Genomic DNA, 57,671 nt, shown 5'->3' with positions numbered 1-57,671 from the left:
GGTGGTAAGGATAAATATATTTCCTCCTGTAATACCTGCGTTGTTACTATTGCTGGATGTTGTATCGGCATTGTTAGCAAGCTCATATCCAGCTTCCCATTCACCAGCATTTGCTCCAGGTTGCTAGATGTGTCTTCTATTAAAGTAACCTCGATGCGAGGATAGCGTTTCGTAAAGGCTGAAAAAGCTTCCGGCAACACAAACGCCCCTGTGATCGGAAGGCTACCAACTACGATTCTCCCCGCGTTCCCTTCTGCAAATTGAACCATTTCACGTTCTAATGCATCTGCTTTCACAATGAGCTGAGTGGCTAATTGTAGAAATCGATGGCCCGCATCAGTTAGCTCGACTCGTTGTGGCAACCGCTGAAACAACAGAACACCCCACTCACGTTCTAATTTTGCAATTTGTTGACTAAGTGATGGTTGTGCTAAATGAAGCTTCTCCGCTGCACGAGAAAAGCTTTTTTCTTGAGCTACCATCAACACATATCTTATTTGTCGCAATTCCATCTCTGTCTCCACCACCTATTCGTTGCTTCTTTCCATACATATAGGTAATTCCTATCCATTCTATAATCATTATATCTTTGTGCTATTTACTTATCCATGATACAACTAAAAAAAAGCAGGAACGCGATTACAATGTAGAGGAGAGGAAATACGATGAAAGCACGCACACTTTTTGAAAAAATCTGGGATCAGCACGTCATTCACGAAGAACCGGGAAAACCTAGCTTATTATATATCGATTTACATTTAGTACATGAAGTAACCTCCCCACAGGCTTTTGAAGGTTTACGTCTAGCTAATCGGAAGGTACGCCGTCCTGATCTTACTTTTGCAACGATGGATCACAATGTGCCCACGAAGAACCGCTATCTTGTAGAAGACCCCATTTCACTAACACAGATGGAGACCTTAACTAATAACTGTCGAGATTTCGAAGTACCACTTGCAGATTTAGACAGCCCAGATCAAGGAATTGTTCACGTCATTGGACCCGAACTTGGGTTAACTCATCCGGGTAAGACAATTGTTTGTGGAGATAGTCATACCTCTACACATGGCGCTTTTGGTGCTCTTGCTTTTGGCATCGGAACCAGTGAGGTGGAACATGTATTGGCAACTCAATGCTTGCAGCAAGCAAAACCAAAAACAATGGAAGTCCATGTCAAAGGTCCAATGCCACTAGGTGTCTCTGCGAAAGATTTAATTTTGGCTATTATCGCAAAATTCGGCACTGACTTTGCCACAGGCTATGTTATTGAATATACAGGGGAAGCTATTCGTCAATTGACAATGGAAGAACGGATGACAGTTTGTAACATGTCCATTGAGGCTGGAGCACGTGCAGGTCTGATCGCTCCGGATAATACTACTTTCGCATACTTAAAAGGTCGCCGGCATGCTCCTCAAGGAGAAGCATTTGACCAAGCTGTTGCTGTATGGAAAGAGTTGGTGACGGATGAAGGTGCCGAATATGATGCTTACATTGAGCTTCATGCAAGCGAGATTGAGCCACAAGTAACCTGGGGAACTAGTCCCGGTATGGGAACCGGCATCACTAGGAATGTCCCTCTTCCTGAAGAATTTATGAGCCAAACCGAACAAAAGGCGGCACGAGATGCCCTTTCTTATATGGGATTAGTTGCAGGTACTCCCATGACCGAAATCGCTATTGATCGTGTGTTTATTGGCTCCTGTACAAACGGACGGATTGAAGATTTACGCCGTGCCGCTGCAGTAGCTAAAGGTCGCAAGGTATCCTCCAAGGTTAATGCCATGGTCGTGCCAGGGTCACAAGCAGTCAAGGAACGTGCTGAACAAGAAGGATTACATCAAATCTTCATTGAGGCTGGCTTTGAGTGGCGGGAATCTGGTTGCTCCATGTGTCTTGCGATGAATCCAGATATTTTGTCACCAGGTGAGCGTTGCGCTTCCACCTCTAACCGTAACTTTGAAGGCCGACAAGGACGCGATGGACGCACACATCTTGTGAGTCCTGAAATGGCGGTTGCCGCCGCGGTCGAAGGTAGATTCGTTGATGTCCGCCAATGGCTAAACACTGCTTCTGTCGTGTGAATAGACGTTAGGACTTCGACATTTGCAAGTAAACAGCTTATCTTGCAATCGTTGAGTCATTCAAGATGTAACAGGTAATTTTGTTGGAGAAAAGCATAAGCTCATCCCTACATGTAAAAGGAGGCACTATCCATGGAACCATTTGTAAAAGTAACTGGTTTGGCTGCTCCCGTTGATCGGGCCAATATTGATACAGATGCTATTATCCCCAAACAATTTTTAAAGCGCATTGAACGTACAGGCTTTGGTCAATTCTTGTTTTATGAATGGCGCTTTACGATTGATGGCGAGCGAATTGATTCATTTGTCCTCCATCAGCCGCGTTATGAAGGAGCAACGATTCTTCTTGCACGCAATAACTTTGGTTGTGGCTCCTCACGCGAGCATGCACCTTGGGCGTTGTTGGATTTTGGATTTAGAGTAATCATTGCACCGTCCTTTGCAGATATCTTTTATAATAACTGCTTTAAAAATGGAATTTTGCCAATCAAATTAACAGAACAACAGGTAGAGGAATTGTTTACACGTACGGAAGCTACTGAAGGCTATACATTATCTATTGATTTAGAAAATCAAGTAGTAGAGGATGACAGGGGTCTCTCCTATCCTTTCGAGGTAGATCCTTATCGCCGATATTGCTTGTTACATGGTTTGGATGATATTGGAATTACTTTACAACAAGAAGACAAAATTGTGGCTTATGAACAAAAAATGCCTGCATGGTAAGTATTAAATAATTGAGACACAGAGGAAAAGGGTTCACCAGCAGGTGGCCCTTTTTTTCATTATGATAAGTCTCTCATCGCAAAACAGCTTCGTTTTTAGCATAAATAGATTTCCTTGACAGCATATGATTGGTTTTCATTTTGCTCTCCTAGCTTTTTTCATATAGAATCCCGCTATTAAAGTTCCTTCCTTATTCTTCGTCTCTGGAGAACCTACTGCTTGTAAATTTCTCAAAATCTATTCATTCGCGAAGGTCTTGTTGAAAAAGAATATATCAGATAAGAGAACTGAGAAAATAGCTGATCTGGGTAACTCTGGCCTCTTAAAAAGCTCCTATTCCCCATCTTTCCTCCTATTTCAAAAAAATACCTGTGTCAATGCACAGATATGGCAATTAGGCATACAGTGTATGAATTACAAAAAAGTATTGGAGAGGTGTTCATGTTTTATAATCCGTATGATTATAATCCGCATTATGATGACCCGTATCATTATGTAGAAGTTCAGCATCGTGTGAATCGTTTTTTTGAACATATAGACGGAAAAGGTGCTTCTTTCACTCTGAACTCGGGAGAAAGATTGTCATACGTGGGGGATGCTTGGAACGACAGAATTTCGTCTGTACGTGTCGCACCTAAAACGCTTGTTGTTTTATATGAGCATATAAATTTTACAGGTAGAAAAAAGCTGCTTGAAAATTCAAGTAATCGTTCCCATCTCTTCAACATTCACGAAGATTTTAATGATATCACTTCTTCTATTAAAACTTTTCGACTCTGCTAAATAAGAGATAAATCTCCTGCACCTGGTCTGACCATATTTCTATGGGCTAAAAGCGATGATGTCAAGATATGAGACGCCTTTCTAAATCGTTGTATCCCTTTATCTAAAAATGTGTTTAGCAAAGCATACGGTATTATTGAAGACCCGTTCGGTATTCAAATACAATTAATGTTTGATGATAGATTACAATAAGAAATTATCGACGTATCCCCGCCGAGCAAACCGTAATCATGAAAACGCCCGGGTCTAAACCCGGGCGCCTTCATAAGCCGCAGACAGTAGTTAACCATCTCCGCATCTAACGGGCGGTTTCGGCGTTATATTATGGCCAAGAACGCTCACCCTTGATTACCTGAGCGCCCATTTCCAGATCACTTATGTTCTTTAAGTCCGGATAGGCCTTCTTCATCGCTGCAATCAGCTCAGCGGAGTTCTTGGCCTGCTTTGCCGCAGCATCAAATTTTGTAATGTAGTCACGGGTGAAGGTGACGGTGGATATATCTTCAGAGCTCTTGTTCATGAAATGGCCCGGGATAACTCGTTCAGGCTTCAGAGCGAGAACTCGGTCCAGAATCTCCCGCCAGTGGTCACGGCTCTCTAGAGTCTGGTTGTCTGCCATCCAGACATGCAGGTTCTCATAGACCGGCACACCACCCAAGATGGTCTTTTTCGACGGAACCCAAAGGACTGTGTGAGACGGATCCGAACCGTCGAGACCGATCACCTGCACGGTTTGGCCATCAACCGTTAGCTTATCCCCGTCAAGGACATCAGGGACGATCATCGCAGTTGGGGCGTTTTCTTTCATGAGCGGACCCCAGAATTCACTCTTAAGCTTGATAGTTGCCTTGATCCCTTCCACTGTAGCAGGGGTGGCAACGATCTTTACATCAGGAAATGCCTCGCGGATCGTCGACAGACCGAAATAGAAATCCGGATCCTGGTGGCTGACATAAACTGTAGTCAGCTTCTTACCGGTTTCGCGGATCATCTTAACCAGTTGCGCGGCGTTGCTCTTTTCGAACTGAGCATCGACGAGCAGCACCTCGCTTGGCCCTTCGATCAGGCTAGATGTGACGGAGAAGAGCCCGTTTTCTCCAGGGTTGAACGGCGTGATCTTGAGTTCAGCCGCCGGTTTCTGAGTTCCCTCGCTCGCGGTATTCGTCTTACTCGGCTCACTGGAGCATGCGCTCAGCAATAGCGTGAAACAAAGCAACATAATAACTCCTATTGATGATTTCTTGCTAAACATCGGTAAATCTCCCTCTCTCTAATAATAATAACGGTTATCAAAATCGTAACGTAATGCCGTCAGCACAAGCTGCTCACTCAGATTCACTTCCGGCATCGTCCGACACGTTCAACGACTGCGATTCCTTCCAAGCCGTCTGCAAAGCATTGAGAAACATGTCGGTTGACTGCGCCCCCGATACGGCATATTTGCGGTCGATGACGAAAAACGGCACTCCACTGACGCCAAGCCGGCTTGCTTCTTCCTCATCCGAGCGAACATCGACGGAATAATCATCACCAGCAAGCACCTTGAGCGCTTCATCGCGATCCAATCCGACCTTCACCGCTAATTCCACCAGCGTTTCGTGGTCGCCCAAATGCCGGGAGTCGGTAAAGTATGCCTGGAACAGTTCCTGTGTCATCGGGTTCATTTTACCTTGCTTGAATGCGTACTTCGCTAACCGATGGGCATCGAATGTGTTCGTCAGAATCAAGGTGTCAAATTGGAATGTAAGCCCGACTTCCTTCGCTTTACTGCTAAGATTTTCGTTCATCGCAATCGCTTGATCCCGGCTCATGCCGTACTTGGCGACCAGCATGTCATGTACGTCGTAATCCACGTCCCTCTGTGCTTTCGGATCAAGCTCGAAGCTTCGAAAAACAACCTCAACATCATCTTTGTGCGCAAATTTATCAAGCGCCGCTTCGATCTGTTGTTTGCCGATGTAGCAGAAAGGACAAGCAAAATCGGACCAAACTTCCACTTTCATTCTGGGAACCTCCTTTCCATTTATTTCGAGATTTTTTGTTGTAACCACTTAAGTTACAACAACTCCAAAAAAAATGGGTTCACTTTTTCATGTTCATATGTTCGGCAAGTTCGGAAAGCAGCTCATGCATCGTTATGTCAGCCAGAATCGCTTCCATGGCGTTTTGGGCCCGTCTTACGATCAGTTCCAGAACGGCTTGAATGTTCGCACCGACCGGACAGTCGGGATTCGGCTGTTCATGGAGATGAAAGAGCTCCCCTTCCTCCACGACTTCCGCCGCCCGGTAAACATCCAGCAACGTAACTTCTTCCAGCCCTTTAAGTAAAAAAGCTCCGCCTTTACCGGCTCGAACGCCCGCCAATCCTGCTTTCTTTAGTTGCCCGAGTATTTTCCGAATGATAACCGGATTCGTTCCGACGCTACCAGCAATCCATTCCGATGTGCAGTGCGCATCCTTGGCTGTAGAAAGTAACGAAAGAATGTGAACCGCTATGGAAAATCTGCTGCTTATTTTCATTACTGACACCCTCTCGATGTAACTATTATAGTTACAACTAACCATGAGTGTCAAGAGGGATTTTTAATTTGTTAATTTTGTAAAAGGAGCTTTGATATATTTCATTGTTTCCGTTCAGATATACTGTTTAACAAAGTGGATCAAGAATTTTACTTGCCATCAAGACGTCCCCATTCCATGAGATGACGTGGAGATTATGCAATGGCTAGAAATTAAATTTTCCTCACAAACGTAAAGCCCTCTGCCACTTTATTGTGACAGAGGGTTCATAGTAGTTAACGGCGAACAGATTAAAACAATGATTTTATTAGGAAAAACCTTCCCAGGCTAACAGGGATATCACTATCCCTTTTTTATATATTAAAGGTATTTCTACCTTCGAACTACTCCCTAGTAGCGGCAGATTGATTCAAGCCAAGGATTTCAATGGCTTGCTCTCTTAGCTTATATTTTTGAATTTTACCAGAGGCAGTCATTGGGTAATCACTTACAATTTGTACATAATATGGAATTTTGAAGCGAGCAATCTTCCCCTGACAGAAATCTTTAAGCTCATTTGATGTCAGGGTTTCGCCCTCCCGTACTTTAACGCATGCCAATACCTGTTCACCATAGTGAGGATCAGGAACACCAATAACCTGTACATCCAACACCTTGAGATGGGTATACAAAAACTCTTCAATCTCACGTGGATAAATATTTTCTCCTCCACGAATGATCATGTCTTTCAGGCGCCCTGTTATGCGATAGTACCCCGATTCATCAACGGTTGCTAAGTCTCCCGTATGGAGCCAGCCCTCAGAATCAATCGCCTGAGCTGTCTGTTCCGGCATTTTATAGTATCCTTTCATAACCTGATAGCCTCGCGTACAAAGTTCACCCTGCTCGCCTCTAGCCACCTCTTCCCCTGTTTCCGGATTCATTAGCTTAATTTCAACCGGATCATGCTTACGACCTACTGTTGACACACGAAGCTCGATGCTATCATCTACTCTAGTCTGAGTCACGACTGGCGATGATTCCGTCTGCCCATATGCAATAGTAATATCACGAATCCCCATTTTATCTACGACATTTTTCATTACTTCTTCTGGGCAAGGCGAACCCGCCATGATACCGGTGCGCAATGAGCTTAGATCATACTGCGCAAACGTGGGGTCATTCAGCTCTGCAATAAACATAGTTGGCACTCCATATAGCGCAGTACACCTTGTCTTAGAAACCACCTCCAACACAACTTTGGGCTGAAACGTAATGATAGGAACCATCGTCGCTCCCGTTGCTACGCAGGCTAAAGTTCCCATGACACAGCCAAAGCAATGAAAAAATGGTACTGGAATGCAAACGCGATCTTCTTGGTGTAAATTTTGACAACTAGCTACTTGAATTGCATTGTTAATAATATTGTTATGACTAAGCATGACGCCTTTTGGAAATCCTGTCGTACCTGAAGTATATTGCATATTAACTACCGAATCGGGATGAATCGTCTTTTGACAATCAATCTGCTCCGCTTCCGTCACTTGTTCAGCTAGCTCATAGAGGTCCTTAAATAAATACATGCCTGGCTGGCGCTCTTCACCCAGATAGATTACTCGGCGTAATTGAGGGAGGCGTTCTGCTTGAAGCTCTCCAGGTGTCGCAGTTTGTAGTTCTGGGCAAATTTCATGCAACATGTCGACATAGGAAACACCCTTAAACTGATCAATTAATAGTAAGGTAGTAGCATCCGATTGATGCAGCAAATATTCGAGCTCATGTGTACGGTAGTTTGTATTAACGGTCACGAGCACACCACCTATTTTAGCTGTGGCAAACTGAGTTAATACCCACTCTGGAACATTATTAGCCCAAATTGCTATATGTTCCCCTGGCTGGATACCTAGGGCCATAAATCCCCGAGCTAATTGATTGCACACCAACTGAAACTCCCGATATGTATACGTAAGTTCACGCTCATGATAAATAATGGCTTCCTTGTTAGGAAACATGTCTGCTGTCTCATCTAATAAATCACCCATCGTAATAGAACGTAGATCAGCCATTTTTTCGACCTCCTAGCCGTATTAATCAGAACATTCCATCAAACCATATATTTTCCTGCTTCCTGCTATATACCATCATATCTGTTAATGGTCATTTTATATAGCAAAAAGTCCCCGATAAGGTATCAACCATCGAGGCACTTCTTTCCCATCTATTTGATTTGCAGTATTTTTACTGTTTCTACCTTGTAAGATAGATGATTCGGGTAAGCTAATTCTATTTTCAATTCGTGCTCCCCTTTTGGCATATTTTTAATAGTAAATTGGGGTTGATAAATCTTCTGAATCATTCTTCCATCCACATAGAGATGTGCATGTCCCTTCCCATGCATGGACTCCAATTTTTGTTCTGCGTTGGACTGCTCTTCTGTAAAGGTAAAGCCTGTGGTGATGAGATTAACAGCTATCTCATTATTCTCTACCTGTACATCCATAGCTACCTGAGGCCTTTCGGAGGCAAACGGGTTGTCTGCTACTTTTGCTGTTGTCTCCATGCTTTCCCGATCAAATTGGAACAGGGTTGCGACATGTAATGGATCTTTCCATATTACCAGTACGATGGCAAGTACTAAGCCAACCCCTACAGCAGAGCCATATAGCAACTTGCGCAAACTAATTACAAATACTTTCATTCGTAACTCTCCCTTTCCGCCCTATTTGTACATGCATACGCGAGAATGAAGAGAGTTAGAAGTAAATCTTGTAGAAAACTGCTACAAGCATATGAGGCTTATATATTTCATCAAATCTTACCTGAGGAATTCCTTCCTTTTTCCTTCGATTATGAAGCGTTATCCCTAAATATCCATCCCTGTTTCGCTTCTACGCAATACGATTTTGCCAAATTGTTCCGAATCCTGTAGTCGTTGCAGGGCAGTTACACCTTGCTCCAGCTCATAGACATGATCGATAATCGGGCGGATTTGATGTTGTTCCATAAAGCCTAGCATCTCAATAAATTCTTCCTTACTACCCAGTGTAGTTCCTAGAATATTACACTGGCTGTAAAAAAAGCTTCTTAGATTAAATTCTATGATATCACCGGTAGTAGCACCAAATGTAACGCACGTCCCCCCGGGGCGCAGTTGATGCAAGGATTGCTGAAATGTAGCAGGACCCACACTATCAAACACGACGTCAACCTTCTCGCCCTGTAAGGCCTCGTTCCAATCGGTTGCTGTATCAATCGCAACGTCAGCACCTAGTTGCAGAGCCCTTTCTTGTTTCGCTTTGCTCCGAGAAGTAACAATGACACGACATTCCAAGGCTTTACTCATTTGAAGTAAAAAGGTAGCTACCCCACTCCCAATTCCAGGAATCAACACCGTATTTCCCTTTTTGACTTGTCCTTTTGTACATATGGCGCGATAAGCGGTAAGAGCTGCTACAGAGAGTACTCCAGCTTCTTCCCATGTTAGATAGGTAGGCTTTTTCACGAGTAGGGAAGCAGGAACCACAATATACTGAGCATGGGTCCCATCGAAGGAAGTCCCTAAAATCTCGAACGAGGCAGGAGGAGCATCGCTTTTGGTTAACCAGTTTACGCCTGCATGCAAAATTACCGCGTCACCGACATGCCATCCCTCTACTTCACTACCTATTTCTTCAATTTCTCCAGTACCATCAGCACCCAGAACGAGCGGAGCGTCTTGTTCGCTTCTCCACATGATCGTGAGTAAATCCCGACGGTTTAAACCAGATGCCTTCAACCGAACTAGCACCTCATCAGCAGCCAATATCCGTTTAGCTCGTTCTTCTATTGTTACTCCTTTTAAGCCTGCTTGACCGTGATGTAGCAATGCTTGATACATAGTTCCTTCCCCCTTTTCACTACAAATGACATTCTCATTAGATTTAGGAGACAAAATATTGAATCAATTCGTCTACTCGAATCATTTTTACCTCTTCTGCAAACTGATTACTAGCACTGCATACAGACAACGGATATCCTTTCGCTAGCTGATATTGTTTAAAAAACCAATTCGTCTGTGACGGTATCTCTTCGCTAAAATCAATGGTACCATTCTCATTTTTTCTAATGGAAAAAGAGGAAAGAGGAATGGATAGCCCCTTGCCAACTGCCTTGATGTAGCTCTCCTTCAATGTCCAAAGGTCATAAAAATACGACAGTTGTTCTTCTCCTTCCGATTTTACTACTAAATCCGTGTACTCTTGCTTTGAAAAGTAATGCTTAGCAATTTCCATCTCTATGGGCTTTTGCTGTTCTACATCAATTCCTACAGGTTCAATGCCTGTACCGCACACTACCCATTCACCAGAGTGAGACAAGTTCACATTGCAATTGGTATATGGCAGGTAAGGTTTACCATACTCATTGTACTCAAATTGAATCTCCTCTTTAGAAATAAAGTGATATGTAAGCAAAATATAGCGAACGAGTAAATCAGCCAGCAATCCCCTATAGGCATCCTCACGTCTGCGAAATCGAAGGATTTTTTCACGTTTTTCTTGGGATACATGATCTAATAAACGTGTAAATGTATCCTTCTCTAGTTCTGCTGGTATATGTAGAGCAAATACGTTTGTCATGTAATTCCCCTCTCCCTTTTCCATATTTTAGAGGATATCTACAAACAAATCTACCATGTCATCTGAAATCTTTAGATCTGCTCGAAATAAATAGAAGGGCTTCTCAACACTCCGAATGGAGGAAAGAGAGCCCTTCTGTTGGTTACGTTCTGCTATCCCTAAGCGACATTTCTATTTTTCTTCCCCTATTGCACCCTCTGCGGATGCCACTAATGATCTCTGTAATCTCTTTTGCATGCGCTTATCTCTTTTATAGTTCCACCAATCCCGAATTCCTTCAAAAACGGAATACAGCACCGGCACCAGCACTAGTGTAACTAACGTATGAAACACAAGTCCCGCTATTACTACAGTTGCGAGTGGAGCTTCTAAGCTAGCACCATCTCCAAATGCTAAAGCCATGGGTACCATGCCCAAAATGGCAGTAATTTTAGTCATCAAAACGGGGCGTACTCGCTCATGGGTCCCTTGAATAATTGCGGCTTGTAACGGTACGCCGCGTTTTCTAAGTAAATTTATTCGATCGATTAACAAAATCGCATTGGAGACGACAATACCAATTAACATAATGATGCCAATGATGGACATAGCTGTCATCATGCGTTGTGTCAACACGAGACCAGCAACAACGCCTACTCCTGCCATAGGTAATGTCAGCATGATGATAAATGGATGCGACAAACGTCCGAATTGCGCAACCATAATCAGATAGATGCAAGCAATAGCGCCTAAAAACACAAACAATGCACTGGACATATTGCTTTCTTGATTTTTAAGACTGCCTGCTAACTCCACTTGCAAGCCAGCCGGCACTACCAATTGATCCAGCTTCGTTTGTAACAAACGGGTAGCATTCCCTGGATCGATTCCTACAAGATCGGCAGACACTTTAATGACACGTTCCCCGTTGCGGTGATTAATTTGTTGTGGCGTCTTTCCATATTTCCATTCGACGACATCTATTAGTGGAATCATTGTCTGATTTTGTGTGGGAATTAACAGCTTCTTTAGTTGCTCAGGATGTTTCATTTCTTGCTCAGGCAGTCGAGCCATTACATCCACATTTGTACCGTCGGTTGTAAGTTCAGCCACTTTTTGCTCACCCATCATGCTGGATAAATGCTGAGCTAGTACCCGTTCGTCCACCTGTAATCGATTCATTGCTTCTTTTATGGGAATGAGGGTTATCTTTTCTTTGCCCTCACTAAAATCGTTGCGAACACCTGAAATACCCTCTATACCAACAAGCATTGCTGATACTTGCTCACTTAATTCTTTCGCCTTCTCTAAATCTTTGCCAGTAATCTCTACTTCAACAGTTACTGCACCACCGTCTGGGCTATTGGTGCTAAAGGAAAAGCGTTCTACACCTGTTACTTCTTTTGTTGTTTCCATGATCTGCTTGGCAACTTCTTCTTTGCTCAATGAGCGCTCTGCTCTCGGTAATAAGGCGATTTGTAACTGCAATCGTTCTAAATTTCCACCAATGTATGCATCTTTAACTTCTTTTATCGCAGACAATTTTTCTTCCGTTTGAGAAATGACTTGTTTGGCCGCCTCCAAGGACGTTCCATGTGGCAACGTAATATCTGCAAAGATAAAGTTCTCATTCACATCAATCCCCAGATTGGTTTTAACGTGGGGGGCCAGCACAAAGATACTGCAAAACATGAGAAAAGCTAGACCAAGTGTAACAAATCGTCGACGCAAACACAGATGCAAGATACGGTCGAAGCCACGCACCAGGATATTTTCCTTTTGATTTTCTCCATTCACCTTTTGCTTATCATTTTTTAGAAAGCTATCTGAGAAAATCGGTACAAAGAAAATTGATACAATCGTAGATGATACAATAGCCGCTGTCACTGTAAAAGCAATCGTAGTAAATATAGGCGTCAACGCTTCATCAAAGCCTGCTAATACCAAAGGTAAGAATACAACTACCATGGTGATCTGTGATGATAATACAGGCGTAAGCACCTCTTTCGTACCCAGTAAAATTGACTCACGCAATGCTTTTCCCTGCTCTCGGTAGTGATAGATACTCTCTAGTACCACGATTGCAGCGTCAACAATTAAACCAACGGACAGACTAAGAGAAATAAGCGTTACCATATCGAAATTATAGCCAAATACCTTCAGTGCAATAAATGTCATTAAAATCGAAAGCGGTAGCGTGGTAGCAATGACCATCGTAACCCGCCAGTTACGTAAAAAGATAAATAAGATCAAAATAGCGAGAGCCCCACCGATCATAACATCTCTGCTTAAATTACTAATGGAATGCTCGATAAAAGAAGCCGCTTCAAAAATGGATGTAAGATGATAAATTCCGTTTGCTTCTTGATTGATCTGGGCAATAAGCTGTTCTACCCTTGCTTGGGTTGGTATAATTTCGCTACCCTCTGTACGTTTTATCGAGATACCAATGTAGGGTTTTCCTTTATAGATGGCAAGCGTCTGATCACTCTCACTTCCACGTAAATCTTTCACGGTTGCCAATTGGTCAAGCAATGTCATTCCCCTTGGTGTTGGGATCATTACAGATTTTAATTCCTCTACATGCTGTAGTGTCTTATCCAATTCGATAACCGTCTGATAGCCGGCGTTATCAAGTGTTCCGAGCGCCTGCTTCCAATTTTGTTTTTGTAGCTCCTGATAGATCTGCGCAGGGGTTACCTGATAAGCCGAGAGTCTCTCTGGCAATATGGTGATGGCGATTTTATTTTCAAAGCTTCCTTTACTAATCTCTACGCCTTTCACTCCAGATACTGCCTCAATTCGCTCTTTTAGCGTATCCTGAGCATAATTATATAATGATTGAGGATCATTGCCTGTTAAAGCCAACACCATCAGAGTTTCATCACCATAATTGGCCTGATAGATATTACTATGTTCTACCGCTTTCGGAAAATTGGATCGCTCACGATTAATAATGCTCTCCAGTTTTTGCTTCGCTACCTCACCTTTTCCTTCCTTCGCCACCAAAGTGATTTGAACCTTGCCACTAGAAGAGGATGAAAAATAATCCTTTATCTCCTCCATTCCCTTCACTTCATTTTCTACTCGCTCCGCTACTTTTTTCTCCATTTCTTCAGGAGGAAGTGATCCGCCAGAAATAGTAGCAATAATCCAAGGCAAATTCGTTTTTGGAACCAGAAATACTTTAAAGGAGGCAAGAGAAGCAAAGCCTGCGAATAAAATGATGAGAGTTAAGAGATACACAATAAGCTTGCGTTGGAGAAAGAATGATAGGAGTTTACTCATTGTTTTACTCCCTTCACTGCTACGTTCTCACCGTCAACGATATAGGTGATTCCACTTTTTACTACCTGTTCTCCTACTGAAACACCTTTTACAATTTCAATATTTCCATTAATAATCTGTCCGACTTGTACAGGTTGTTTCCTAACAATGCCATTCTCCACCTTCATGACGAAATGGGTCTCATTTGTAAGCCCTACACATTCTAGAGGCAATAAAAATCCCTGCAATGGGCGAGGTACCTTAACATTCGCAACCATACCACCTCGCCATTTTTTATCTGAATTACTTATATGAATCTCCACTCGATATTTCCCGTTTGCTTGGTCGATCACAGGTGAGACAAACTGAATTGTCCCCTTACTGCTTATACCAGAAGCATCCTGTACTTCTACCTGCTTCCCTTCCGTAAAAAATCCCACCTCATCGCTTTCAACAGCCAAAACTACCTTAACAGTTTTCAAATCAACTAGCTCAATTACGCTTTGTCCACCAGCTACGACCTTCCCTGTCTGTTCATGCACTGCTACGATCGTTCCTGAGAATGGCGCAATGATTTTGGTTTGTTGTAAACTCTCCTGCGCTCGTACAGCCTCGCTGTTTGCCTGCGTAATGGCAGCGCTTGCTCTAGCTAGCTGATCTGGATTTGCCCCTCTTTGAAGCTCCTGAAGTGCAATCTGTTCATTTTTTACACTCATCTCTGCTTGCTTCGCTTTGAGAAGAAGAGCCTCATAATCATTTTTTGAAAGCGCACCGCCTTGAAACAAAACATCGCCCTGCTTCGCGGCCTTTTTTGCCTCTGCAGCATTTTGTTGCTCTCGCTCCAGCTTGATTTTTTGCTGAGCAAGTGCTTCTTGAGAGGCTCCTTTCTTTGCTTCCTGAGCGGCAACCGTTGCGGATTGTACTTGCCCTGCGGCTGCCTGAGCAGCTACCTGATATACTTTCGCGTCTAAAGAGGCCAAGACCTGACCTTGCTGTACCTGTGCCCCTTTTTCGGTGTTTACCTGTGCAATTTTTCCTGAACTACCGAAGCCTAGCATTACCTGCTTATTTGCTTCAACTACTCCCGAATATCCTAGTAAAGTTGAAGCTGGTGCTTGTTCAATCTTATAGGTCTCCACCCATTTGTTATTTTTCTCCTCTTGTACGCTAGCTACTGGCTCCACATTACTCCCACAGCCACTAACTAACAAAATAGAGGCGCCCAAAACCGATACGACAACACGTCTCACATCTGTTCCTCCCAGCTCTTTCCTTTTTTATTCTATTCTCTCTAATTTTCTGAAATAACAGAACGGCCAGCAGGTGGAGCTTATATCCAACTTAAGACGGAGATTAATATGTTGTGTTGAAAATAGTAAAATGAAATTTTATACAAAATTTAAATTAATAACCTTTTTTATAGAAAAACAGTAACTCAAGTATATCCTCTTCAATAGGAGCTATCTAACAATTCTTCTCTTCTAAATAAAAAAAAGACCGTCTACTTATATAGACCGTCTTTTTAGAGCTATATGCTAGTTATGAGTGAGCAGGGAGGCTGCTTCCTTATCTAGAAGGAAGATTACATCAGGATGCTTTTGTAAAATAGAAGCTGGCATCGCTTCAGTTATTTCGCCTTGAATCGCTTTCGCCACTGCCTCTGCCTTTTTTACACCTGCTGCGAGGATTACGATTTTTTTACTTTGCATAATGCTAGCAATCCCCATTGTAATCGCATGACGCGGTACATCCTCCTCACTGTCGAAATAGCGAGAGTTGGCTTGGATCGTGTTCTTAGTCAGCTCGACCATACGCGTGCGAGAATCGAAAGAAGCGCCTGGTTCATTAAAGCCAATATGACCATTTTCACCTATTCCTAGAATTTGAATATCTACTCCTCCGTTTGCTCCGATCTCTTCTTCATATCGGTCGCACTCTGCATCCACATTGGTCGTTTCGCCGTTGGGAAGGTGGATATTGCTTGTTGATATATTGACATAAGCAAATAAATGATCATGCATGAATGTCCAATAGCTTTGTGGATGCTCACGCTTAATCGGATAATATTCGTCTAGGTTAAAAGTACGCAATCTTGAAAAGTCCAGCTTTTGATCTTTATAACTAGTAATCAGGTGTCGATAAAATCCTTCTGGTGTTCCGCCCGTAGCTAATCCCAAAACGGAATCAGATTTTTTCTTAATCTGTTTTAAAAAAATATCTGCTGCATAACGGCTGAGTGTGTCATAATCCTCAAAAACCTGTACCTGCATCATCTATTCCTCCGCCTTTTCAAATACGATTTTTCCTTCCACCCAAGTAGCCATAACCTGATATTCCTTCGATAACAGTACAAGATCAGCATCTTTGCCTACTTGGATGCTACCTTTTGTTTCACTAATGCCTAATTTTTTTGCTTGGTTCATTGTAAGCAAGTAAATTGCTTTTTCCAAAGGGATGTTTGTAAACTTCATAAAGTTAGACAATGCTTTATCTAGGGTAAGAACACTTCCCGCTAATGTACCATCAGAAAGACGCGCTTCATCCCCACGAACGATCACATTTTGTCCACCTAAATCATATTCACCATCATCTAAGCCTGCTGCACGCATCGCATCGGTAATGAGCATCATTTGATTTAATTCGCATGCTTTTGCCAAAATACGGATGAAGTTAGGAGATAGATGAATACCATCACAGATAAAATCAAATGTCATTTCTGGATTCTGCATGGCTAAACCGATAATGCCCACATCACGATGGTGCAAGCCCTTCATCGCATTTCCTAAATGGGTCGCGTGGTTTACCCCTTTGCGTAAGCATTGGCATGCGCCATCATAATCTTGTAAGGAGTGTCCAACAGATGCAATGACCTTTTGTTCGCGCAGTAGATCAAATACCTCATCTTCAGTAACCAGCTCAGGGGCTAATGTCATAAGCTTGACTAGGCCTGGACGGGCGATTGAGAAAACCTTTTGCATATTAGCAAGTGTTGGGGGCTCAATCCACTCTCCATTTTGCGCTCCCTTTAAGACTGGATTAATAAACGGTCCCTCCATATGAACGCCAACTACTTTAGCACCTTTGTTCTCCTTTATATTTGAATAAAATTCCAATATTTCAAGATTACGTTCGATGGGAGCTGTCATCGTAGTAGCCAATAGACCAGTAGTACCGTGCTTAGCATGGAAGCTACAAATGCCATCAACTGCTTCCTGTGTGCTGTCCATAAAATCATATCCCGCACCACCGTGTACATGTAAATCAATGAATCCCGGTGCTAGAGTTGCACCTTTTCCATCGTAAACAGATTCTGCTTCTTGTCCATTTTCAGGGCCTACATAGATAATTTTTCCGTTTTCCATAAGGAGAATGGCCTGTTCAAGAATACCTTTTTCTGTGACAATATTCACATTTATAATTTTTTGTGTTTGAGTAACAGTCATGGTGTACTCCTCCTATTTTTCAAACTCCAGGAAGCCTCTGTCTATTTTTGGTTAGGCGTCCAATTTATACGCATTTCCTAGAATTATTATGGAGAAAGCGTTTGTAAAAAAGTCTACGTAAGCGATTTCTCACTTATTATTGTAACAGAAAACAAGGCTGTTACCCAAGAATCTTCTTACTCTTCAAGAAACAGACACACAACTGAAGTATTGACATACCAGCATTCTTGCTTGCTTCTAGCTAGTGTTTCTATATGACAAGCTGTAGTAGTTTACAAACAAAAAAGAGGGTTACACACCCTCCCTTTGTGAGTTCCTGCAACGCTTCTATTTAGATAAAGCTAATTGCTCCAATTCATCTAACAAGCCTTTAAAGACTTCCATTGCTTCCTCGATCGGCTCTGGTTTTGCCATATCGACTCCAGCTTTTTTCAATAATTCAATAGGATAATCGGAACCACCACTAGATAGGAAGTTCAAGTATCGTTCGACTGCTGGTTCCCCCTCCTCCAAAATTTGTTTCGACAGAGAAGTAGCAGCTGAGAAACCTGTAGCATATTTGTACACGTAGAAATTGTTATAGAAATGAGGAATTCTTGCCCATTCAAGATCAATCTCCTCATCGATTACCACAGAGTCTCCGAAATATTTCACATTTAGCTCACGATACATGCTGGAAAGCGAGTCTACTGTCAGCGCATGCCCTTCTTCAATGGTAGCATGAATCATTTTTTCGAATTCAGCAAACATGGTCTGACGGAAAACAGTCGCTCTAAACTGCTCTAAGTAGTAGTTGAGCAGGTACATGCGTTTTTCTTTTTCAGTCGTTTGAGCAAGTAAATGCTGCATTAACAGAGCTTCATTTAATGTAGACGCTACCTCTGCTACAAAGATCTGATATTGAGAATAGGTGTATGGCTGGTTTTTATGCGAATAATAGCTGTGCATGACGTGGCCCATTTCGTGTGCTAACGTGAACATGTTATTGAGGTTATCCTGATAATTCATTAGCACGTAAGGATGAACAGAATATGTCCCCCACGAATAAGCACCGCTCGTTTTGCCTTGATTTTCATAGACGTCTACCCATCCGGAAGTGAATCCTTCATGCAGCACCTTTCCATAGTCCTCACCAAGTGGAGCCAATGAGTCCTCTACTGTTTTAACAGCCTCTTCATAAGGAATTTCCATGTTGGCTTCTGCTACAATCGGAACATATAAATCATACATGTGAAGCTCATCTGCACCCAACACTTTTTTGCGTAAATCTAAATAACGCTGTAGTTCAGGTAAATTCTTATGGATGGTGGCGATGAGATTGTCGTATACGGATTGATCTACATTATCGTTAAATAGAGACGCCTGTAATGCGGATGAATGCTTCCGGGTACGTGCATAGAACACATCACGTTTTACGCTTGCAATCAGTGTTGCTGCAATTGTATTTTTATGGTTTCGGTAGGTTTCATACAAGGCTTTGAAAGCATCGTGACGCACGCGTCGGTCTTTGCTTTCCATGTATTGAGAGTATCGACCTTTTGTTAGTTCAACCTCTTCACCATTCTCATCTGTGACCATTGGAAATTTAATATCTGCATTGTTTAACATTGTAAAAATATTGGAAGGAGCACCTGCAATCTCACGCATTTCAGCAAGCAAGACCTCTTCCTCTGCTGACAACGTATGCGGCTTATAACGAATGATCTCCACTTCTAAAAATTTTCTGTAATGATCTAAACCACTTTCTTCGTTTAGTAAAGCTTCGAGACGCTCATCTTCTATTGCTAAAATTTCTGGTTGGATATATGCCAATGCACTGGAGACCTGCGTAGATAGAGAGGTTGCCCGATCTGTTAAAGCCTGGTATGTAGAGTTTCCGTTATCCTCATCTCTTCTCATGCGAGCGTACACGTACAGTTTTTCTATCAATTGAGATAGCTCATCCATTAATGTCAGCGCTTCTAACAATTGCTTCCCAGAATCAGCCAATTTCCCCTTAAAGCTTTGCGCTTTCTGAATCAAGGTTTTTGCTAGCTCTGCGTCTTTTTCCCAATCGTTAGTGGAAGCATAAATGTCTTCTAGCTTCCATTTGAATTGGTCCGGTACTTCGCTACGTTTGGGTAATGTTTTGCTTTTGTTCACGGTATTACACTCCTTTTTATGGAAAATAGGCAGAGCCATCAGAAAAACTGGTACTATTCTCCATCGTACACCAAGCGAAGCTCTGATTCAATTCTTTGCACCAATAGAAAAAACCTGGCTTCTACACCAGGCTCCCCACTTGATTTCCAATCCCTACATATTCAAATCCAATTTTTCCTAATTCAGAGTGGGGTAATGCATTGCGACCATCAAAGATCAGAGGCTTCCTCATAATGTGGTACACACGTTCATAATCTAATTCAAGAAACTCTCCCCACTCCGTGCAAAGAATGACCGCATCTGCTCCGTTCACAGCCTCATAAGGTGTTTGAGTATAAGTTACCTGCTCACCAGAAAACACGCGTTGCATGTTAGGCATAGCAACAGGATCATAGGCAGTGATGAGCGCTTCCTTTTCTCGTAAGATCGTTAGCAATTTCTGTGCAGGAGCTTCTCGGATATCATCGGTATTTGGTTTAAAAGATAATCCTAATAATGCAATTCGCTTGTTAGCCAGGTCTCCTAAGCGTTGTTCCAGCTTTTGCAAAAACCAAGTAGGCTGTTGCTCATTCACCTTAGCTACTTGATACAAAATAGTCAATGGCTCATCTCTCTCTTCCGCTATTGAGAGTAGAGCAGAAGTATCCTTAGGGAAACAAGAACCCCCATACCCCAAGCCGGCCCGTAAAAATTCTGGACCAATTCTGGAATCAAGACCCATTCCAGTAGCGATAATCGAAATATCTGTTCCTAGCTTATCGCTTAGTCGTGCTAGTTCATTCATGAAAGAAATTCGCATCGATAAAAAAGCATTAGAGGCATATTTTATCATTTCTGCATTTAATCGACTCGTTTTAATCCGCGGTGCTTCAATATTTTTGTATAATTGTTCTAATCGTTCAAAAGCTTGAGTAGACGAGGCCCCCATTACGATGCGAGCTGGCTGTAATGAATCCTGTAATGCACTTCCCTCCCGTAGAAATTCTGGGTTAGAGACAACGTGTATCTGTGGACAATCGGAAAAAAGCTCCGCTACTTGATCATTACTCCCTACAGGTACTGTACTTTTGATGACTAATATGCGTTCATCATCATCGTGACAAAGCAAGTGGTGAACTTGATCTATTAGATCCTTAAAAACACGTAAATCAGCCCTTCCCTCCTGATCGGAAGGGGTGCCTACACAGATAAATATGATCTGAGCTGAAAGTAGTGCTACTGTATGATCAGTTGTAAATTCCAGCTTTCCTCTACTTATTACATCAACCAGAGCTTCATCTAAACCTGGTTCATATATGGGTGATTTGCCGGTTTGCAACAAGCGTATCTTTTCTTCGTCTACATCCACTCCCGTCACTTCATGTCCTGCCATTGCTAGTGCGACCCCTGTTGTAACTCCTACATATCCAGTTCCAATGACGGCTACTTTCATGCTGACACCTCCGCCATGATTTGGTGATATTCATGTTACTTGGTTGCTAAGTGCCTATTGTTTTCTTTTATTAGTCGTATATATACGTTTTCCAAAACCTTACGTTGCTTGTTAATGTCATGTTGTTTTTCCACTTTCACACGTGCATTCAAGGTGTATTCTGTCCACCGTTGTTCTTCCTGGATCATACGAATCATCATTTCGGCAAATTTGCGAGGTGACCTCTCGGGAGCAAGTAACCCGCTTACACCGTGCTCTATCAGTTCTGGAATGCCAGCATGGCTGGTAGAAATAACCGGCCTTCCTGTAGCCATGGCTTCCATTAGTACATTAGGAATTCCCTCTTGATTGCCATCTTTCGCTGTTTGGCAAGCAAGTACAAACATATGACAACGAGCCAACTCCTCGGCTACTTGCAGGTGGCTGACACCGCCTTTAAGCGCCACACTATTTTGTAACTTATAGCGCTTAATCAATTTTTTTAGTTTCTTTTGCTGATCCCCTTCCCCTACTATTGTTAACGTAGCATTTGGAAAAACCTTGTGTACATGTCGAAAGGCGCTTATGAGCGTATCCATTCCTTTTTTTTCTACTAGTCGCCCAATACTTAAAAATTTATAGAAATGATTCCAAACAGGTTGCATAGCCTGATAGGCAAATTTTTGAAGGTCAATTCCTGATCGTAGCAACGTTATTTTGTGTTTCGGGCATCCTAGTTTTATTATCTTTTTTTTCATGTGCTTACTTACTACCGTAAATGCGCTTCCTCTCCGAAACAACTGCTTTAATTGTCGTTTATAGTTAGGATCAACATTGGGCCGGCGGGATACATCCGTTCCGTGAAATGACACCAGTAACGGTAATTTGGAACGTTTGGCAACCGGTAGTAATTCAAGCCCTCCTGTTCCAAATCTAGCGTGGAGTATCTTAATCTGTTTTCTCTTCACCCAATGATGGAGATTTGTTAATTTCTTTTTTACGTAGATTGACTTATGAGGAAATTGATCCACATTAATCGGGTTACTCCTAGTAACTACTAGTGGTTCCACCTGTGTATGTCCAATTAGTTGTTCGTAAATGAAGGTTTCACTTCTTGGAAGATAAATTCGGCGATATAAAAGAACACGATGCATGCTTTCATCCCCCCTGGTACAGCTTCTTAATATCCTGAAATTGCTGGTAGAGCCCCTGTTCCAACGAGGTATGTGGACGATAGCCAATCTGTTGAGCTGCTAGGGATATATCAGCACAGGTACGCCTCGAATCACCTTTTTCTGCTATTGTGAAGGTAATATCCGGCTCCACTTGCATGATCTTTGCCATAAGCGAAACGGCCTCTAACAAGCTAATTTCTCTTTCTCCACCGATGTTATAAACCTTCCCCACCTGACCGAACTCACTTGCCAACAGATTGGCTTCCACCACATCGTGTACGTAGCTAAAGTTGCGGCTTTGACTACCATCCCCGTAAATTTGTATGGGCTCTTTGTGCATCATAGCTCGAAAAAATCGATGAAAGGCCATGTCAGGACGCTGTCTGGGGCCATATACGGTAAAATAGCGGAGTGCAACCACTGGTAATTGATAGGCTTTCACATAAGCTTGCATCAAGTACTCCATGGAGACTTTGGTTACACCATAAGGGGAAAGTGGTTCAAGCGGAGCTGTTTCCTGTGTTACTCCTTCTTGCATTGTTCCATAAACAGAAGAGGAGGAGGCAAGCACAATTTTTCGCAATGATTGATGAGTAAGGCTAGCTTCTAATAGGATTTGGGTTGCAGTTACATTGTGTTTAACATACTCCTGAAAAGCATCCCCCCAGCTTGCACGCACACCAGGTAAGGCAGCCAGGTGGAAAATATACTGTACACCCTTTAACAGATAAGACCAGTCAACATCCTGAATGGGTTGATTGATGAAATGAAATCGGGAATCCTGTAAACTATCCTTGATGTTGCGTTCCTTATAAGACAATGGGTAGTTCAGAAGCATATTATCTACACCAATTACTTCATAATCGTCTGCCAGCAATCGCTCTGTCAAATGAGAGCCGATAAATCCTGCGCAGCCAGTCACCACAGCTTTTTTCCTCATTTGCGATGACCTCTTTTCTTTTTGCGCCTCACTAGCTGTTTAATGACTAGAAAACGTCCTCTCGTGCCAAAAATAGCACGATATTTATTCCCCCATCTCTTTAAATAATATTCATACGTCTGCCTCCGTAAATAATTACGTTTTTGAATCGACCCTGGCTCTGTCAATTGTTTTCGATGCTTTGTTCTGTTATATAACGTTTTATCTATATGCTGAACGGGAAACTTTTCAATTAAGCGTAAAATCATTCGACGATCTTCCATAATTCTGCCACCATATTTGTCCGAGGTATCCCATCCCCCTACCTCTTGCAAGGCATTCACGCGATAACAACGCGGTGCTACCATCCAGCCATCATATTGTAAAAAATCATACTTCCCTCTAATTTGCCGATGTCTAATGCCTTTTCGCTTACGATATTTACCTTTATAAACACGCCACACATTCATATTTCCATAGTACAGCGCACATTTTTCCTTTTTTTGACTATGTTGATTTTTCAAAATGACTTGTTTAAACCTCTCCAAAGTACGTTTGGCTAACCAATCATCGGAATCCAATTGAATCAGATAAGGAGTGCGAGTCAGTCCCAATGCCTTATTCATGACCTTCGATATGCCTGAATTCTTTTCCATACGATAGTATCGAATCTTCGAATGAGTAAAAGTGTTAGCGACAATTTCCTCCGTACTATCCGTAGAAGCATCATCCATGACGAGTATTTCCCAATCATCACAGGTCTGCTTCAAGACACTTTTTATCGCCTTTTTTAGCATATCCGATCGGTTATAGGTAGGTATTACGACAGTAAACATGGGGATAACTGCATTATCTTCTATTTCTATGTCAGTCATGAAACCCCAATTCTCCTTGTCGCAGGTAGTGTTATCGTCGAATGATCACTCATAATAAATATCCCCATATCCTGTCGTGAAACATTAGGTACTCCCCCAACCAAATAAGATGAGCGCCCAAAAATACTGTCATGAATATAACAATCTAAATTTACTAATTTGGTGTCTTCTAATAAAATACTGTTTTCAATTCTTTGGCAATTTCTTACCTCCGCTCCATTTTGGATACATACATAAGGACCAATTGTGCAGTTAGACAATAGGCAGTTTTCACCTATCATCACTGGCCCTATAATCTCACAGTTATCAATCATACTTCCCTCTCCTACTTGCACCTCATCTCCAATAGATTTGTCTAGCATCCAGCGATTAGCCTCCAACCATCTCTCCATCGTCCCTACATCGGAATAAGGTAGCTTGGTTGTAGAATGTACTACCTTTTTACCTTGCTGTAAAAGTGCGGCAATGGCATCAGTAATTTCGTATTCGCCCCGCTTAGATGGTTGTAATCCAGCAATTACTTGAAAGATAGCAGGGGTAAAAAAGTAGGCTCCGATTACAGCTAAATTGCTTTTAGGAAATTGTGGCTTTTCAACAATGGATTGGATTTGTTCTCCTTGCACTTCAGCTATGCCAAAATCCTGTGGTTTCTCTACCTCGCTTAGTAAAACGGCAGCGTAAGCATCTGTCTTAGTGAAGCTGTCGTGTAAACTATGCAAGGACTCCATCATTAAGTTATCCCCTAAAAACAAAGCAAACTTATCTTCAGCTATAAAAGATTCAGCTAATGAAACAGCATGGGCAATACCCAATGGCTCCTGCTGTTCAATATACCTAATCACTGCGCCATATTTTTGTCCATTCCCAACATACGCGGGTATTTGCAATTGGTTTGGACTAATCACGATACCTATTTCCCTAATACCGACATCAAGTAACTTTTGCAAACAATGCTGGATCACCGGTAGATTAGCTACAGGTAGGAGTGTCTTGGGCTGTGAATAGGAAAGTGGATATAGTCGTGTGCCACGGCCAGCGCATAAAATTAACCCTTTCAAATGACATTCACCCCTGTTCCATAGAGATATCTATACTGTATGCACAGGGAAAACAACGGTTTGGGTGATTGGCCATAATTACCCAAATAGTGGCGGATGCCTATGTAAAAAGCGCCTACGTTTTCTGGCGTGGGCGCTGTTTTTTCTGTTCACGTATCTGAATTGCCTTAGAGAAAACCTCCATATATTCATTAGCTGTTTTTTCCCATGTAAATTCACTTGCTCGTAATATCGAACGAGAGCCAAAGGTTGTAAAGAAAGAGGCAGAATTCCACATTTGTTCCCAGAGGTCTGGTATGGTTTTCACCCATTCCTTAGGAGGAATGAGATAGCCGGTCTCATTGTGTTCAACCACCTCTCCTATTCCTCCTTTTGTTGTAGTTAAAATAGGCTTTCCTGCCGCCATTCCCTCTATATTAACCCGACAAAACGGCTCGTTCCAAACGGATGGGGTAGCTACAATATCACAGATATGATACCACTCTGGCATCTGTTTCGAAGGGATAAAATTAACAAAGCGTACCTTCTCTTTTAGGGGTGTAGCCAATTTTTTCAAATAGCGTACGTATTTGTTTTCCTCATTGTTTCCATATCCTTTTCCGCCAACTATGAGCAGACGTGCATGCTGGTCTCGCTTAGCGATCTGTTCGAAGGCATGAATTAAGAGATGTACCCCTTTTTCACGCATTAATCGCCCGGCATACATCATCACGCGATGGTGCGGTTGATAACCCAGGGATTCTCGTTTTTCGGAAATGATCTTCTGCCCCTCCTTAGACAGTGAATAAGTGGGAACATCTACTCCAAGGTGAACGGCGTGTATCTTCTGTGTTGAGATACCATGCTTCTTGATAAGATATTGTCGTAGATAGTTACTGTTGGTAATAAAACAATCTACCTGCTTTTTCACTTTTTTCATACGGAGAGGCGAAATCACCTTACGTGAAGCAAATACATGAGAATGCATATTTAGTACAATAGGTATATCTTTACAAGCCTTGCGCACTATAGAAACAAAACTTGGACGATTCTCTATCAAAATTAAATCAGGCTTGTTTTTTTTTATTCGACTTGCTACTTGCTTCATATAAGATTTTTGTCCATGATACGATAACCGAATATACTTGATTCTGCCATCTAGTTCTGACCGTGGGTAATCTTCACAGGTTCTTGTGTAAATTTCGATATCATGAGACAGTGCTAATCTTTTACTTACCTCATCAATATCCAATTCAACTGAACTACCTCGAACAGGTGGAACAGAAAAAGGGCCAGGACTTATGATTGCAATTCTCATGCTCTGTTTGATTCCCATTCCTTTTTAATGGTAAGCACGATCTGATAAATTTGTTCTCGTTCCTTGTTCCATTGAAGAACTACTTTCTCCACTTGTTGTTTCCATTTTTCGCTATTGTGCTGTAACATCTCCCATCGATTTATCATCGCAGCCATTTTGGATTCCATCGTAGCCATTACCTTCTGATATTCTTTAATTTGTTCTTGCCATACGGTTCGCTCCTTCTCCAACTGATCTAAACGCTGCTGCATTTCCTTCCATTGATTAAGTAATTCTTGTTTTTCTTTCGCCCTTTTTGGATATAGTCCCTCCAATAAAACGGCATCAGGGATCACCCGGCAGTCATTTTGGCCCCCTGAGGCTTGCAAATCAAACATGGCCGAGAAAACAGAAGGCCCTCCCTCAGTATTCAGTTCTAGCTGCTTTCGATTATCCATTAGTTCTCCCTCCTTTACATGTTATATTCTATGTACTTAACCGGCTGATAGGTGCATACCTACTAGGTTGTTCTCATTCAAATCATGCAATGCTCTCACTCGGTATTCTTAATGGCTGGCTACTATAAAGCCAAGGAATACAAAAACCCCTTTGCGCATCGGTAAAGAGCATGAAAACATAGAGCCTTTTATCGATTGCGTAAAGGGGTTTTTTCTTTATTTATTTTTTATACTGTAGCCTAGATGATCTCTGATTGCTAACCTACCGTCCCTCTTTTACAGCTACTTGGCGACGAAATCGTTGACTGTACTCTCTCGCTTCCTCAACAGAGCAGACCTGATTGCGTTGCCACTCCAATAAGATACGGTCAATATAGCGGATAAATAGCTTGCCAACAGACTGTGCCTCTCGTAAGGCAGCTATGATTAGCTCTTCTGCATATCTATCCTCTTCCACCCAAATTTGTAATGTCTCTACCTCAATCGGAGAAAGCGGTCGCCCAAATGTTTGTTCAAATTGTGTGTACAAATTATCTGGCTGCTGGTCCTCATCTAGTGTAAATAGCATCGTATCAGTAGGTCCACCCGGTATATCCATGTGAGACGTTACTGCCACTTCCTGTCTGGAATCACTAAATGCTTCACGTTGTACTTGATAACTTTGTTTCAAACACTCAAACAAACGGTCATAGACAACAGAAAGATTGTAGCTTTCCGAACGAAAACCTGTTTGTTCATCAACATTCTCATCAATGCTGATCCATTGATCCTTCATCATTTTCTGCAACAATTGTATTAAACGCAATCCAGACATGGAGAGCCGATCCTCAAGCTGCGATAAGGTAGGAAATTGATTCCCTTCTTGTTGAAATGACAAGAGGTGGATAATTAACATCATTTCTTCGTCCGCTAACGACATACGTTTATAATTTTTTAATAATAAATTAGAAACGGACGTAGAACCCTCTTGTATCAATTGTCTTATTTGTCGATCCATGTCGTGCTTTCACCTCTCCCCTATTATAACAAGGACAGGCAAATTCACCTAGTAAAAAAACATATAAACCATTGGAGGATCTTTCTTTGCCATACAAAAAGCTGAAAAAAGAAAACAGCTAGTAGAAAGGGGGATTTCTACTAGCTGTAACGTTCCTTCAGTGCTATTTTATTTTTTATTTATAAACAGCAGCTGTTTCTTTTACCATTTCAGATACAGATTCTAATCCGCCACCAGATAGGTACCAGTATCCTGGATCTAGGTAAATGACTTTATTGTTTTTAACTGCATTCGTTTTCTTCACAATTTCATTTTCTATTACTTGTTTCGCAGAAGATTCACCTTTTTTAATAGCCGCAGTACGGTCAACTACGAAAATGTAATCAGGGTTTTTCTCCAAGATGTACTCGAAAGAAACACTTTGTCCATGTGTAGATGCGCCGATTTTATCATCTGCTTGTTTGAAGCCAAACACATCATGAACAATACCAAAGCGAGAAGTAGAACCATAAGCACTTACTTTGCCATCGTTAGCAAGAATAACTAAAGCTTTTTTCTCGTCAGCTTTTGTTTTTTCATTTAGGTCTTTAATTTCTTTTTCAATTTTAGCTAGCATTTCATCAGCTTTTGCTTCTTTATCAAAAATTTGAGCCAATGTTTTTACTTTAGTAGTGAAGGATTCCATGTATTTCTTATCATCAACATCCATGTAGATTGTTGGAGCGATCTTTTTAAATTCTTCATACTTATCGGCTTGACGACCAGCAATGATGATTAAATCAGGTTTTGCTTCATGAATTTTTTCAAAGTCAGGCTCTTTCAAACCACCAACATTGATATATTTTTCATCTTTGTATTTATCTAGATAGCTAGGTAGGCTTTTTTGTGGCAGACCAGCTGGTTCTACGCCCAATGCATCCATAGTGTCAAGGGAACCAAAGTCAAACACAATGACTTTTTGTGGATTTTTCTTAACTACTGTCTCACCTAGTTCGTGTTTTACAGTAATTTCTACAGGAGCTGCTTGTTTTGCTGCTTCTGGTTGAGCACCAGATGTTTTATCTGTAGCATTATTTGACCCGCAAGCCGCCGTAACCAATGCTAACATAAATGTAGCAAATACCATTGCTAATTTCTTCAACATTCTCACCTCTATAAATTTTTTGAAACAAGATGTAGACCAGATCATATGCTAGGAAGATCTGCTCTTCCTTCAGCTAATGAAACAAAGGTAAAACTTATCTGTGCCTGCTTTGTACCTTCTTTCTCTTCCTCCAAGTGTCCTATGTCAATTCACGTCCTTACATTGCTACGCGGTCCGTGATCCCCCTTGCTTGAGTGACGACAGGACGCTTGTCATTGGGTATTACCCAGCTTGGAATCAACCCGTAGGTCTCTTCCGTACGTTAAGAAAGGGAGGAAAGAAGGTTTCCCACATCGGCAGGCCAGTTTTGCCATCCTTTTTCGGTTCTTTGTTTCATGAATCCAACTACATCCGTTTTCGTTCTCAGTATGATTTGTAAATTGGTTTTCAGCGAAATTCTTTGTTAAGCGAAATAGACACAAATGTCATTACCCTCGATGTTTTGGATATTGAAATCCATCTCATACAAGTCCTGTAAGACCCTAGGGTTAATGATTTCTTGGGTCGAGCCCTCTTTGACGATTTTACCGTCTTTTAATGCAACAATATAATCGGAGTAACAGGATGCAAAGTTAATATCATGAATAACAATGATGATCGTCTTGCCTAATTCAGCTACTAACCGTCGCAGGGTTTTCATGATTTGCACCGAGTGCTTCATATCCAAGTTATTAAGTGGCTCATCCAACAGGATATAATCCGTGTTTTGCGCGATAACCATTGCAATGTAAGCTCGTTGTCTTTGTCCACCGCTTAATTGGTCTAAATATTTATCCTGCATATCTTCCAGTTCCATGTAAGCAATCGCTTCTTCGACATATTTCCAATCTTCCGGTGATAAATTACCCTGTGAATAAGGAAAACGACCGAAACTTATCAATTCTTTCACGGTTAAACGAATATTAATATGGTTGGACTGTTTTAGAATCGAAATCTTCTTGGCCAAATCATTGCTGTTCCATTTACTTATTTCCTGTCCTTCAATATAAACCTCGCCTTCATCTTTCTTGAGTAAGCGGCTGATCATGGACAGCAATGTACTTTTTCCAGCACCGTTGGGACCGATAAAGGAGGTGATGCTTCCCTTTTTTATCTTCACCGATATATTTTCAACAACAGGCTTATTTCCATAGAATTTTGTGACGTTTTTAACTTCTACCATGCTTTATTCTCCTTTAACAGCAGATATAAGAAGTACATACCACCAATAAAATTGATGATGACACTGAGCGGTGTCGAGAATTGAAAAACCCGCTCCACGATGAACTGTCCGCCAACTAAAGCAATGGTACTAATCAGCATAGAACCAATAAGCAAATACTTGTGCTGATACACCTTTAAGAATTCCCGTGCCAGATTGGCTACCAATAATCCTAAAAAGGTAATCGGACCAACTAATGCGGTTGAAATAGATACTAGCACCGCAATTACGATCAGTAATCTTTTCACAACTCGCTCGTAGTTAATTCCTAAATTAATCGCTTGATCTCTTCCCAAAGACAAGACATCGAGGAATTTTAACTGTTTAAAAATATAACCACAAGCTAAGGCTATTCCAATCACAGATAGCATCAGGATATCTGTGTTTACACTGTTAAAGCTGGCAAACATTTTATCCTGAATGACCTGAAATTCGTTTGGATCAATTAACATTTGCATAAACGAGGATAGACTGGAGAAAAAGGTTCCAAAGATAATCCCCACTAATAGCAAGAAAAAGATATTCCTGCCCTCACCTCTAAACAACGTTTTAAATAAAATGCTTGAGAATACAATCATGAGCCCTACTGAAAGCACAAAGTTAACGTTGTTATTCGTGATTGTGATGTGCATAGAACCAAACAAGAAAATGACCAATGTTTGAATAAACATATACAGCGAATCTAATCCGATGACGCTAGGAGTTAAGATTCGGTTATTCGTTATCGTTTGAAATACAACAGATGAGAACGCAATCGCTCCCCCAGTTAATAAGATAGCAAGTACATTTTTACTGCGTTTGGGAAGAACATAATCCCAATTATTCGCATTTATCTTGTAGAAAATAAATAATCCGATCAAGACGAGTGCGATCATCGCAAGGATGCCCAACATTCTTCTACATTGTTGCATATGCATTTCTCCTCATGAGTAAATACAGGAAGATTCCACTGCCGATAACTCCGACCATAAGTCCAATCGAGAGCTCATAAGGAAAAATTACGATACGCCCTAATATATCACATGCTAGGACAAATACGGCTCCGAGTAAGGCTGTATGCGGTAGACTGTTCCGTAGATTATCCCCACGATAAATGGAAACGATGTTCGGAATAATTAAACCAAGGAATGGAATCATTCCGACTGTGAGCAATACCAGAGAGGAAATCATAGCAACGATGATTAATCCGATATTGATCACACGCTGATAGTTGAGTCCTAGATTAACCGCGAATTCTTCTCCCATTCCTGCGACCGTGAATTTATTCGCATAAAGAAAGGCGATAATGACAAGCGGGATACTAATATACAAAAGCTCATATCTTCCCTTCATGATCATGGAGAAGTCTCCTTGTAACCATGAGGATATATTTTGTATCAGGTCATATTTATAAGCAAAGAAAGTGCTTATAGAACTGATAATATTACCAAACATAATACCTACCAATGGAATAAAGATATTGTCTTTGAACTTTATTTTTCTAAGGATTTTCATAAAAATAAAGGTGCCACCTAAGGCAAAAATAAATGCGACAATCATCTTTACAATCGGACTCTCCGTAGTAAATAGCATGAGTGATACCAGCACTCCTAATCGAGCGCAGTCCATCGTTCCAGCAGTAGTAGGAGATACGAATTTATTACGGGTGATCTGCTGCATGATTAAGCCACAGATACTAAGGCTAATACCAGCCACAATAATGCTAACTAATCGTGGAACACGGCTAATTAAGAAAATTTCAACCTGCTCATTATTAAAATTTAGAATGTCAAGTGGAGTAATGTTTTTAACTCCAATAAATAAGGAGCACATGGATAGGATGATTAATGCTAAAAATAAATATCTCTTTTTCATAGTTCCCCCCGTATGACATTAGCAACTGATGCGATCTTTAGTATTTAATCGTTTTATTTTCGTGTTATGGATCAATTATGTAATTGTTTATATTACAAATTATTACAAATGAGATTGATTTTCATTAACCATCATCCAAAGAGTATTATAAATGATTTTCATTCTCATATTCAACTGTTTTTTCGTCTTTTCTACATTTCTAACCTTTTCTTCCCTAAACAAAGTAGTTTTAATCAATAGGAAACAGGAAAAACCTCTTGTTCTTATTTTTGAACAAGAGGTTTTCCTACTATTTAACAAATTAAAAGTTTATTGATTGATAAACAATCTATTATGGGTATAGTCTATACAACAGACGAGGGAATGGAATTGTCTCACGTACATGATCCAATCCACAGATCCATGCCACTGTTCTTTCTAAACCCAAGCCGAATCCAGAATGAGGTGCTGTTCCATATTTACGTAGGTCCATATACCATTTGTAGGTTTCTTCAGAGAGGTTATGCTCATTAAAACGTGCCTCTAGTAATTCTGGATCATCAATACGCTGGCTACCACCAATAATCTCTCCATAGCCCTCTGGTGCAATCAAGTCTGCACAAAGAACCACTTCTGGACGTTCTGGATGTGGCTTCATATAAAATGCCTTAATTTCCGCAGGATAATGCGTAATGAAAACAGGCATATCAAAATGCTCAGCAATTGCGGTCTCATCTGGTGCGCCAAAATCGTCGCCCCATTTAATCTCGCTACCTTTTTCTTGAAGAAGCTTAATCGCATCATCGTACGTAATGCGCGGGAATGGTGCTTTCACCTTTTCCAGCTTCGTAGTATCGCGATCTAGTGCTTTTAACTCACGTTGGCAGTTCTTTAATACGGACTGAACCACATGTGATACAAAATTTTCTTGAATGCGCAGGCTTTCCTCATGATCAACGAATGCCATTTCCGGTTCAATCATCCAGAACTCAATTAAATGACGACGTGTTTTGGATTTCTCAGCACGGAATGTAGGACCAAAAGAAAATACACGTCCTAAAGCCATTGCAGCAGCTTCCATGTATAACTGACCACTTTGGGAGAGATACGCATCTTCATCAAAATATTTCGTATGGAACAAGTTAGTTGTTCCTTCAGCAGATGTAGGTGTCAAAATCGGCGGATCTACTTTATAAAATCCATTGATTTGGAAGAACTCGTACACGGAACGAATAATTTCGGAGCGAACAGCCATCGCGGCACGTTGACGTGGAGAACGCAACCATAGATGACGGTTATCCATCAAGAAGTCTACCCCATGCTCTTTAAGAGAAATCGGGTAATCTTGAGCAATTTGAATAATTTCTACTCCTGTTACTGTTAGCTCATAACCGCTTGGAGCACGATCGTCTGCGCGTACCATTCCTTTTATGTACAAAGAACTTTCCTGGGTTAGTTCTTTCGCATTGTTCCAAGCTTCTTCGCTTACTTCTGCTTTTACTACAACCCCTTGGATAAATCCAGAGCCGTCACGCAGTTGGAGAAATTGAATTTTCCCACTGCTTCTCTTGTTGTATAGCCAGCAACCTATCTTGACTTCTTGCCCGACATGTTGCCCGACCTGACCAATTGTAATTAATGACATAATAAGACCTCCATTTATCTGTACCAGATAACCCTTACAATTATACTATCCTCGCTCTACTAATTTCAACGCTTGTTCTTGCTTCTTTTTCGGCATGGAAAAAAGCCCCTCCTTAGAGAGACTTTCCTTCCACAAATTGCTTAATACGAGCAATGCCCTTTTCCAATTGTTCCATAGATGTTGCATAAGAAATGCGAATATTTTCAGGAGATCCAAAGCCACTACCCGGGATTAAAGCTACCTTTTGTTGTTCTAATAACGCTTTACTCCAGTCATCTATATTAGTAAAGCCCTGTTTTTCCATGGCTTTAGCAACATTCGGGAAAACATAGAAGGCTCCCTCTGGTTTTAGGCATTTCACACCATCGATTTCATTTAATAAATCGACTACACGATCACGACGCTTCACAAACTCGCCACGCATCATTTCCAAGGAAGTTTGAGGTCCTGTCAATGCCGCCAGTGCTCCATATTGAGCAAAAGAAGTTGGGTTAGAAGTACTATGACTCGACAAATCAACCATGGCACGAATCAAATTCTCATTCCCTAAAGCGTAGCCCATCCGCCAGCCTGTCATGGAGTATGGTTTCGACATTCCGTTAATAATCACTGTGTTTTCATAGGCCTCTTTGCCAAATGAGGCTACTGTAACGGCTTCATGACCATCATAGATCAGCTTTTCATAAATTTCATCAGATACCATTAATACATTATGTGACAAGCAAACATCAACAATTTCTTCCAATTCCTTACGCGTATAAATGCTGCCAGTAGGATTACTTGGAGAATTTATAATGAGTGCACGTGTCCGAGGGGTGATAGCCTGTTTTACTTGCTCGGCTGTCACCTTGAAATTGTTGGATTCCTTTCCTTCAACAAAAACAGGAACGCCTTCTGCTACCTTGACCATCTCTGGATAGCTCACCCAATAAGGAATCGGGACAATCACTTCATCACCAGGGTTTAACAACGCCATGAACAAGTTGAATAAGGCATGTTTTCCCCCATTGGTCACGATGACTTGCTTGGTGGTGTAAGTCAAATTATATTCCTGCTGATACTTGTTGCTGATGGCTTGTAACAATTCAGGAATACCGGCTGTTGCAGTATACTTGGTTTTTCCTTCGCGCATCGCTTTTTCGGCTGCTTCAATGATATGTTCCGGGGTATTAAAGTCAGGCTCCCCCGCTCCAAAGCTAACAACGTCAATCCCTTGCCGCTTCATTTCGTTTGCTTTCGCCGTAATAGCCAAAGTAGAAGATGGAGAAAGAACTGTGACTCGATTTGCAAGTTTCATGGAAAACCTGAACCTCCTGGTAACGTCGTGTTATAAAAAATGCCAAATACTTTATTGTTAGCCTATCACACATAGATATAGATGTATAGTTCTTCGTTATAGAATCTTAAGGGCTATTATCAAACGTACAAGCGACTATTTTATGAACGACTATGGGAGTTGGTGCATCTAATAAAGGTATCAAATATACTGTCATGTAGCAGTAAGGAGGGGACCTTTTGGAGTATACCAATTTTCTTAAATGCTTAGCTCTCATTTGGGTAATCCCAAAAGAAAATCAAGATGTGGAAGTAGTAAATCCGCCCCCAATACAACCAATCGAAACAGGGAAACAAGGGGCTGTATTCGAATTAATGAATAGTATTTGCGACAACAATAACATTGTAATGAAACAAATAACCGGAATGGATTCGCGTGAATATCTACAAACGAAGATCTTAACAACAGAATTATTGCTGAAGCTAATACAGCTACTTTTCATCTTTAAAAAAATTAGTTCTGAACAAGGTGATCCGGATAAGAAAAATCTCTACCTGCTCCCATCTGGACAGCTTAAGGTAAAAAATGTGGATAAAAGTCCTGGGCGAGATCGAACCTATCTTTATCCCCGAAAAATACTTATCGGTCTTGCTGCCAAACAAGCCACTCTCTTTCTTGCTTTCATGGAAAAAATGGCATCCGAGCTGTACAACGAATGGAAACAATCTCATGAAATGAACAGCTTAGCCTGTTATATGTACGGGGGCATTTCCCAGAAGAAGTTACAAACCCCCGAAAAGATCGCAAATGAAGCAACTCATCCCCTCCTCACCATACATGATCCCGCCCTTTATCAACAATTGCTTGGGAGTATGGTAAGTAACATTCACAAAGAAGAAATAGAAAAAATGCTATCGGAAAAACAAATCGAAACAAAACATGACAATGCTGACCTCAATGAACAAGCTTGCCTAGAGCAAAAGGAACAAGCCCCTGCGTTGAAAAAGCATGTCTCTCAAATGAACTATACCTTTACCATTCAGAGTAACAACACATTAAAGCAAACATATCTTGTGCCTACCGGAAAGAACCAGAAAAACATTGTGGTCATATTTTCAAAGCGCTAATCCTTTAGCATCCACAGACATTGATTCACTTGCCTTATTTATGAGGTTTTTCTCCAGTAAAAAGAGAAGGCCGAAACACCATGGCCTCCATGGTGTTTCTCATTAGTAATTATCTCAAGCTCGTCAAATTGCTACTGCACTATTTCAACTACCTGCTCCTCTACCCTTTTTGTACCAATTGCAATCCATTCCACCTGTCCAGATACCTCACGATTAGCAATTTGACGTAAGATTTCAATAGTCACTTTATCCGATTCTTTCTTCTCTACAACGACAAAACAAAAAGGTATATCTGTCGTTGCCATAAATACATAATCCTTCTCTTGGAAGGGTTCTGTTAAATTGATTGTCAAGCTTGTTCTTACGCGACCTTGTTGTAACGTAAAGTTTTCTTTTCCGACTTGTTGTAGATCTATGATTTCCAACTGATTCGGTGGATGATCCAATGACACCTCAGATGGAACACTTGGAGGATCATTTGAAGGATCATTTGAAGGATCATTTAAAAGATCACTTAGAGAATCGCTTGGAGAACCACTTGAAAGATCACTTGGAGGATCGTTAACGATTTGATTTTCCACAACAGAAGTATCTGAATGATTTGATACTGCATGCTCAGCTTCTATTTTTTTCTCAGCGTTTAAAAAATCTTGCAAATGTCGAGTCAATACGGACAACGGTTGCAGATGATGCCCTGTCAACCCGAAAACCTCTGGCATTGTAAACATAAATTGCGCAACTTGATGCGGAAGTTGAGACAAAATTTGATCGTCTATATTTGGTTTTACATCAACAAGCTTGCAATCGCTGTCCTCATAATAGGATGGTACGCCAGAATAAGGTGAATCCTCGTCATTACTTTTTTCTTCATCATTCCATTTTGTAATGAAGTGCTGCTGATTTTGTGGAATTTTTGATGACACTAATTTAAGTTCCGAATATGTTGGGCTTCGCTTAGAAGATAAACGTTTTGGCTTTCGACGACCTTTTCGTTGCTTTCGCTTTTTGGATAGTGAGCGGTTAGGCTTACGGATTTCCATTTGAGAAGATTCCTGTAGCAATGTCTTCACGTCATTTGCCAAGTGAGGTATAGAGGTCTCCTCCTCTTGGAAGTAAAAATCGGAACTATCATCAATCCAATTATTAACTAAGGCTGTTTCCAGTGCATCTAACTCTTGAAGAGCTTTGTTTTTCTTTTTCAATTTCCTTTGTCTGTTTTTAATATTCTGCTTTTGTAAGTTTTGTTTAGCCATATTCTTTTCCTTTCCTTATTGTTATGAATACGATATTGTATGTAGGAAAGAGAAACATGACCATTCTTTTTTAATTGACAAAAAGAAAAACCGATAGACGAATCCATCGGTCATTACGCTACTACCATATCTATTTCGGCCAGCTTTTCGCGGAATTGATCACCACTTAACACTTCAGCCTCCAATAACACCTGTAGACTATAGCGATAAACTGAATCATGTTCGCCGAGCAAAGACCGTGTTTTTTCAAGCAATCCCTCAATGATAGAATGTACTTCTTGATGGATTGCATTTTTATCCGCATATTGCATATTAATAATCCCTAATCTAGACATACCACTTTGAACAATTTCTTGCGCCATTTGCAGGGCTTGCTCAAAATCATTTTTAGACCCCGTGCTACGTCCGCCATAATAAATTTCTTCTGACACTGCACCCGCAAGGCAAACCATAATCTGCCCTTCCATATAGTCACGGGTATAAAGATAATGATCGTCCATTGGGTTTTGACGTACATAACCTAATGCTTGTCCGCGAGGGGTTAATGTTACCTGTGACACGGAGCCAGGACGTACTCGTTCGCTAACAATAGCATGTCCCAATTCATGAATCGCTACCCGCTCCTTCTCAGTCTGAGGTGCTTCACGATCGGTCATTTCCCCCATCATTACCTTATCGATAGCAAGCGAAAAATGGCTTTGCATCACTTTATCTGATTTGTCACGCATTGCATAAATAGCAGCCTCATTGCACACACTTTCTAATTGGGCACCGGAGAACCCAAATGTTTCTTGCGCCACTTTTTCCAATTTTATGTCAAGTGCAAGTGGTTTATTTTCTGTGTGTATGGTTAATATTTGTTCGCGGGCTGGTTTATCTGGCAAATCGACCTGAATGTGGCGATCAAACCGTCCTGGACGCAATAATGCTGCATCAAGCATATCTTTTCGGTTCGTTGCCGCCATAATGAGTATGCGCGGTTTTTCACTTGTTGTCATACCATCCATTTCGGTTAACAGTTGGTTTAAGGTTTGGTCATATTCTCTTTGCTGCTGACCATCGCGTTTTCCACCAATAACGTCAATTTCGTCAATAAAAATAATCCCGCTATCTTGATTGTTTTTCTCTGCTAAAGAACGAACTTCCTTAAACAATTCACGAATACGCTGAGCTCCCACCCCTACGTACATCTCTACAAATTGTGAGCCAGATGCTGCAACAAATGCAGAGTTCGTATAATTGGCGGCGGCCTTTGCCATCAACGTTTTACCTGTTCCAGGAGGCCCCGTTAACAGTACACCCTTTAAGGGACGAATTCCGTATTGAGCGATCGCATCCTTATGCAATAAGAAATCTAGGGCTTCCTTGATTTCTTTTTTTGCACGTTGCTGTCCTCCGATATCGGCAAAGGTAATATTGGATTTCTTCACAACCTGACTGCCACTTTTGCTTTTACCGGAACCAATCTGCATGCCACCTTGTTTGGAAAACAACAAGTATGTACCTGCTAAAATGGCCCCAAACAGCAAAAATGGTCCAATATTAATGCCCAAAAACAGCAAGAATACGATAACCGCTGGTACTACACCAAATAATATTTCTTTACCCAAGGTTTACCACCTCGCTTGTTGACTGTTTACGAGGAATAATTTGGTAGTATTCATCAGTTCCTCGTTTCAAAAAAATATAAACATTTGCATCGTCAATGCGTCCATATGCTTCATCAAGCTTATAACGATCTTTCATTTGAGCTAAAATGGCAGGAATTTGACTATAAGCCTTGCCTTCGATGGCCTCTGTTAGTCCAAATAGCCCCTCATTCCAGACCGGCTTGAGTGAATCAGCTTGATTGGTAAGCATTATATCAAAAGCCTTCCCGCGTGCATAGGCTTGAAGTGTTTTTAACAGCTCCGGGTATTCATCTACAAATTTATCTGGATTTGTGACTTGTAGCTTCATATCAACACGCTCTTTATTCATCTTAAAATCGACCAAGGTAGCCGACGTTAGTTGTTGTGCCTTTTCTCGTAATGGACTTTCTATCTGCATCTTTTGGTATAAAAACCAGCCACCAAAGAGGAGCGTAAGTGCGGCAAGCAGTGACAGTAACATAGGTACTTTACGTAATTTCACCAATAACTCCCCTTTCTTTGCTCATAAAAACTTTTATTTGTTCCGTTCAGAACGGCTTTATTATCAGTTACGAAACCAAGTATAGCATTTTTATGGTACCTTTTTGCTATGTATTTGCTGGAACTACGACCAATTCCATTTCAAGAAGAGAAAAACGGTGATAAAGTAAGAAAACCCTTTCCAGAAGGAACGGGTCATCTTATGATTTTGGAATATTTAACGTATATGCTCGTATTTTTTGACCAGTCAAAAAATCATAATATACGTAGTTGTAACGATTTTGCTTGTCCACTAAAGTGACTTCCCATAGCTTCTTATCACCCTCTAAGCCAGGTACAATGCGTTCGATCTGGGCTCCTGGATAAGAGGCTTCCGCTACTTGTTTAACTTTTGTGCGAGGAAAAGCTTTTTCCAGCAAGTCAAATGTGACGTGTTCTTTACTAAACCAAGCCACCACTGGAGTTCCTACCTTGTTTTTGCCTGTAACTACAATATAGGCTTCCCGTCCTCGATATTCTTCTATCGTATCGATCTCAGCAATGTTTGTTTTTTCTGCTACTAATGCTCTGGCCTCTGCTTCTAACGTGTGACGCTCAGACAATAAGCTGGAAAGTAGCTGATACAGGGATGCGCCTAGCACAACAAGCGCACATGCTGAAATGATCAAGATGCGTTTCCACACAATGATTCTCCTACTTCCCTAAAAATTAAAAATCAGTTGATCTGATCTATCGCCCTTCTGGTTCTTCAACTGAAGCAAGACGACCATACGCTTCAACTGTTTTCTTTCATCATCATACCACATTTGATAGTTAATTGTAGTTGATTGCTGTATTTGTACAAGTTCATTTTCTACAGGAAAAGAAGGTCCCAACCATTCTCGTAAAAGGTCTTTGACTTTTTCTGGCTGTAGGCTAACGCTATACCCTCGCAAACCTGCTTCATCTCTTGAAACGAGTGCGACAGGCTGTAGCTGTGAGATTTGATCCTTCAAGATTGAGGCATGCTCAGATGGTGTAAACAAGGCATAGGGCAGTACGTTCAAATCCCGTAGTTCATTATCTATGACGAGCGAAGCACCTCGATTGTTACGTTCAATTTTCACTTTTTTCCCCTGTAATGCTCCTGTTAGTTGAAAGTGATTGCCTCGATAGCTCCCTGTAAAAGGTTGATTCTGTATCTTGACTCCAAATGGAGTTGCTTTCTCTACAAAAAGCTGATCAATCAATTGTTTTAGATTGGTGTTATTTTGATTTTGATCGGCATTCCATCTACTTTTGTCATGCAGCTCGTTCGTCCTATCTTGTGCTACAGATAGCTTGTCTGTTGCTTGTCCCAATAATACACCCAAACCAAATAAGCATGCTAATATTGGCACCAACAGCCAAAGATACCGTTGCTTCACGTACATGGGTAACCCCTCCCTTGCGTATCTCCTAACAATTATGAGATACAAGAAGGTTTTAGAACCACGTGGAAAACTTACTAATTATAGAGTCATGAGAAGGAGCCATACTATCAGTACACCACAAGGAGGTGAGCGTGTGAATCAAACCGACAGGAGCCTTGTCCTACCAAAACAGGGTTGGGAACAACACGATTTATACGAATCCTGGGTAGGTCTGTCCTCACCGCTGCGTACCTTGCCACCTACCGCTACGCTCTCTGTTCGTCACTCCTCACTTACAGATTTATGGCAAACAGAGATGCAACGGACGGATTAAATTTTTTCTCTGCCTACACACCTACACTACACTGTCTCCTGCCGTATCAACCACTTGGCAGGAGCCTTTGTCATATGAAAAGGCGACTTTTATGAGTTTATTGCTTTAATAGCGCAAACACACGATTCACTTCAGCGATTGCTTTTTGTTCATCCATTGTGATTAACTCTTTATCTTTCATTAAGAAATGACCATCAACAATTGTATCTGTTACATCATAGCCATTTGCTGCATAAACAACATGGGAAATCGGATCATTTGCCGGTTGGAAATGTGCTTGAGCAGCATTTAGCATAATCATATCTGCTTTTTTCCCTACTTCTAAGGACCCTAAGCTGTCTTTTTGGAACACAGCATCTGCCGCATAACGTGTAGCCATACGAAGCGCTTCTTCTGCCGGAACCACTTCTGGATCATAGGAAACACCCTTATGCAGGATAGCCGCTAATTTTAGCTCTTCAAATAGATTTAAGTTGTTGTTACTTGCTGAGCTGTCAGTTGCCAAACTTACACAAACACCTTTCGCAAGCATCTCAGGTACTCTTGCTACACCACTTGCCAATTTTAAGTTACTAATTGGATTATGAGCTACTTTAACATTATATTTAGCCAATGTATCAATTTCTTCATCCGTTAAATGCACTGCATGGGCAACTAGTGTAGGGTGATTAAATACACCTAGATTTTCTAAGTGAGCAACAGGGCGTACACCGTAATCCTGAACGTTTTGTTCTACTTCTGCTTTTGATTCAGACATATGGATATGTAATGGTACGTTTAATTCGATAGCCTTCTCAAGGATTTGCTGGATGTACTCAGGAGAGCACGTATAAGGTGCATGCGGCGACATCATGGTATGGATACGACCGTTGGCTGCTCCGTTCCAACGTGATGCGAAAGATGCAGCTTCTTGTAATTTCTGCTGGCGTTCTTCTTCTGAGCAGAAACCAATTACCCCACGGCATAGTACACCGCGCATCCCGGATGCTTCCACTTCCTGTGCTACTGTTTCCATATGATCATACATATCTACAAAGGTAGTTGTACCGGTACGAATCATCTCGATAATGGAAATAGCTGTACCCCATTTCACATGCTCCGCTGTAAATTGACCTTCCATTGGCCACATTTTATCTTCCAGCCATTGTTTTAAAGGTAGGTCATCCGCAAATCCGCGCAGTAGAGACATACCTACGTGACCATGTGTATTAATAAATCCTGGCATTAGATATTTATTCGTTCCATCAATGATCTCGTCATATGCTGATAAATCCTCTGGCGTTTTACCTACATATGTAATTTTTCCCCCATCAAAGCCAACCGCTCCATTATAAATAACCTCATTTTGTTCATTAACAGTAATTACGGTTGCGTTGGTAATGATTTTCATCAATGTAGACACTCTCCCTTTATCTGTTAGTCATTACTTAGTTTAAATAATACGCTAAGCTTTGCAAGCTGGAAGTCAAATCGTTATGATCAATTTTTACTTCTTTTTCGGTGCGAATGGTTGTTGGAGCAAAATTGAGGATCGCTTCTATTCCAGCTTCGATCAATTTATTTGCCACTTCCTGTGCGGCGGAGGCTGGCGTCGTAATTATCGCCATCCGAATTTGTTTTTCCTTGATGATATCTTCCATTTTATCAATCGGTTCAATGACCAATCCACCTAAATCCTTACCTATTTTTTGCGGGTCGGCATCAAAAATGGAAACAATTTTCATGTTATCTTTTAAATACACATTGTAATTGGAAATCGCTTGACCTAGATTACCGGCCCCCACCAACGCTACATGGATCACTTGGTCCAATTTCAAGATATGACGAATCTTTTCAATCAAGTAATCTACGTCATAGCCAATGCCTTTTTTGCCAAAGTCACCAAATGCAGACAGGTCCTTTCGAATTTGGGCTGGATTAATATCCATTGTTTTGCCCATCTGTTGGGAAGACACCGTTTTTACCTGTAGTTCCTGTAGATTTGTTAAATATCGCAAATAGATCGGCAGACGGCGAACGACCGCTTCAGAAATTTTTGGTACTTTCCCCATAAATTGCACTCCTAACTTCGTTGTCTATCACGTGTAGAGGTCTTGACTGCCTTTAAAACCTTATAATCTTGTCCGTTAGAGAGAATGGTAATTGACCCATCCCGGCTAGTCACATACGTATCTGCCCATGATTCCTCCAAACGCTCCACCACCTCACGCATGGAGTCTTTCCATTGCTCACGCACAATACCGGTCTGCACAACAGCAATCTGGGGATCAACCTTAGTTAAGAAGGATTGAATAGAAGCCTGATTGCTGCCTTGTGCCGCAACCTTTAAGATTTCAGCCGGCAGTAAAGAAGGGTATTTAGCAAACAAACGCTCCTCTGCTTTTTCATTGATGGCACTGGTGAACAAAAACTGGAGCTCTCCTTGGGTCAGACAAAACACAAGCGAATTATCCTGTGGTGATAAAAACAGGTTCTCGCTGGGATGTAAAAATGTGATCACCACATCTTTCCCATCCAGTAATTGATCCTTTTCCTTTACATACACAACTTGCTTTTCCCTAGATATATGGATATTACTGTGAATTACGAAGGCTGTCAATTTTGGCATGTAAATCTTATCAAATTGAATTTTCTCCGCAAGCTTATCATAGCCGCCAATATGAGTAGGTAAATCGTTTGTCAATAACAGATAATCCACTTTTGTAACATGGCGCTCAAGTAGCAAGGAAACCAATTTTTCCGTATCTTTTTCGCTCCCTGTATCAATTAGCATCGTTTTACCAGAAGGGAAGCGAATGAGCGTACTTTCTCCTTCTGGTAAAGAGAAAAAAGTAGTGGTAAGTCCAACAAAATCTTCCTCCTGTTCAACAGCATCGGGGTCCTCAATATGCTGTTGCTGATGTGCTATCGCAATGGGGCGGCTTGCTTCAACGGTTTGGGATAATGCAAAGATCATCATGCCTATACAAATAACTAGACATAGGTTATGTCGTTTTGTAGTCATGGATCTGCTACCCTCCTACTTTATGGCTTGGGTAAAATTCATACAATCATTTTAGATTTGTTTTTCCTAAGGGACTGATTTTATTGTAAAAAAGGAGCTATTCGCTCACGTAATGTAGTCCATGGACCAGTCTCTACCTGATAAGGCGGCAAAGATTGCAAAAACATACGACCATATTTAGATTCAATGATGCGTGTATCAAATACAATTACAACACCGCTGTCTGTCTGTTGACGTATTAATCGACCCACTCCCTGCTTAAAACGAATAACTGCATGGGGCAAGGAAAGCGTCATAAAAGGATTCTTTTTCTCGGCCTTCAGCCGCTCCGAACGTCCTTCTAAAAGTGGTTGGTTGGGCGGTTGAAAAGGGAGACGAACAATGATCAGACAGCTCAGTACATTTCCAGGTATATCTACACCCTCCCAGAAGCTATTCGTACCCAGAAGCACTGTTTTTGTCCCGGTTTGAAAGCGACGTACCAACTTGCTTCTATTACTTGAATCTACTCCATGGCCTAATAGTTCAAACTCTTCACCTTCGAGTAAGCTCTTCATTCCTTCATAAACAGTTCTAAGCATGCTATATGAGGTAAATAAAATCATTGTCCGCCCCTCACTTGCCCGAACAGCATCAACGCAGCCAGCAATTACGGCTTCAACAAACCGCTGTTCTCCTTCCTTGTTTACAGAAGGGAAATCGGAGGGAATCAGGATGAGTCCTTGTTGCGCATAGTCAAAGGGCGATGGGAGTGAGAGTGTTTCGACCCGTTCTTCTGGAAGATTAGCAAAACCCATTCGCTCCATAAAGTAAGTAAACCTATTCTTCACTGTCAGTGTCGCTGAGGTCATAATAATACTGCGTTTTGGCTCCAGTAAAGTTGTACGCAAGGTATCAGCTATATCTAGTGGCGTTTTAAAGAAAAAGAGTTGTTTGCGGGATGTTCTTGTTTCTATTTCCATCCAGCTTACATACTCATCCTGCTCTTCTACTAACAAAAAATGAAGCTTTACAGCCACTTGACTGATTTCTTCTACTAAACCAGCTGCATCCGTTTGCAACCGCTGTAAGGAGTACGGAGCTTCCCCATTAGAAGATGGCAGAATACGTAACAGTTGTTCAATTTCCTTGGCTACATTCCCTAACTTTTGTAAAATGAGATCGCTGGATTTTGCAAGCTTCTTATATTTTTTCTTAAAGTCTTCTGTTTTATATCGAAGTGTAGCTCTTTGAGATTCCCCTGTATCCATACCCCGTTCAGAACCCCAATGATAAAAGAGTTGTAGCCAGTTCGTAACAGCCTCTTTTAGCATTTGCTGCTCAATCCTAATTTGTTGTAGGTGCTGTTCTATTCTTGCCTTTTCAGCTGGTTGCCACATTTTCAACTCATTGGCTAGCAGGAGTAGCATTTGCTTTTCTCCTTCTGTTCCAAGCTGCTCTACCAATTGAAACAATTCTACGCTGGAGAGCTGTGTCCCAAAATGTTGACTTGCTACTTCATCAAGCTGATGCGCTTCATCAATAATTGCAACCTCAAATGATGGCAATACACCATTCTCCTTATCAATATCACCAATTAATAAGGCATGGTTAACAATAATCACATCAGCCTCTTTTGCTTGCTGCTTCGCTTGGAAGTAAAAACAGCGGCTAAACCACGGACACTCTCGATTTAGACAGGAGGCTGTGTCACTTCTGACTGATTGCCAAAAGGACTGCCCACTCGGACTTAAACTAAGCTCCTCTACATCACCTGTAGTCGTTTCGGTCAGCCATGTTAAAATCTGTGCTTTGGCTAGCTGTATATCCTGTGTGGCCCCCTCCTGGCTCTCTATGCTTTGTTCAAATTTTCGCAAGCACAGGTAATTTCCTCGGCCCTTCAATTGAGCAGCTCGAAAGGAAAATGGTAATGCTTTTTGTAATAGAGGAATATCTTTGCCAAAAAGCTGATCCTGTAAATGAATGGTATGCGTACTCACGATTACTTGCTGTTTGTGCATACGTGCCCATAGGATACCTGGCAACAAATAACCCAACGATTTTCCTGTTCCTGTACCCGCTTCTACTAACAAATGCTTCTGATCAGTAAAAGCTTGGTATACAGCATGCATCATCGCTTCCTGTGACTCACGTTTCTCATAGTGTTCATGATGAAGTGCGAGCCCGTCGCCATCTAATGCAACCATACGTTCGAAAAATGGTTCAAAAGAAAAATGGATCGGTGGCTGTTCGGATTGCTTCTCCGTCCATTTCTTTCGTCGTTTTAATCCAAGATTTCGATAGATATCATAATTGCTTGTTTCCTCAGGTGCAGAAGATGCAGTTATAAAAGAGCCTGCTTCGTCTATCGGAAAACTGTGCATGAGCTTCTCCATCTCAATTTCTCGTAGTAAGGTCGCTACATCAAAACGGAAAGAAGAGATCATCATCTGCAATCCTTGAATTGTAATAAGAGGAAGCTTATACAGGATATCTAACAATCGTAACAATAAGTGTGCAGTAGCAATAGCGTCACTGTCTGCCTGGTGTGGATTTTCATGCTGAATATCAAAATCAGATGCTAGCTCTACTAGCCGATAGCCACTTTGCATGGGCAATAATACCCGTGCTAATTCCACTGTATCCAAAATAGGCCCATCAAATGGATAATAGCCCTGACTTAGCAGGGCTTCTTGTAAAAAATTCAAGTCAAACGCTGCATTATGTGCCACAAACGTACGCCCATCTAAAAGGCGCAATAAATCAGGAAGCACTTCTTCAATAGAAGGTGCGTCACTGACCATCTCATCGGTTATTCCCGTCAACTGAGTAATAAATGGCGGGATTGGTTTATCTGGTTTTACAAATGTGGAGTAACTTTCTATTATTTGTCCATTCTCGACCACGACAGCTCCGATTTGTATGATGGAATCTCCCCGCCGTGGCTGATTACCCGTAGTTTCAAAATCTACGACGATGAACTGCTTCATTATCGTCACCTCTATTGACACTCACAACTCATGCTGCTACTGTTTTCTTTTTACCATTCGGCAGTAGATGTCGAAATTCCTGCTGTTTGATTAGTAGTAACCTGCACATGGTCCTTTGTGTTCTTACATCTCTCCCACCATTGATTGACCTCTGGGACAACATCGCTGTAAGAGCGTGCTTTCTCCAGATATTGACTTGCCTCGATTTGGTTTCCCTGTTGAAGAGATAATTTTCCCAGTTGATAATGCCCTAGCATCTGTGAGTACTGATCCTGTTTTTGAATGAGAGTAGTGGCTATATCCTTGGCTTGATCATAAGCTCCTTCTCCCTCATGGGCATAAATTAATCCCAGTAGGCCAAGATGATGATTTTCTGTGGCGTTTAATATTTTTGTAAAGGCGATCCGAGCTGAAGTAATCTCACCTGTTGCGAGCTGCATCCAACCGTATGAAAATAAGTAATCTGGATGCTCAGGTGCCAGTGTAAGTGCTTTTTTTAAAGCAGGCATCGCTTGCTTAGGACCATCTAACAGCCACTTATTCCAAGCAATCGCATGCCAAAGTCCAGCATCTAATGGTTGACGTTCCAAAAGGAATTGGTAGCAACTGAGCGCATGCCTATAAAACCCAGCTTGTTCTGCTAGCATAGCCAATTCCCATAAGGTTGGCGAATCAAGATTTCGATTCGGATCGTACATTTTCAGCATTCGCTCTATATCTTTTTGTGGATATCGAGCAAATAGCTGACGAACAGCACGTAAATAGAGCACTTCCACTTGCCAATCCTGATCATTCTCGGCTAATAGCTGTTCACATAATTTCATTGTTTTTTCCGTGTCTCCCTGCTCCAAATAACAGATGGCCAGGTTGTATCTACTCTCCGTGTACTGAGGACGGACAGATATTGCCATTTCAAATGCCTGTATGGCCTCTAGCCATTTTTGCTCTTGTACATACATACACCCTAAGGCATTGAAACTGATGGAAACAACATTAGGGGAAACAGCCGTTCGTGTCAACAATCGAAATTCTTTTAGAGCGAGTTCATAATCACAACAATAATATAGGCTGTAGGCATAATAAAGGCGTCCACTTTCCCAATCAGGCGCTTGTTCTAAGAAAGAAGCAAAGTGTTGTTTAGCTTGTTCATATAACCGCAGATGATAAAATCCTTCTGCCTTTTCGTATAGCTCCTTGTGTAGTTCCATTTGTGGCTGTTCATCCTCAAGAAGTGTAGAGAATTCAAGTGGCTGCTTTGCTTCCGACAGCTTATCATATTCTTTTACCAAGCTTTCTGTAGCGGATGCGGGTATCTTACTCGTTTGCTTTATCATCCGAATTGCTTCATTTAGCTTTTCTTCATATTTTAACCACAGATCAATCACCTGATCACTGCATGTTCGGAGTTGTTTTAGTTGTCGTATCAGGTGTTCCTGCTTTTCTGTAGAAGCTGTTGCCCATTCTTTTTCAATACGATCTACTTTTTGACGTAACTCCTCAAACCAATCCTCAATAAACACAAGAGCCACCCCCTTTATCAGAGTGAGTAGTCTCATTGTCTCACAAGTGGGATGGCTCTATGCAAAAATGGCGCTGGTAGTCCTTCCAGCTCTTGTTCTATAAAATAGTAGCGTGAACTTCTTCCGCTAATAATTGAGCGATTTTATTATGCTCGTCCATAATGGCAACCTTAGGCTTATGCTTGCGTGCCTGTTCATCTGTCATCATCGCATAAGCAATTATAATAACCACATCCCCTGGTTGGACAAGCCTTGCTGCTGCTCCATTTAAACAAATAACGCCACTGCCTGGTTCACCTTCGATAATATAGGTCTCTAAACGCGCACCATTGTTGTTATTTACGATCTGCACTTTCTCATTTGGCAGTAAATCAAGTGCGTCTAAAATTTCTTTATCAATAGTTATGCTACCTACATAATTTAAATTTGCTTCCGTAACGGTAGCACGGTGAATTTTAGCAGTCATCATTGTACGAAACATCTAAATTCGCTCCCTTTTATGTGAATCTTCTCATGTCTATTATCTTTTGTTCACACTTTAATCCATCACCGTAAGAATTACGTTATCTATTAAACGGACACGACCAAATTTTACTGCAAGTGCAAATAAAATTCTATCTCCTGTTTTTACAAATTCGATATCGCTCATTTCAGGATAACGTTTCAATTCTACATAATCTATTTCTGCTAAAGGCTGACTTTGGATGAGATTACGTACTTCGTTACAAATAACGTCTACATCTCTTTGATGATTCGCAATCATCTGTTCGGCACGAGTCAAGCTTCTGGAGAGAATTAATGCCTGAGATCGCTCTTCCTCTGAAAGAAAGACATTTCGTGAGCTCATTGCCAGCCCGTCTTTTTCGCGATGAATAGGGCATGGGACAATCTGAACAGGGATTTGTAAATCATAAACCATTTGTTCAATAACAGCTACCTGCTGTGCATCTTTTTGGCCAAAGAATGCTTTATGGGGGCCTACAATATTAAAAAGCTTATTGACCACTGTCGCCACTCCATCAAAATGTCCCGGTCGCGACAAACCACACAAGGCTTCCGTAATGTTATGAACAGAAATATTCGTCAGCATAGGACGGGGGTACATTTCCTCTACAGAAGGAGTAAATAAATAGTGTACTCCCGCACTCTCTGCCAATTTCTGATCGCGTGCTAAATCTCGCGGGTAAACGGAATAGTCTTCATTTGGACCAAATTGTAACGGGTTAACAAAAATGCTCATGACCACCACATCTGTTTCGCTTTTTGCCCGCTCTACTAAGCTGAGGTGCCCATCATGCAAGTAACCCATCGTTGGTACAAATCCGATTGTTTTCCCTGCTCTTTTATGCACAGAAAGCGCTTCACGTAGTTCTTTGATGGTGCTAATCGTGATCATACTCGTACCTCTTCTCCATATAATTGCTGAATCGTTTCTTCGGATGCAGCAAAAGAATGGCGTTGTTCAGGGAATTGTCTGCTTCTTACTTCTATTACGTATTGAGAAATCGCTGACTGAATCATGTCACCGATCTGGGCGTATGATTTCACAAATTTAGGCGTTAAATTGGAAGCATAAGAAAGTACATCATGGAACACTAGAACCTGTCCATCGCATTGTACCCCAGCTCCAATACCAATAACAGGGATTTCCACAGCTTCCGCAACTTTTGCAGTTACTTCTGCTGGTACGCATTCCAAAACTATTCCAAATGCTCCAGCCTCTTCTAATGCCTTCGCATCCGTGATTAATTGCTTAGCAGATTCTAGATCCTTACCTTGTACTTTATATCCACCTAATTGATGGACAGACTGTGGCGTTAGCCCTAAATGACCCATAACAGGAATTCCAGCCTTTGTGCATCTTTTGACAATAGGAAGAATTTCTTCTCCCCCTTCAATCTTCACGGCTTTTGCATTTCCTTCCTGAATTAACCGGCCTGCATGATGAATGGCTTCTTCTACAGAGCCATGGCATGTCAAAAAAGGCATGTCCGCTACAACAAAGGCTGTTTTTGCTGCGCGTGTAACAGCTTTTGTGTGATGAACCATGTCATCCATGGTAACAGACACCGTAGATTCATAGCCTAGCACAACCATTCCTAGCGAATCCCCTACTAGCAGGATGTCTATTCCCGCTTCTTCTGCCAATTTTGCAGAGGGATAATCGTAGGCCGTAAGCATAGTAATTGGCTCTTTGTTCTGCTTCATTTGACGTAGCTTGGACGTCGTTATCGGTTTTTTTTCCTGCACATCAGACACTCCCGTTGTCTCCTACACCCAATACCGTCTTGAATGTATTCCAATGGCATACCTTTGTTGTGCTTTCTACATACCAAAAAACCTCCGCACCGCAGGCGAAGGTTGTGTTTACGCAATAAAGCACGTATCCATTAGAATTTCTTCCTTCTGTCTCGGTCCATTTAGGCTTAGAGCAGATTTTTGTTTCAGTTGTTTTCCTAGCATACTTCTTAAATGGAAGTGCTATTCCAATAGGATATAGCCTTCAGAAGCAGTATAACAAAATTTCCTAGGTATCGCCATACTCAATATCAGCAGAATATACCTTGTGCATGACTCCCTCATCATCGCGTAATAAGAGCACTCCCTCTTCATTTAACCCTGTCGCTTCCCCTTCCAATTCTGCTTGCAGAGTCCGGACTGTAACACGACGATGTAAGGACATTGACAAAGCTTCCCATTCGACCTTGATTTGACCAAATCCCTCGCTTAGATATGCCAGGTAGAGTTGTTCAAATATACGGCAAAATACTTGAATGAATTGAGATCTCTTTATTGGCTCACCTAATGCTATACGTAATGAGGTCGCAACCTCTTGCAGAGCCGGATCAAAATCTGACTCTTGATTATTCACATTAATGCCAATCCCAATAATTAAATAATTGACACGATCAGCCTCTGCATGTAGCTCTGTTAAAATTCCACATACTTTTTTGCCGTTTACAAAAATATCATTAGGCCATTTTATTTTAACCGAGATTTGGAACTCTTGGATCGCTCTCGCCATAGCAACCGCTGTTAGCAACGTCATTTGGGGAGCACGCCCAATCGGGATAACCGGACGCAACACTAAGCTCATCCATATTCCTGTCCCTTTTGGTGAATTCCACACCCGACCCAACCGACCTTTTCCGCCAGTTTGCTGATCTGCTACCACTAGGGTTCCTTCAGGCGCTCCCTTAGAAGCTAATTCATGGGCTAATGCCTGTGTTGTTGCAACCGTTTCGTAGGCAATTATATTTTTTCCAATACGTTCTGTATGCATGGCAGACAAAATCTCTTCTGCCGATAATGAATCTGGTGAGGAAACAAGTCGATACCCTGATTTGCGTACTGCTTCAAACTCATATCCCTCTTGACGCAGCTCTTCAATATGTTTCCATACTGCTGCTCGCGTACAATTACAAATTTGACTTATATATTCACCCGAAATAAATTCATGTGGATGATTACGAAAAGCGCGTAATATTTCCTGCTTAATATTCATAGGTCTCCTCCGTCATAGCCGCAAAAAATAACGATTCTATTCCTTTTTCGTACATCCATGAAACGCTTATGTAGACCCAAACGTCATTTTTTCATTTCATTTGCAGGATGTTCCATCTCACCATGTATAAAATCTTTAGCCGCTATCAGCAAGGCCTCTGATACGTTAGCAAGTTCTCCAGTTACTGTACGCTCCCAGAGATATTCTAGGGTTTTCTGTATCCAAGGGCCTTGTTTTTGATCACTCAGCTTTCTGATTTCCGATCCATCTACCGCTAATTCCTTCAAGGTTTTTACTGCCATCTTATCTAAAGTAGCTTGAAGTGTATTCTTCTTATTTGAGAGATCGTTCCACCATAGGACATCCAACACTTTTTCCAAGTCATAGCATCGCTCTAGACCATGCTTCATAATCAATCGGGTCCAGTCTATAGATTGACATTGATCCCATAATGGCTGAAGGAGCATTAGCTGTTGCATGAGAAACGTAATGGTTTCTTCCTCTTTCCGGGACATCTTTAAATATCGGCATAATTCACGCGACTGCTCCCAACTGAAGTCTGCCGCAAAAAGTAACACTACCCATTTATGGATAACGCTCTCCACTGTTTGTAATCGCCATAAATGCATTGTCGATTGATCAAATAATTGTTGTAACAAAGGGATGGACTGAAATATCTTTGTTTGTTTCGCAAATTGAAAGCCTTTATCAGGATGCCTGCTATCAATGAGTTTATTGCATTCTTCGCGGACCCTCTCAACCGCAATGTGGATCAGCAATGGAGCATTATCCCTCATAGCTTTTCTTGTTTCATCCTCTATCTGGAAGCCTAGCTGAGAAGCGAAACGAACTCCCCGAATCAGTCGTAATGCATCCTCCTGAAATCTGCGATTAGCATCACCTACTGCTCGGATTACATGATCATTTACATCCTCTAATCCAAAAAAAGGATCAATTAATTCTTTATTATATTTCATCGCCATTGCATTAATTGTAAAATCACGACGGGCCAAATCCTCTACTACTTCGTTTACGTATGTGACTTCGCTTGGTCGACGAAAATCTTCATATACTCCCTCAGTTCGAAAGGTAGTCACTTCAAATAAATAGCCATCCTGCTTAACAGTAACTGTTCCATGCTGTAATCCTGTAGGAATATGGTCGGGGAACAGCTTCATAATGTCTCCTGGATGGGCATTTGTACATATATCTATATCATGAACAGGACGGTGAAGAAGCCAATCACGGACGCAACCACCGACAAAATAAGCCTCGTATCCGTGTTCTTCCAATTTTTTAAGTACCTTTTTCGCCTCTTCTTTCATTTACTCGCCTCCTGTCCTTTCTTGCTACATCCATTTTTCTATCTACTTTTCAAATAGGGGGTGCTAAGATATGCGTATTTTACTAGGAATTGCTGTGCTTATCTCTCAATTCTTCACTTCATTTCGTAGCAAAGCCTAACCACACGTTAGGCCTTGGCTACGTCAATTGATTGCCTTTGATGCAAATAAAGGTTGCTCTTTTATGTAGAGAGTAGTTGCTCATATAACGATTCATATTGGGATGTAATAGTGTCATAGCTAAATTTATCCTCAGAGCGACGCAGTCCTTCTACACGAAAACTTTCGTACAGCTTTTCGTCCTGTAGCAATTTACGAGCATACATCGCCATCTGCTTTGTATCGCCAATCTCACATAGATATCCTGATTCACCATGTGAAACCACCTCTGGCAAACCTCCGGCGCAGGAAGCAACAACAGGCACGCCGCATGCCATTGCTTCTAATGCCACTAATCCAAAGCTCTCTTTTTCGGATGGTAGTAGCATGAGGTCAGCTAATGAAATAACTTCTGCTACGTCATCTTGTTTTCCTAAAAAGAAAACATCGTCACAGAGGTCTTTCTCCTGAATTAGTTTCCTGATATTGCACTGCTCAGGACCTTCCCCAATCAGAATTAATTTAGCAGGCATTTCATCACGAACATAGCGAAACGCTGCTACTACATCCTGGACACGCTTGACTGGACGGAAATTGGAAATGTGCATGATGATTTTTTCCCCGTTAGGTGCGAATTTTGCCCGCCACTCAGCTACATCCTTACGTGAATATCTTCGCTTATCTACAAAATTGTAAACAAGCTCGATCTTCTTATCTACCTGAAGAGAATCATGTGTTTCACGGATTAAATCAGCAGAAACAGCCGTTACCATATCGCTTTTTTCAATTCCAAAGCGAATCATATCGCGTAAGCTTGGATCATAGCCAAGGACCGTGATATCTGTGCCATGTAAGGTAGTGATGATTTTCAAATGATCGCCTACCATTTGCTTGGCCAAATAAGCACATAATGCGTGAGGTACAGCATAATGAACATGCAAAATATCGAGGTTCTCATTTTGTGCAACCTGCGCCATCCGATTTGCTAATGTTAAATCATAGGGCGGGTATTTAAATACATCATATTGATTTACTTCTACTTCATGAAAAAATATATTGGGGTGAAACTTCCCTAAACGAAACGGCATGCCTGCTGTAATAAAATGTACATTATGTCCACGCTCAGCCAACAATTTGCCTAACTCTGTGGCTACCACACCGGAACCGCCCAAGGAAGGATAACACGTAATACCTATATTCATTTTCATTCCTCCCTTTTTTTACACAGGAAATGGCCTGTCATCGGCTGACAGGCACTCGGGCGTCTCCCACTGTTACAAGGATGAAAGCACCAAAGGTGTGGCACTCACAAACCCTTCTGCATATTTCACTCCTGCTTGTTGTCCAAATAAACGCTCCCGATACTCTACTAATTCAATATAGCCATTGTTTAACGGAGTGCTTACACTTCCTTCTTCTTGTTCGAATTGACTTCGATACGACTCTAACACCTGTATTTTTTGCGGATACAGCTCTGTGATATCTACAAAGAAACTAGGAGTAGCGGTACTATTAATGAAGTAATAAAAAAATTGCTCAGGACGATAGGCGGGTAATTCGCGTTCGCCTACGAATTTTTTGACTCCTGCCGAAAAAATCGCTTCTTTTACGATCCGGCTTACGCTCTCATGATCAGGGTGTCGATCATGAAAATACGGAGCTAAAACTACTTTAGGTTGAGTTTTTCGAATAAGATCGACAACCTTTTTTATAGCCATTTCGCGGTTTGCTTCGAGTCCGCGATCAGGCAATCCAAAATTGTAACGAGCAGTTAATTTCATATGTTCAGAAGCAATGGCTGCCTCCTCTTGACGACGTACCACTGTCCCATTTGAAGAAAGCTCTGCATACGTCAAATCAAGGATACCCGTTTTTTTCCCTTGTTGATTGGCTCGTAGCAAGACACCTGCTGCCCCAATCTCTACGTCATCAGGATGAGCACCAATGGCTAATATATCTAAGTGATTCTCTTCCATAATATTCCCCCTGTTAGATTTCCCGCCAAGCCATGTTACCCTGCTCCACAGCTTTTAGCAAGATTTCTGCTGTAGCTAGATTAGTCGCAACTGGTATTCGATGAACATCGCACAATCGTAATAAAGCCAGAATATCTGGTTCATGTGGTTGAGAAGTGAGTGGATCACGCAAAAACACGATGACGTCCATTTCGTTTTTGGCAATCATAGCGCCAATTTGCTGATCGCCACCTAATGGTCCTGATAAAAAACGGGTTACCTGCAATTTCGTATTTTCCATAATGCGCAACCCTGTAGTCCCTGTCGTAAACAAATGATGCTTTTGTAAAATCCCCTCATAGGCAACAGCCAACTGAACCATCTCTTCTTTTTTCTGGTCATGTGCAATCAATGCGATGTTCATGTAAAATCCCCTCTCAGTCACTCATTCTATCCTTATTTACCACTACTCTTTTGGTATTAATCAATAAGGTGTTCTAGTCCATATACTAACGTCTGTAACGAGACAACTGCCTTAATTGCCATTTGAACACCTGGCATAAATGATTCACGATTTATGGAGTCATGACGAATGGATAAGGTTTGTCCAATTGCTCCAAATAATACCTCCTGATGTGCTACCATACCAGGCAAACGGACACTATGGATACGGAAGCCGTTATAATCCGCTCCACGTGCTCCATCAAGGATCTCTTTCTCATCTGGATGACCTTGCTGGATATCATTACGAGCTGTAGCAATCATTTCTGCCGTTTTAATCGCAGTTCCACTTGGGGCATCAAGCTTTTGATCGTGATGCAGTTCGATAATCTCGACATGCGGCATGTATTTAGCTGCCATGCTAGCGAACTTCATCAATAGAATTGCTCCGATAGCAAAATTAGGCGCGATGATAGCTCCAAGCTCATTGTCTACACATATTTGTTTTATTTCTTCTATCTCTTCAGGACTAAGACCAGTCGTACCTACAACTGGTCTCACACCATGTTTCAGACACAGAAGCATGTTTTGGTAAACCTGTGAAGGTGTAGTAAAATCTACGACGACATCTGGTTTAAAAGCGAGCAGGGCCTCCTCTAAGGAATCAACCATTGGTACGCCTAGTGGCTTACCGCCTAACACTTCACCAACATCTACACCTGTCAGTTTTGAATCAATCCCTGCAACAAACTCCAGAGAGGGATCTTGTCCAAGCATTTTAACCACTTCGCGCCCCATTCTTCCTTTGGCGCCAGCTACGGCAACGCGAATTTTCTTTTCCATCCTACCCTCTCCTACTCTTCTATTCTGGTCCATCTATCCTTGTCACGAGTATTAAACTTGTGCATAATTCGATCGAACGCTTCCTGCAAATCGATACCAAGAGAATTGGCAAAACATAAGACAATGAAGAAAACATCTCCTAGTTCATCTTCAACGGTTTTTTCTGCTTCAGTTGATTTCTTAGGCTTTTCTCCATAATAATGATTAATTTCACGAGCTAGCTCTCCTACTTCCTCAGTCATACGAGCCAACATAGCTAACGGAGAAAAATACCCTTCTTTAAACTGAGAGATATACTGATCCACTTCTTCTTGAATTTCTTGTAATGTTTTTTTATTATCCATTTTTTCCTCCCTCATACTAGACCCAAAACCGAGCAAACTATGTAAGCAAGCCAATTAATCAAAAATCCCATTGGCTAAAGTGTATCATAAATAGACAAGGCAAAAAACCTCCTTTATAATGACTCTGATTAGGGTTACAAGCAAGTTTTTCCTACCTGTGTACAGTCAGCATGTTTGCTACCTTTTGATTTACCGGAAAAGGAGAGATTTCCCTTCATGAAATTGCATTTAAAGAACATATTGGCAATTATCCTCGGTTCTATCATCATGGGTTTTGGCATTAACGCTTTTAACATTCCGAACGGACTGGCAGAAGGCGGTATCACAGGGATCAGTATCCTGATCAAGCTAGCCTTTCCAGCTATTGATCAAGGGATTGTGTATCTATTACTCAATCTTCCTTTATTCTTTATTGGATATCGGTTGTTAGGGAAGGTCAGCTTTTTTTACACCCTTGTGGGAACGGTTTCTTTATCTGTTTCGCTGTCAGTATTTGGCATGATTTTAGATTATGAAAAATTGGGCGACACTTTACTTGCTGCATTATTTGCCGGAGTAGCAATCGGCAGCGGGCTTGGAATTATTTTCCGTTATGGTGGAACGA

General features: G+C 41.4%; 53 protein-coding genes and 1 pseudogene (2 of these 54 only partly in view). 7 read left to right on the top strand and 47 right to left on the bottom strand.

What is annotated here, in order from left to right; translation table 11 throughout:
- Window positions 1-512, bottom strand: partial view of a LysR family transcriptional regulator gene (locus BRLA_RS09750; protein ID WP_003338644.1) — the 5' portion only. It extends 391 nt beyond the left edge of the window; the window shows 512 of its 903 coding nt (coding positions 1-512); its start codon is at window positions 510-512; its stop codon lies off the left edge, out of view.
- 153 nt (window positions 513-665) lie between these two features.
- On the opposite strand from BRLA_RS09750, the gene leuC reads away from it, so the two are divergent.
- The 4 genes and pseudogenes from leuC to BRLA_RS24605 form a co-directional block, all read left to right on the top strand.
- Entirely contained in the window at window positions 666-2,084 is a 1,419-nt protein-coding gene (leuC, locus tag BRLA_RS09745; RefSeq protein ID WP_003338642.1) for a 3-isopropylmalate dehydratase large subunit, read from the top strand.
- Window positions 2,085-2,216: 132 nt separating this feature from the next.
- On the top strand, window positions 2,217-2,810 hold the full coding sequence (leuD, locus tag BRLA_RS09740; RefSeq protein WP_003338641.1) for a 3-isopropylmalate dehydratase small subunit: 594 nt from the start codon (window positions 2,217-2,219) through the stop codon (window positions 2,808-2,810).
- Between the two features lie 441 nt (window positions 2,811-3,251).
- Entirely contained in the window at window positions 3,252-3,593 is a 342-nt protein-coding gene (locus BRLA_RS09735; RefSeq protein WP_051876110.1) for a beta/gamma crystallin domain-containing protein, read from the top strand.
- A gap of 93 nt (window positions 3,594-3,686) precedes the next feature.
- Window positions 3,687-3,785, top strand: a pseudogene (locus BRLA_RS24605) (VOC family protein); the annotation flags it as partial.
- A gap of 130 nt (window positions 3,786-3,915) precedes the next feature.
- Here BRLA_RS24605 and BRLA_RS09730 read toward each other — a convergent pair.
- The 26 genes from BRLA_RS09730 to BRLA_RS09605 all read right to left on the bottom strand — a co-directional run bounded on the left by BRLA_RS09730 (window position 3,916) and on the right by BRLA_RS09605 (window position 34,828).
- The gene (locus BRLA_RS09730; protein WP_003338639.1) at window positions 3,916-4,845 is read right to left on the bottom strand and encodes an MBL fold metallo-hydrolase; all 930 of its coding nucleotides are present in this window, start codon (window positions 4,843-4,845) and stop codon (window positions 3,916-3,918) included.
- Window positions 4,846-4,918: 73 nt separating this feature from the next.
- Window positions 4,919-5,620 carry a DsbA family oxidoreductase gene (locus tag BRLA_RS09725; RefSeq protein WP_272898016.1) on the bottom strand — a complete coding sequence of 234 codons (702 nt, stop codon included), beginning with the start codon at window positions 5,618-5,620 and terminating at the stop codon, window positions 4,919-4,921.
- A gap of 55 nt (window positions 5,621-5,675) precedes the next feature.
- Window positions 5,676-6,113, bottom strand: coding sequence for an Rrf2 family transcriptional regulator (locus BRLA_RS09720; protein WP_003338637.1), 438 nt, complete (start codon window positions 6,111-6,113; stop codon window positions 5,676-5,678).
- Window positions 6,114-6,496: 383 nt separating this feature from the next.
- A complete protein-coding gene (locus BRLA_RS09715; protein ID WP_003338636.1) occupies window positions 6,497-8,158 on the bottom strand; it encodes an AMP-binding protein in 1,662 nt (553 codons plus the stop codon).
- 152 nt (window positions 8,159-8,310) lie between these two features.
- Window positions 8,311-8,790 carry a hypothetical protein gene (locus tag BRLA_RS09710; RefSeq protein ID WP_003338635.1) on the bottom strand — a complete coding sequence of 160 codons (480 nt, stop codon included), beginning with the start codon at window positions 8,788-8,790 and terminating at the stop codon, window positions 8,311-8,313.
- A 165-nt stretch (window positions 8,791-8,955) separates the two neighbouring features.
- On the bottom strand, window positions 8,956-9,969 hold the full coding sequence (locus BRLA_RS09705; RefSeq protein ID WP_003338634.1) for a zinc-binding dehydrogenase: 1,014 nt from the start codon (window positions 9,967-9,969) through the stop codon (window positions 8,956-8,958).
- A 43-nt stretch (window positions 9,970-10,012) separates the two neighbouring features.
- Entirely contained in the window at window positions 10,013-10,708 is a 696-nt protein-coding gene (locus BRLA_RS09700) for a 4'-phosphopantetheinyl transferase family protein (RefSeq protein ID WP_003338633.1), read from the bottom strand.
- Window positions 10,709-10,879: 171 nt separating this feature from the next.
- Window positions 10,880-13,975 carry an efflux RND transporter permease subunit gene (locus BRLA_RS09695; RefSeq protein WP_003338632.1) on the bottom strand — a complete coding sequence of 1,032 codons (3,096 nt, stop codon included), beginning with the start codon at window positions 13,973-13,975 and terminating at the stop codon, window positions 10,880-10,882.
- Window positions 13,972-15,204 (bottom strand): efflux RND transporter periplasmic adaptor subunit, encoded by a 1,233-nt coding sequence (locus tag BRLA_RS09690; protein WP_003338630.1) that lies wholly within the window; start codon window positions 15,202-15,204, stop codon window positions 13,972-13,974. The genes BRLA_RS09695 and BRLA_RS09690 overlap by 4 nt, the downstream gene beginning before the upstream one ends.
- Window positions 15,205-15,489: 285 nt before the next feature.
- Window positions 15,490-16,224, bottom strand: a complete 735-nt coding sequence (nagB, locus tag BRLA_RS09685) for a glucosamine-6-phosphate deaminase (protein WP_041752538.1) — start codon at window positions 16,222-16,224, stop codon at window positions 15,490-15,492.
- 3 nt (window positions 16,225-16,227) lie between these two features.
- Complete coding sequence (gene nagA / locus BRLA_RS09680; RefSeq protein WP_003338628.1) at window positions 16,228-17,397, bottom strand: N-acetylglucosamine-6-phosphate deacetylase; 1,170 nt, start codon at window positions 17,395-17,397, stop codon at window positions 16,228-16,230.
- A 327-nt stretch (window positions 17,398-17,724) separates the two neighbouring features.
- Complete coding sequence (pepF, locus tag BRLA_RS09675) at window positions 17,725-19,539, bottom strand: oligoendopeptidase F (RefSeq protein ID WP_003338627.1); 1,815 nt, start codon at window positions 19,537-19,539, stop codon at window positions 17,725-17,727.
- A 121-nt stretch (window positions 19,540-19,660) separates the two neighbouring features.
- On the bottom strand, window positions 19,661-20,971 hold the full coding sequence (locus BRLA_RS09670) for a UDP-glucose dehydrogenase family protein (protein ID WP_003338626.1): 1,311 nt from the start codon (window positions 20,969-20,971) through the stop codon (window positions 19,661-19,663).
- A 35-nt stretch (window positions 20,972-21,006) separates the two neighbouring features.
- Window positions 21,007-22,104, bottom strand: coding sequence for a glycosyltransferase (locus BRLA_RS09665; RefSeq protein ID WP_003338625.1), 1,098 nt, complete (start codon window positions 22,102-22,104; stop codon window positions 21,007-21,009).
- Between the two features lie 4 nt (window positions 22,105-22,108).
- Window positions 22,109-23,065, bottom strand: coding sequence for an NAD-dependent epimerase/dehydratase family protein (locus BRLA_RS09660; protein ID WP_003338624.1), 957 nt, complete (start codon window positions 23,063-23,065; stop codon window positions 22,109-22,111).
- The gene (locus tag BRLA_RS09655) at window positions 23,062-23,919 is read right to left on the bottom strand and encodes a glycosyltransferase family 2 protein (RefSeq protein ID WP_003338623.1); all 858 of its coding nucleotides are present in this window, start codon (window positions 23,917-23,919) and stop codon (window positions 23,062-23,064) included. The genes BRLA_RS09660 and BRLA_RS09655 overlap by 4 nt, the downstream gene beginning before the upstream one ends.
- Entirely contained in the window at window positions 23,916-24,977 is a 1,062-nt protein-coding gene (locus BRLA_RS09650) for a glucose-1-phosphate thymidylyltransferase (protein ID WP_003338622.1), read from the bottom strand. The genes BRLA_RS09655 and BRLA_RS09650 overlap by 4 nt, the downstream gene beginning before the upstream one ends.
- A 115-nt stretch (window positions 24,978-25,092) precedes the next feature.
- Window positions 25,093-26,274, bottom strand: coding sequence for a glycosyltransferase family 4 protein (locus BRLA_RS09645; RefSeq protein ID WP_003338620.1), 1,182 nt, complete (start codon window positions 26,272-26,274; stop codon window positions 25,093-25,095).
- Window positions 26,271-26,711, bottom strand: coding sequence for a hypothetical protein (locus BRLA_RS09640; RefSeq protein WP_003338619.1), 441 nt, complete (start codon window positions 26,709-26,711; stop codon window positions 26,271-26,273). The genes BRLA_RS09645 and BRLA_RS09640 overlap by 4 nt, the downstream gene beginning before the upstream one ends.
- A gap of 262 nt (window positions 26,712-26,973) precedes the next feature.
- Window positions 26,974-27,708 carry a DnaD domain-containing protein gene (locus tag BRLA_RS09635; RefSeq protein WP_003338618.1) on the bottom strand — a complete coding sequence of 245 codons (735 nt, stop codon included), beginning with the start codon at window positions 27,706-27,708 and terminating at the stop codon, window positions 26,974-26,976.
- Window positions 27,709-27,883: 175 nt separating this feature from the next.
- Entirely contained in the window at window positions 27,884-28,849 is a 966-nt protein-coding gene (locus BRLA_RS09630; protein ID WP_003338617.1) for a siderophore ABC transporter substrate-binding protein, read from the bottom strand.
- Between the two features lie 406 nt (window positions 28,850-29,255).
- Window positions 29,256-30,014, bottom strand: coding sequence for an iron ABC transporter ATP-binding protein (locus BRLA_RS09625; RefSeq protein ID WP_003338616.1), 759 nt, complete (start codon window positions 30,012-30,014; stop codon window positions 29,256-29,258).
- Window positions 30,008-30,964: an iron chelate uptake ABC transporter family permease subunit gene (locus BRLA_RS09620; RefSeq protein WP_003338615.1), complete on the bottom strand. Its 957-nt coding sequence runs from the start codon at window positions 30,962-30,964 to the stop codon at window positions 30,008-30,010. Before BRLA_RS09620 ends, BRLA_RS09625 begins: the two co-directional genes overlap by 7 nt.
- Window positions 30,951-31,907, bottom strand: a complete 957-nt coding sequence (locus BRLA_RS09615; protein WP_003338614.1) for an ABC transporter permease — start codon at window positions 31,905-31,907, stop codon at window positions 30,951-30,953. Before BRLA_RS09615 ends, BRLA_RS09620 begins: the two co-directional genes overlap by 14 nt.
- 331 nt (window positions 31,908-32,238) lie before the next feature.
- A complete protein-coding gene (gene asnS / locus BRLA_RS09610) occupies window positions 32,239-33,531 on the bottom strand; it encodes an asparagine--tRNA ligase (RefSeq protein WP_003338612.1) in 1,293 nt (430 codons plus the stop codon).
- 112 nt (window positions 33,532-33,643) lie between these two features.
- A complete protein-coding gene (locus BRLA_RS09605) occupies window positions 33,644-34,828 on the bottom strand; it encodes a pyridoxal phosphate-dependent aminotransferase (RefSeq protein ID WP_003338610.1) in 1,185 nt (394 codons plus the stop codon).
- Between the two features lie 218 nt (window positions 34,829-35,046).
- Between BRLA_RS09605 and BRLA_RS09600 the strand changes: the two genes are divergently transcribed.
- Window positions 35,047-35,934 carry a hypothetical protein gene (locus BRLA_RS09600; protein WP_003338609.1) on the top strand — a complete coding sequence of 296 codons (888 nt, stop codon included), beginning with the start codon at window positions 35,047-35,049 and terminating at the stop codon, window positions 35,932-35,934.
- 131 nt (window positions 35,935-36,065) lie between these two features.
- On the opposite strand, the gene BRLA_RS09595 is transcribed toward BRLA_RS09600, so the two are convergent.
- From BRLA_RS09595 to BRLA_RS09575, 5 genes are all read right to left on the bottom strand, one after another.
- Window positions 36,066-37,187, bottom strand: coding sequence for a WIAG-tail domain (locus BRLA_RS09595; protein ID WP_003338608.1), 1,122 nt, complete (start codon window positions 37,185-37,187; stop codon window positions 36,066-36,068).
- Window positions 37,188-37,300: 113 nt separating this feature from the next.
- Window positions 37,301-38,797 carry an AAA family ATPase gene (locus BRLA_RS09590; protein ID WP_003338607.1) on the bottom strand — a complete coding sequence of 499 codons (1,497 nt, stop codon included), beginning with the start codon at window positions 38,795-38,797 and terminating at the stop codon, window positions 37,301-37,303.
- Window positions 38,790-39,320: a hypothetical protein gene (locus BRLA_RS09585; RefSeq protein ID WP_003338606.1), complete on the bottom strand. Its 531-nt coding sequence runs from the start codon at window positions 39,318-39,320 to the stop codon at window positions 38,790-38,792. Before BRLA_RS09585 ends, BRLA_RS09590 begins: the two co-directional genes overlap by 8 nt.
- Window positions 39,321-39,519: 199 nt before the next feature.
- Window positions 39,520-40,002, bottom strand: coding sequence for a cell wall elongation regulator TseB-like domain-containing protein (locus tag BRLA_RS09580; RefSeq protein ID WP_003338605.1), 483 nt, complete (start codon window positions 40,000-40,002; stop codon window positions 39,520-39,522).
- A gap of 18 nt (window positions 40,003-40,020) precedes the next feature.
- Window positions 40,021-40,731: a hypothetical protein gene (locus BRLA_RS09575; protein ID WP_003338604.1), complete on the bottom strand. Its 711-nt coding sequence runs from the start codon at window positions 40,729-40,731 to the stop codon at window positions 40,021-40,023.
- Between the two features lie 133 nt (window positions 40,732-40,864).
- Here BRLA_RS09575 and BRLA_RS09570 point away from each other — a divergent pair, with 133 nt between their 5' ends.
- On the top strand, window positions 40,865-41,044 hold the full coding sequence (locus BRLA_RS09570) for a hypothetical protein (RefSeq protein ID WP_003341647.1): 180 nt from the start codon (window positions 40,865-40,867) through the stop codon (window positions 41,042-41,044).
- A gap of 97 nt (window positions 41,045-41,141) precedes the next feature.
- Here the strand turns inward: BRLA_RS09570 and BRLA_RS09565 are convergent, their stop codons facing one another.
- The 15 genes from BRLA_RS09565 to BRLA_RS09495 form a co-directional block, all read right to left on the bottom strand.
- On the bottom strand, window positions 41,142-42,434 hold the full coding sequence (locus BRLA_RS09565; RefSeq protein WP_041752070.1) for an amidohydrolase: 1,293 nt from the start codon (window positions 42,432-42,434) through the stop codon (window positions 41,142-41,144).
- 37 nt (window positions 42,435-42,471) lie between these two features.
- A complete protein-coding gene (locus BRLA_RS09560) occupies window positions 42,472-43,095 on the bottom strand; it encodes a redox-sensing transcriptional repressor Rex (RefSeq protein ID WP_003338602.1) in 624 nt (207 codons plus the stop codon).
- Window positions 43,096-43,106: 11 nt separating this feature from the next.
- The gene (locus BRLA_RS09555) at window positions 43,107-44,048 is read right to left on the bottom strand and encodes a ComEC/Rec2 family competence protein (protein WP_003338601.1); all 942 of its coding nucleotides are present in this window, start codon (window positions 44,046-44,048) and stop codon (window positions 43,107-43,109) included.
- An 80-nt stretch (window positions 44,049-44,128) separates the two neighbouring features.
- Window positions 44,129-47,017 (bottom strand): ATP-dependent DNA helicase DinG, encoded by a 2,889-nt coding sequence (gene dinG, locus BRLA_RS09550; protein ID WP_003338600.1) that lies wholly within the window; start codon window positions 47,015-47,017, stop codon window positions 44,129-44,131.
- A gap of 50 nt (window positions 47,018-47,067) precedes the next feature.
- On the bottom strand, window positions 47,068-48,537 hold the full coding sequence (locus BRLA_RS09545; protein ID WP_041752067.1) for a tetratricopeptide repeat protein: 1,470 nt from the start codon (window positions 48,535-48,537) through the stop codon (window positions 47,068-47,070).
- A gap of 97 nt (window positions 48,538-48,634) precedes the next feature.
- Window positions 48,635-49,018, bottom strand: a complete 384-nt coding sequence (gene panD / locus BRLA_RS09540; RefSeq protein ID WP_003338597.1) for an aspartate 1-decarboxylase — start codon at window positions 49,016-49,018, stop codon at window positions 48,635-48,637.
- A gap of 57 nt (window positions 49,019-49,075) precedes the next feature.
- Entirely contained in the window at window positions 49,076-49,933 is an 858-nt protein-coding gene (gene panC / locus BRLA_RS09535; RefSeq protein ID WP_003338596.1) for a pantoate--beta-alanine ligase, read from the bottom strand.
- Window positions 49,930-50,796 (bottom strand): 3-methyl-2-oxobutanoate hydroxymethyltransferase, encoded by an 867-nt coding sequence (gene panB / locus BRLA_RS09530; protein ID WP_003338595.1) that lies wholly within the window; start codon window positions 50,794-50,796, stop codon window positions 49,930-49,932. Before panB ends, panC begins: the two co-directional genes overlap by 4 nt.
- Before the next feature lie 268 nt (window positions 50,797-51,064).
- Window positions 51,065-52,042, bottom strand: coding sequence for a biotin--[acetyl-CoA-carboxylase] ligase (locus tag BRLA_RS09525; RefSeq protein WP_003338594.1), 978 nt, complete (start codon window positions 52,040-52,042; stop codon window positions 51,065-51,067).
- Window positions 52,043-52,125: 83 nt separating this feature from the next.
- Window positions 52,126-53,367 carry a CCA tRNA nucleotidyltransferase gene (locus BRLA_RS09520; RefSeq protein ID WP_003338593.1) on the bottom strand — a complete coding sequence of 414 codons (1,242 nt, stop codon included), beginning with the start codon at window positions 53,365-53,367 and terminating at the stop codon, window positions 52,126-52,128.
- A gap of 200 nt (window positions 53,368-53,567) precedes the next feature.
- Window positions 53,568-54,686: an N-acetyl-alpha-D-glucosaminyl L-malate synthase BshA gene (gene bshA, locus BRLA_RS09515; RefSeq protein ID WP_003338592.1), complete on the bottom strand. Its 1,119-nt coding sequence runs from the start codon at window positions 54,684-54,686 to the stop codon at window positions 53,568-53,570.
- 72 nt (window positions 54,687-54,758) lie between these two features.
- Entirely contained in the window at window positions 54,759-55,460 is a 702-nt protein-coding gene (gene bshB1, locus BRLA_RS09510; RefSeq protein ID WP_003338591.1) for a bacillithiol biosynthesis deacetylase BshB1, read from the bottom strand.
- Between the two features lie 13 nt (window positions 55,461-55,473).
- Window positions 55,474-55,863: a methylglyoxal synthase gene (locus BRLA_RS09505; protein ID WP_003338590.1), complete on the bottom strand. Its 390-nt coding sequence runs from the start codon at window positions 55,861-55,863 to the stop codon at window positions 55,474-55,476.
- 56 nt (window positions 55,864-55,919) lie between these two features.
- The gene (gene dapB / locus BRLA_RS09500; protein WP_003338589.1) at window positions 55,920-56,723 is read right to left on the bottom strand and encodes a 4-hydroxy-tetrahydrodipicolinate reductase; all 804 of its coding nucleotides are present in this window, start codon (window positions 56,721-56,723) and stop codon (window positions 55,920-55,922) included.
- A gap of 11 nt (window positions 56,724-56,734) precedes the next feature.
- Window positions 56,735-57,067, bottom strand: a complete 333-nt coding sequence (locus BRLA_RS09495; RefSeq protein WP_003341666.1) for a nucleotide pyrophosphohydrolase — start codon at window positions 57,065-57,067, stop codon at window positions 56,735-56,737.
- A gap of 216 nt (window positions 57,068-57,283) precedes the next feature.
- Here BRLA_RS09495 and BRLA_RS09490 point away from each other — a divergent pair, with 216 nt between their 5' ends.
- Window positions 57,284-57,671, top strand: partial view of a YitT family protein gene (locus BRLA_RS09490; RefSeq protein WP_003338586.1) — the 5' portion only. The gene runs 476 nt beyond the window's last position; only the first 388 of its 864 coding nucleotides appear in the window; it begins with the start codon at window positions 57,284-57,286; its stop codon lies off the right edge, out of view.

Source organism: Brevibacillus laterosporus LMG 15441 (genome assembly GCF_000219535.2).
Classification (GTDB): domain Bacteria; phylum Bacillota; class Bacilli; order Brevibacillales; family Brevibacillaceae; genus Brevibacillus_B; species Brevibacillus_B halotolerans.
The sequence above is the reverse complement of the archived record's forward strand: the minus strand, read 5'-3'. Positions and strand labels throughout refer to the sequence as shown.

Bases quoted from the DNA above. Each gene is read 5' to 3' on its own strand.
- leuC (WP_003338642.1), top strand. From the start codon at position 666: ATGAAAGCACGCACACTTTTTGAAAAAATCTGGGATCAGCACGTCATT.
- leuD (WP_003338641.1), top strand. From the start codon at position 2,217: ATGGAACCATTTGTAAAAGTAACTGGTTTGGCTGCTCCCGTTGATCGG.
- BRLA_RS09735 (WP_051876110.1), top strand. From the start codon at position 3,252: ATGTTTTATAATCCGTATGATTATAATCCGCATTATGATGACCCGTAT.
- BRLA_RS09730 (WP_003338639.1), bottom strand. From the start codon at position 4,845: ATGTTTAGCAAGAAATCATCAATAGGAGTTATTATGTTGCTTTGTTTC.
- BRLA_RS09720 (WP_003338637.1), bottom strand. From the start codon at position 6,113: ATGAAAATAAGCAGCAGATTTTCCATAGCGGTTCACATTCTTTCGTTA.
- BRLA_RS09715 (WP_003338636.1), bottom strand. From the start codon at position 8,158: ATGGCTGATCTACGTTCTATTACGATGGGTGATTTATTAGATGAGACA.
- BRLA_RS09710 (WP_003338635.1), bottom strand. From the start codon at position 8,790: ATGAAAGTATTTGTAATTAGTTTGCGCAAGTTGCTATATGGCTCTGCT.
- BRLA_RS09705 (WP_003338634.1), bottom strand. From the start codon at position 9,969: ATGTATCAAGCATTGCTACATCACGGTCAAGCAGGCTTAAAAGGAGTA.
- BRLA_RS09700 (WP_003338633.1), bottom strand. From the start codon at position 10,708: ATGACAAACGTATTTGCTCTACATATACCAGCAGAACTAGAGAAGGAT.
- BRLA_RS09695 (WP_003338632.1), bottom strand. From the start codon at position 13,975: ATGAGTAAACTCCTATCATTCTTTCTCCAACGCAAGCTTATTGTGTAT.
- nagB (WP_041752538.1), bottom strand. From the start codon at position 16,224: ATGCAGGTACAGGTTTTTGAGGATTATGACACACTCAGCCGTTATGCA.
- nagA (WP_003338628.1), bottom strand. From the start codon at position 17,397: ATGACTGTTACTCAAACACAAAAAATTATAAATGTGAATATTGTCACA.
- BRLA_RS09670 (WP_003338626.1), bottom strand. From the start codon at position 20,971: ATGAAAGTAGCCGTCATTGGAACTGGATATGTAGGAGTTACAACAGGG.
- BRLA_RS09665 (WP_003338625.1), bottom strand. From the start codon at position 22,104: ATGCATCGTGTTCTTTTATATCGCCGAATTTATCTTCCAAGAAGTGAA.
- BRLA_RS09660 (WP_003338624.1), bottom strand. From the start codon at position 23,065: ATGAGGAAAAAAGCTGTGGTGACTGGCTGCGCAGGATTTATCGGCTCT.
- BRLA_RS09655 (WP_003338623.1), bottom strand. From the start codon at position 23,919: ATGACTGACATAGAAATAGAAGATAATGCAGTTATCCCCATGTTTACT.
- BRLA_RS09645 (WP_003338620.1), bottom strand. From the start codon at position 26,274: ATGAGAATTGCAATCATAAGTCCTGGCCCTTTTTCTGTTCCACCTGTT.
- BRLA_RS09640 (WP_003338619.1), bottom strand. From the start codon at position 26,711: ATGGATAATCGAAAGCAGCTAGAACTGAATACTGAGGGAGGGCCTTCT.
- BRLA_RS09635 (WP_003338618.1), bottom strand. From the start codon at position 27,708: ATGGATCGACAAATAAGACAATTGATACAAGAGGGTTCTACGTCCGTT.
- BRLA_RS09625 (WP_003338616.1), bottom strand. From the start codon at position 30,014: ATGGTAGAAGTTAAAAACGTCACAAAATTCTATGGAAATAAGCCTGTT.
- BRLA_RS09620 (WP_003338615.1), bottom strand. From the start codon at position 30,964: ATGCAACAATGTAGAAGAATGTTGGGCATCCTTGCGATGATCGCACTC.
- BRLA_RS09615 (WP_003338614.1), bottom strand. From the start codon at position 31,907: ATGAAAAAGAGATATTTATTTTTAGCATTAATCATCCTATCCATGTGC.
- asnS (WP_003338612.1), bottom strand. From the start codon at position 33,531: ATGTCATTAATTACAATTGGTCAGGTCGGGCAACATGTCGGGCAAGAA.
- BRLA_RS09605 (WP_003338610.1), bottom strand. From the start codon at position 34,828: ATGAAACTTGCAAATCGAGTCACAGTTCTTTCTCCATCTTCTACTTTG.
- BRLA_RS09595 (WP_003338608.1), bottom strand. From the start codon at position 37,187: ATGGCTAAACAAAACTTACAAAAGCAGAATATTAAAAACAGACAAAGG.
- BRLA_RS09575 (WP_003338604.1), bottom strand. From the start codon at position 40,731: ATGTACGTGAAGCAACGGTATCTTTGGCTGTTGGTGCCAATATTAGCA.
- BRLA_RS09565 (WP_041752070.1), bottom strand. From the start codon at position 42,434: ATGAAAATCATTACCAACGCAACCGTAATTACTGTTAATGAACAAAAT.
- BRLA_RS09560 (WP_003338602.1), bottom strand. From the start codon at position 43,095: ATGGGGAAAGTACCAAAAATTTCTGAAGCGGTCGTTCGCCGTCTGCCG.
- BRLA_RS09555 (WP_003338601.1), bottom strand. From the start codon at position 44,048: ATGACTACAAAACGACATAACCTATGTCTAGTTATTTGTATAGGCATG.
- dinG (WP_003338600.1), bottom strand. From the start codon at position 47,017: ATGAAGCAGTTCATCGTCGTAGATTTTGAAACTACGGGTAATCAGCCA.
- panD (WP_003338597.1), bottom strand. From the start codon at position 49,018: ATGTTTCGTACAATGATGACTGCTAAAATTCACCGTGCTACCGTTACG.
- panC (WP_003338596.1), bottom strand. From the start codon at position 49,933: ATGATCACGATTAGCACCATCAAAGAACTACGTGAAGCGCTTTCTGTG.
- BRLA_RS09525 (WP_003338594.1), bottom strand. From the start codon at position 52,042: ATGAATATTAAGCAGGAAATATTACGCGCTTTTCGTAATCATCCACAT.
- BRLA_RS09520 (WP_003338593.1), bottom strand. From the start codon at position 53,367: ATGAAAGAAGAGGCGAAAAAGGTACTTAAAAAATTGGAAGAACACGGA.
- bshA (WP_003338592.1), bottom strand. From the start codon at position 54,686: ATGAATATAGGTATTACGTGTTATCCTTCCTTGGGCGGTTCCGGTGTG.
- bshB1 (WP_003338591.1), bottom strand. From the start codon at position 55,460: ATGGAAGAGAATCACTTAGATATATTAGCCATTGGTGCTCATCCTGAT.
- BRLA_RS09505 (WP_003338590.1), bottom strand. From the start codon at position 55,863: ATGAACATCGCATTGATTGCACATGACCAGAAAAAAGAAGAGATGGTT.
- dapB (WP_003338589.1), bottom strand. From the start codon at position 56,723: ATGGAAAAGAAAATTCGCGTTGCCGTAGCTGGCGCCAAAGGAAGAATG.
- BRLA_RS09495 (WP_003341666.1), bottom strand. From the start codon at position 57,067: ATGGATAATAAAAAAACATTACAAGAAATTCAAGAAGAAGTGGATCAG.